General features: G+C 68.7%; 43 protein-coding genes and 4 pseudogenes. 25 read left to right on the forward strand and 22 right to left on the reverse strand.

Going from position 1 to position 52,029, the window contains the following annotated elements; all coding sequences use genetic code 11:
• Nucleotides 1-1,111 precede the first annotated feature (1,111 nt).
• Entirely contained in the window at nucleotides 1,112-1,426 is a 315-nt protein-coding gene (locus AB0E90_RS49230) for a sugar-binding domain-containing protein (protein WP_360420354.1), read from the forward strand.
• Between the two features lie 31 nt (nucleotides 1,427-1,457).
• Here the strand turns inward: AB0E90_RS49230 and AB0E90_RS49235 are convergent.
• The 4 genes and pseudogenes from AB0E90_RS49235 to AB0E90_RS49250 all read right to left on the reverse strand — a co-directional run bounded on the left by AB0E90_RS49235 (nucleotide 1,458) and on the right by AB0E90_RS49250 (nucleotide 6,287).
• Nucleotides 1,458-3,646, reverse strand: a pseudogene (locus AB0E90_RS49235) (MMPL family transporter).
• A gap of 41 nt (nucleotides 3,647-3,687) precedes the next feature.
• Nucleotides 3,688-4,236 carry a TetR family transcriptional regulator gene (locus AB0E90_RS49240; protein ID WP_360420356.1) on the reverse strand — a complete coding sequence of 183 codons (549 nt, stop codon included), beginning with the start codon at nucleotides 4,234-4,236 and terminating at the stop codon, nucleotides 3,688-3,690.
• A 69-nt stretch (nucleotides 4,237-4,305) separates the two neighbouring features.
• Nucleotides 4,306-5,493: an MFS transporter gene (locus AB0E90_RS49245; RefSeq protein WP_360420358.1), complete on the reverse strand. Its 1,188-nt coding sequence runs from the start codon at nucleotides 5,491-5,493 to the stop codon at nucleotides 4,306-4,308.
• A gap of 167 nt (nucleotides 5,494-5,660) precedes the next feature.
• Nucleotides 5,661-6,287 carry a TetR/AcrR family transcriptional regulator gene (locus AB0E90_RS49250; RefSeq protein WP_360420360.1) on the reverse strand — a complete coding sequence of 209 codons (627 nt, stop codon included), beginning with the start codon at nucleotides 6,285-6,287 and terminating at the stop codon, nucleotides 5,661-5,663.
• Between the two features lie 104 nt (nucleotides 6,288-6,391).
• On the opposite strand from AB0E90_RS49250, the gene AB0E90_RS49255 reads away from it, so the two are divergent.
• Genes AB0E90_RS49255 through AB0E90_RS49270 form a run of 4 tightly spaced genes read left to right on the forward strand, consistent with a single transcriptional unit; the run spans nucleotide 6,392 to nucleotide 10,134 of the window.
• Nucleotides 6,392-7,324 (forward strand): amidohydrolase family protein, encoded by a 933-nt coding sequence (locus tag AB0E90_RS49255; protein WP_360420362.1) that lies wholly within the window; start codon nucleotides 6,392-6,394, stop codon nucleotides 7,322-7,324.
• On the forward strand, nucleotides 7,324-8,499 hold the full coding sequence (locus tag AB0E90_RS49260; protein ID WP_360420364.1) for an LLM class flavin-dependent oxidoreductase: 1,176 nt from the start codon (nucleotides 7,324-7,326) through the stop codon (nucleotides 8,497-8,499). Before AB0E90_RS49255 ends, AB0E90_RS49260 begins: the two co-directional genes overlap by 1 nt.
• A complete protein-coding gene (locus AB0E90_RS49265) occupies nucleotides 8,496-8,984 on the forward strand; it encodes a flavin reductase family protein (RefSeq protein WP_360420366.1) in 489 nt (162 codons plus the stop codon). Before AB0E90_RS49260 ends, AB0E90_RS49265 begins: the two co-directional genes overlap by 4 nt.
• 16 nt (nucleotides 8,985-9,000) lie before the next feature.
• Nucleotides 9,001-10,134, forward strand: coding sequence for an LLM class flavin-dependent oxidoreductase (locus tag AB0E90_RS49270; protein WP_360420368.1), 1,134 nt, complete (start codon nucleotides 9,001-9,003; stop codon nucleotides 10,132-10,134).
• Here the strand turns inward: AB0E90_RS49270 and AB0E90_RS49275 are convergent.
• The 4 genes and pseudogenes from AB0E90_RS49275 to AB0E90_RS49290 form a co-directional block, all read right to left on the reverse strand.
• Nucleotides 10,122-10,682 carry a zinc-binding dehydrogenase gene (locus tag AB0E90_RS49275; protein WP_360420435.1) on the reverse strand — a complete coding sequence of 187 codons (561 nt, stop codon included), beginning with the start codon at nucleotides 10,680-10,682 and terminating at the stop codon, nucleotides 10,122-10,124. The genes AB0E90_RS49270 and AB0E90_RS49275 overlap by 13 nt on opposite strands.
• Nucleotides 10,662-10,859, reverse strand: a pseudogene (locus tag AB0E90_RS49280) (alcohol dehydrogenase catalytic domain-containing protein); the annotation flags it as partial. The pseudogene AB0E90_RS49280 and the gene AB0E90_RS49275, both read right to left, overlap by 21 nt.
• A gap of 175 nt (nucleotides 10,860-11,034) precedes the next feature.
• Nucleotides 11,035-11,484, reverse strand: a complete 450-nt coding sequence (locus AB0E90_RS49285) for a MarR family transcriptional regulator (RefSeq protein WP_360420370.1) — start codon at nucleotides 11,482-11,484, stop codon at nucleotides 11,035-11,037.
• A gap of 130 nt (nucleotides 11,485-11,614) precedes the next feature.
• Nucleotides 11,615-12,340 carry an FCD domain-containing protein gene (locus AB0E90_RS49290; RefSeq protein WP_360420372.1) on the reverse strand — a complete coding sequence of 242 codons (726 nt, stop codon included), beginning with the start codon at nucleotides 12,338-12,340 and terminating at the stop codon, nucleotides 11,615-11,617.
• A gap of 125 nt (nucleotides 12,341-12,465) precedes the next feature.
• Here AB0E90_RS49290 and AB0E90_RS49295 point away from each other — a divergent pair, with 125 nt between their 5' ends.
• The 10 genes from AB0E90_RS49295 to AB0E90_RS49340 all read left to right on the forward strand — a co-directional run bounded on the left by AB0E90_RS49295 (nucleotide 12,466) and on the right by AB0E90_RS49340 (nucleotide 25,462).
• The gene (locus tag AB0E90_RS49295) at nucleotides 12,466-13,704 is read left to right on the forward strand and encodes an ABC transporter substrate-binding protein (protein ID WP_360420374.1); all 1,239 of its coding nucleotides are present in this window, start codon (nucleotides 12,466-12,468) and stop codon (nucleotides 13,702-13,704) included.
• Nucleotides 13,705-13,758: 54 nt separating this feature from the next.
• Nucleotides 13,759-14,370: a dihydrofolate reductase family protein gene (locus AB0E90_RS49300; RefSeq protein WP_360420376.1), complete on the forward strand. Its 612-nt coding sequence runs from the start codon at nucleotides 13,759-13,761 to the stop codon at nucleotides 14,368-14,370.
• A gap of 69 nt (nucleotides 14,371-14,439) precedes the next feature.
• The gene (locus AB0E90_RS49305; protein WP_360420378.1) at nucleotides 14,440-16,413 is read left to right on the forward strand and encodes an ABC transporter permease; all 1,974 of its coding nucleotides are present in this window, start codon (nucleotides 14,440-14,442) and stop codon (nucleotides 16,411-16,413) included.
• Complete coding sequence (locus AB0E90_RS49310) at nucleotides 16,410-17,219, forward strand: ABC transporter ATP-binding protein (protein WP_360420380.1); 810 nt, start codon at nucleotides 16,410-16,412, stop codon at nucleotides 17,217-17,219. The genes AB0E90_RS49305 and AB0E90_RS49310 overlap by 4 nt, the downstream gene beginning before the upstream one ends.
• Entirely contained in the window at nucleotides 17,216-17,974 is a 759-nt protein-coding gene (locus tag AB0E90_RS49315) for an ABC transporter ATP-binding protein (RefSeq protein WP_360420382.1), read from the forward strand. Before AB0E90_RS49310 ends, AB0E90_RS49315 begins: the two co-directional genes overlap by 4 nt.
• Before the next feature lie 21 nt (nucleotides 17,975-17,995).
• Nucleotides 17,996-19,402, forward strand: coding sequence for an ethanolamine ammonia-lyase subunit EutB (locus AB0E90_RS49320; protein ID WP_360420384.1), 1,407 nt, complete (start codon nucleotides 17,996-17,998; stop codon nucleotides 19,400-19,402).
• Nucleotides 19,399-20,139, forward strand: a complete 741-nt coding sequence (gene eutC, locus AB0E90_RS49325) for an ethanolamine ammonia-lyase subunit EutC (protein WP_360420386.1) — start codon at nucleotides 19,399-19,401, stop codon at nucleotides 20,137-20,139. Before AB0E90_RS49320 ends, eutC begins: the two co-directional genes overlap by 4 nt.
• A 283-nt stretch (nucleotides 20,140-20,422) precedes the next feature.
• Entirely contained in the window at nucleotides 20,423-22,018 is a 1,596-nt protein-coding gene (locus AB0E90_RS49330) for a methyl-accepting chemotaxis protein (protein ID WP_360420388.1), read from the forward strand.
• Nucleotides 22,019-22,099: 81 nt separating this feature from the next.
• Nucleotides 22,100-23,560 carry an alginate lyase family protein gene (locus tag AB0E90_RS49335; protein ID WP_360420390.1) on the forward strand — a complete coding sequence of 487 codons (1,461 nt, stop codon included), beginning with the start codon at nucleotides 22,100-22,102 and terminating at the stop codon, nucleotides 23,558-23,560.
• A gap of 198 nt (nucleotides 23,561-23,758) precedes the next feature.
• A complete protein-coding gene (locus AB0E90_RS49340; RefSeq protein ID WP_360420392.1) occupies nucleotides 23,759-25,462 on the forward strand; it encodes a sigma-70 family RNA polymerase sigma factor in 1,704 nt (567 codons plus the stop codon).
• A gap of 29 nt (nucleotides 25,463-25,491) precedes the next feature.
• On the opposite strand, the gene AB0E90_RS49345 is transcribed toward AB0E90_RS49340, so the two are convergent.
• Both AB0E90_RS49345 and AB0E90_RS49350 read right to left on the reverse strand, forming a co-directional pair.
• Nucleotides 25,492-27,042, reverse strand: coding sequence for a glycoside hydrolase family 43 protein (locus AB0E90_RS49345; protein WP_360420394.1), 1,551 nt, complete (start codon nucleotides 27,040-27,042; stop codon nucleotides 25,492-25,494).
• The gene (locus AB0E90_RS49350) at nucleotides 27,039-28,037 is read right to left on the reverse strand and encodes a hydroxyacid dehydrogenase (protein WP_360420396.1); all 999 of its coding nucleotides are present in this window, start codon (nucleotides 28,035-28,037) and stop codon (nucleotides 27,039-27,041) included. The genes AB0E90_RS49345 and AB0E90_RS49350 overlap by 4 nt, the downstream gene beginning before the upstream one ends.
• Before the next feature lie 220 nt (nucleotides 28,038-28,257).
• Between AB0E90_RS49350 and AB0E90_RS49355 the strand changes: the two genes are divergently transcribed.
• From AB0E90_RS49355 to AB0E90_RS49365, 3 genes are read left to right on the forward strand one after another with little or no spacing between them, the layout of a single operon-like run.
• Complete coding sequence (locus AB0E90_RS49355) at nucleotides 28,258-29,577, forward strand: extracellular solute-binding protein (protein WP_360420398.1); 1,320 nt, start codon at nucleotides 28,258-28,260, stop codon at nucleotides 29,575-29,577.
• Between the two features lie 34 nt (nucleotides 29,578-29,611).
• Nucleotides 29,612-30,571 carry a sugar ABC transporter permease gene (locus tag AB0E90_RS49360; RefSeq protein WP_360420400.1) on the forward strand — a complete coding sequence of 320 codons (960 nt, stop codon included), beginning with the start codon at nucleotides 29,612-29,614 and terminating at the stop codon, nucleotides 30,569-30,571.
• Nucleotides 30,568-31,431 carry a carbohydrate ABC transporter permease gene (locus AB0E90_RS49365; RefSeq protein ID WP_360420402.1) on the forward strand — a complete coding sequence of 288 codons (864 nt, stop codon included), beginning with the start codon at nucleotides 30,568-30,570 and terminating at the stop codon, nucleotides 31,429-31,431. Before AB0E90_RS49360 ends, AB0E90_RS49365 begins: the two co-directional genes overlap by 4 nt.
• A gap of 32 nt (nucleotides 31,432-31,463) precedes the next feature.
• Here the strand turns inward: AB0E90_RS49365 and AB0E90_RS49370 are convergent, their stop codons facing one another.
• Nucleotides 31,464-32,552 (reverse strand): LacI family DNA-binding transcriptional regulator, encoded by a 1,089-nt coding sequence (locus tag AB0E90_RS49370; RefSeq protein ID WP_360420404.1) that lies wholly within the window; start codon nucleotides 32,550-32,552, stop codon nucleotides 31,464-31,466.
• 197 nt (nucleotides 32,553-32,749) lie between these two features.
• Between AB0E90_RS49370 and AB0E90_RS49375 the strand changes: the two genes are divergently transcribed.
• Both AB0E90_RS49375 and AB0E90_RS49380 read left to right on the forward strand, forming a co-directional pair.
• Entirely contained in the window at nucleotides 32,750-35,500 is a 2,751-nt protein-coding gene (locus AB0E90_RS49375; RefSeq protein WP_360420406.1) for a putative Ig domain-containing protein, read from the forward strand.
• Between the two features lie 129 nt (nucleotides 35,501-35,629).
• Nucleotides 35,630-36,856, forward strand: a complete 1,227-nt coding sequence (locus AB0E90_RS49380) for an alginate lyase family protein (protein WP_360420408.1) — start codon at nucleotides 35,630-35,632, stop codon at nucleotides 36,854-36,856.
• Between the two features lie 25 nt (nucleotides 36,857-36,881).
• Here AB0E90_RS49380 and AB0E90_RS49385 read toward each other — a convergent pair whose 3' ends face one another.
• Nucleotides 36,882-37,862, reverse strand: coding sequence for a family 43 glycosylhydrolase (locus AB0E90_RS49385; protein WP_360420410.1), 981 nt, complete (start codon nucleotides 37,860-37,862; stop codon nucleotides 36,882-36,884).
• Nucleotides 37,863-38,112: 250 nt separating this feature from the next.
• Here AB0E90_RS49385 and AB0E90_RS49390 point away from each other — a divergent pair, with 250 nt between their 5' ends.
• Entirely contained in the window at nucleotides 38,113-39,033 is a 921-nt protein-coding gene (locus AB0E90_RS49390; protein ID WP_360420412.1) for an NADP-dependent oxidoreductase, read from the forward strand.
• Between the two features lie 11 nt (nucleotides 39,034-39,044).
• Nucleotides 39,045-39,722: an SDR family NAD(P)-dependent oxidoreductase gene (locus tag AB0E90_RS49395; protein ID WP_360420414.1), complete on the forward strand. Its 678-nt coding sequence runs from the start codon at nucleotides 39,045-39,047 to the stop codon at nucleotides 39,720-39,722.
• Nucleotides 39,723-39,753: 31 nt separating this feature from the next.
• On the opposite strand, the gene AB0E90_RS49400 is transcribed toward AB0E90_RS49395, so the two are convergent.
• The 7 genes from AB0E90_RS49400 to AB0E90_RS49430 form a co-directional block, all read right to left on the reverse strand.
• The gene (locus tag AB0E90_RS49400) at nucleotides 39,754-40,338 is read right to left on the reverse strand and encodes an NAD(P)H-dependent oxidoreductase (protein WP_360420416.1); all 585 of its coding nucleotides are present in this window, start codon (nucleotides 40,336-40,338) and stop codon (nucleotides 39,754-39,756) included.
• Nucleotides 40,339-40,373: 35 nt separating this feature from the next.
• On the reverse strand, nucleotides 40,374-41,015 hold the full coding sequence (locus AB0E90_RS49405) for a helix-turn-helix domain-containing protein (protein WP_360420418.1): 642 nt from the start codon (nucleotides 41,013-41,015) through the stop codon (nucleotides 40,374-40,376).
• Between the two features lie 89 nt (nucleotides 41,016-41,104).
• A complete protein-coding gene (locus tag AB0E90_RS49410) occupies nucleotides 41,105-41,620 on the reverse strand; it encodes a flavin reductase family protein (RefSeq protein ID WP_360420420.1) in 516 nt (171 codons plus the stop codon).
• A complete protein-coding gene (locus AB0E90_RS49415; protein ID WP_360420422.1) occupies nucleotides 41,617-43,071 on the reverse strand; it encodes an LLM class flavin-dependent oxidoreductase in 1,455 nt (484 codons plus the stop codon). The genes AB0E90_RS49410 and AB0E90_RS49415 overlap by 4 nt, the downstream gene beginning before the upstream one ends.
• Before the next feature lies 1 nt (nucleotide 43,072).
• Nucleotides 43,073-44,068: an amidohydrolase family protein gene (locus AB0E90_RS49420; RefSeq protein WP_360420424.1), complete on the reverse strand. Its 996-nt coding sequence runs from the start codon at nucleotides 44,066-44,068 to the stop codon at nucleotides 43,073-43,075.
• 28 nt (nucleotides 44,069-44,096) lie between these two features.
• A complete protein-coding gene (locus AB0E90_RS49425; protein ID WP_360420426.1) occupies nucleotides 44,097-45,542 on the reverse strand; it encodes an MFS transporter in 1,446 nt (481 codons plus the stop codon).
• A gap of 92 nt (nucleotides 45,543-45,634) precedes the next feature.
• Complete coding sequence (locus AB0E90_RS49430) at nucleotides 45,635-46,204, reverse strand: TetR family transcriptional regulator (RefSeq protein WP_360420428.1); 570 nt, start codon at nucleotides 46,202-46,204, stop codon at nucleotides 45,635-45,637.
• A gap of 139 nt (nucleotides 46,205-46,343) precedes the next feature.
• Between AB0E90_RS49430 and AB0E90_RS49435 the strand changes: the two genes are divergently transcribed.
• On the forward strand, nucleotides 46,344-47,294 hold the full coding sequence (locus AB0E90_RS49435) for a LysR family transcriptional regulator (RefSeq protein ID WP_360420429.1): 951 nt from the start codon (nucleotides 46,344-46,346) through the stop codon (nucleotides 47,292-47,294).
• Here the strand turns inward: AB0E90_RS49435 and AB0E90_RS49440 are convergent.
• On the reverse strand, nucleotides 47,261-48,322 hold the full coding sequence (locus AB0E90_RS49440; RefSeq protein WP_360420437.1) for a GGDEF domain-containing protein: 1,062 nt from the start codon (nucleotides 48,320-48,322) through the stop codon (nucleotides 47,261-47,263). The genes AB0E90_RS49435 and AB0E90_RS49440 overlap by 34 nt on opposite strands.
• Before the next feature lie 525 nt (nucleotides 48,323-48,847).
• Here AB0E90_RS49440 and AB0E90_RS49445 point away from each other — a divergent pair.
• Nucleotides 48,848-49,038 (forward strand): annotated as a pseudogene (locus AB0E90_RS49445) (RICIN domain-containing protein); the annotation flags it as partial.
• 58 nt (nucleotides 49,039-49,096) lie between these two features.
• Here AB0E90_RS49445 and AB0E90_RS49450 read toward each other — a convergent pair.
• Nucleotides 49,097-49,417, reverse strand: a pseudogene (locus tag AB0E90_RS49450) (discoidin domain-containing protein); the annotation flags it as partial.
• 345 nt (nucleotides 49,418-49,762) lie between these two features.
• Nucleotides 49,763-50,659, reverse strand: a complete 897-nt coding sequence (locus tag AB0E90_RS49455; protein ID WP_360420431.1) for an ABC transporter permease — start codon at nucleotides 50,657-50,659, stop codon at nucleotides 49,763-49,765.
• 706 nt (nucleotides 50,660-51,365) lie between these two features.
• Between AB0E90_RS49455 and AB0E90_RS49460 the strand changes: the two genes are divergently transcribed.
• A partial coding sequence (locus AB0E90_RS49460) for a pectinesterase family protein (RefSeq protein WP_360420433.1) occupies nucleotides 51,366-52,029 on the forward strand: 664 nt, incomplete at its 3' end.

A 52,029-nucleotide genomic window follows, 5' to 3' on the forward strand; every position in this document is an offset into this window, starting at 1 on the left:
TGCCATATGTGGGTAATACACGATCCAGGCCTAAAATCCAAGCACCGCAACGGATTACACGCCGGACGAGCACCTAGCCGCGAAACTCCCGCTAGCCCCGCCCGGTCGTAGGTGATGATCTGCGACCCGGTCGCCTTGGACAGCTGCGGGACGATGTCCTTCCACTGTGTGTGATCCTCGCCGCCACCGGAGTCCAACACGATCGCCGGTGAGCGCCCGGGGGTGACGTAGAACGCGAGGCGGTGCCCGTTGTTGGTGATCATGTGCTGGCCTGCCGCAAGGGCCGAGTTTGCTGGCCCGGGTGCGTTAGTCGAGCCAGCGCGAGTCGGAGCTGATGGGCCGGTCGTGTGCGCGGTTTCCGGCGCCGCCGAATCACTGCACCCGGAGACCGCGCCGACTACGGCGACGGGCAGGACAAGGACGAGGGCGGCCCAGCGGAACCGAGACAATTTCTGAGTGGTGCTGAGATCGTTCTGCATAATCATGGAGATCATTTTTCGCGGTTTCTCGACCGCGTTCGATCCTGCTGACACCCCGCTCGGGTGGGAGGCCAGCCCTACCCTTGCCACGGGCGGATCACAAACCGACCCGGGGCCGCTTGGCAAGGATGGTGTGAGTCGCCTCGACCGCGTGGCATCCGGATCTGCCGCAGACAACGCTCGCGAGCAGATAGCCGTTTCCCGTGCCAGGTAGTCGAGTGGATCACTTGATGCCGGCCGCCGCGTCCAGTTCCTGGAGGAGGTCGTGGGCGGCAAGTTCGATGGCCTTGTGGTGCCACTCCGCAGCGCGGTAGGGCGCCGTCGGTCAGGCCGAGGTACCACGGTCTGCTGCTCGGCGCGTCGGCGGCGATCTGGTCGAACGGACCTCGGCATCGTCTCCTGGGTGGTCCGCCGGATAGGCTTGGTCAACCGGGCGGTTCGACCAGGTTGGACCGTTCAAGACTTGGTCGGCTGGCCAGGGGGAGGCGGTGGTCAGCTCTTGGCGCCGTAGTTCATGGTGTCCGGATTTGTTCCCGTGCGCACCTCTGTCGGGAAGCGGAACCCGGTGAACGCGGACTGGGGAGGCGACCAAGGACGAGACGGCTCAGCGCGCTTCACCGATCAAGCGTGCCTTGATCTTCCGATGGGCGAGCGCAACAGAGCCCGCACGGCTCATCCGTCCGCGCGGCCCTCCTCGAAGCCCTGGCGGCCGAGCTCGAGGCGGCCGGCGCGGCTGCGGACATCTGCTCCACCGTTCTGGACGCGACCGGCGCCGTCGTCGGCGGCACCGCGGTGCCGGTCGGAGTATCGCCGTAACCACCGATCAACTGTGCGCCATCCCGGATGTCTTCGCCCTGGCCGGCGGCGACGGCAAGGCCACCGCTATTGCCGCCGCCATCCGGGCCGGGCTGTTGCACCGGCTCATCACCGACGCCTCCACGGCCTGAGTGCTGCTGGAGAGGTGAGACGAGGCGGTCATCAGATGCGGGCCGGATCGCCCTGCTCGGCCGGCACGTCCGGGGCGGGCTGCGAGCTCGCTTCGTGCAGGCTGCTGCCCTCGATGTCGACGTTCGGCAGGAGTCGGCCGAGCCAGCGCGGCAGCCACCAGGCCCGGGCGCCGAGCAGCGCCATCACCGCGGGCACGATCGTCATGCGGACCACGAACGCGTCGATCAGCACGCCGATCGCCAGGGCGAAGCCCATCGTCTTCACGCTGGTGTCGTGGGAGAGCATGAACCCGGCGAAGACCGCGATCATGATGGTCGCCGCGGCGCCGACGACCCGGGCGGCGTGGGTGAAACCGGTGACCGTCGCCCGGCGGGCAGGCGTGCCGTGCGTGAAGTCCTCCCGCATGCGGGACACCAGGAAGACCTCGTAGTCCATCGACAGGCCGAACAGGACGCCGACCAGCAGGATGGGCAGGAAACTGATCAGCGGGCCGGGGGAGTCGAGTCCGACCAGGCCGGCCAGCCAGCCCCACTGGAAGACCGCCACGGTCGCACCGAAGGTCGCCGCGACGGTCAGCAGGAAGCCGAGCGACGCCTTCAGGGGGACCAGCACGGACCGGAACACGAGCATGAGCAGCAGGAACGAAAGCCCGATGACGACGGCCAGGTAGATCGGCAGGGCGTCGGAGAGGGTGTCCGAGACGTCGATCGCGACCGCGGTGACGCCGGTGACCGCGACGGATGCGGCGATGGTGGGGTTCACCTGTTCGCGGATGCGCCGGACGAGGTCGGTGGTCTTCTCGTCCGAGGGCCCGGTGCTGGGCACGACGGTGGTGATGCTGGTGAGCCCGTCTCCGCTGGTCTGCGCGGGAGCGACGAGTGCGACACCGTCAACTGCCTGGAGCGCTTTGGCCAGGGCCGCGGTCGCGGAGGTCGTAGCGGCGGCCGTGTCCGTGCGGGTGACGAGCACGAGCTGGGCGTTGTAGCCGGTGCCGAACCCGTCCTCGAGCATGTCGTAGGCGACGTGCGCGGCGCTGGCGGCGGGAGCGCTGTCGTTGTCCGGCAGCGCGAGGCGCATCTTTGCGGCGGGCGCGCTGACGACCAGCAGCAGGGCGATGGCGGACAGAATCACGGGTACCGGGTGGGAGGCGACCGCCCCGGCCCATCTCGCGCCCAGGGTCGGCTTGGTGTGCTTGTCTTCGCCGACCTGGTTACGGGATTTGCGGTGCAGGATGCGCCGGCCGGCATACCCGGCGACCGCCGGGGTCAGGGTGATCGCGACGAGGACCGCGACCAGGACGGCCAGCGAGGCGACCAGGCCCATGACACCCAGGAAGGGTACGCCGACGACGGTCAGCGCGGCGAGGGCGATGATGACGGTCAGTCCGGCGAACACGACCGCGGAACCGGCGGTGCCCACCGCCATCCCGGCGGCGGTCTCGCCGTCGTCGCCGTCCTGCAGATGCTGCCGGTACCGGGAGTTGATGAACAGGGCGTAGTCGATGCCAACGGCGAGGCCGAGCATCAGGGCCAGGATCGGCGTGACCGCGGTGAAGTCGACGACGGCGCTGAGGGCCAGCACGCCGGCCATGCCGACGCCGACGCCGATCAGCGCGGTCAGCAGGGTCATTCCGGCCGCGACCAGGGAGCCGAAGGTGATCAGCAGGACCAGCGCGGCGATCGCTACGCCGATGCCTTCCGTCACGCCGGCTTCCGGGCTGGGTGCGGCGATCTCGCCGCCGGGCGCCACGGTGACGCCGTCGAGGTCGGCGCCGATCTCGGCGTAGGCATCCTTGACGTCCGCGCCGATGTCGTTGACCGCTGCGGTGAACTGGACCTGGACGATTGCGTACCGGCCGTCGGCGGACACCGCGTCGGACTGCTCCGGGGTGACCACGCCGAGCACCCGGGCAGCTTCGCCGCCTCGGCGGCGATCGCGGCGATCGCTTCTTTTCCCGCCGTGCCGGTGAGCGTTGCGCCGTCGGCGGCCTCGACCACGATGGTCCCGGAGGCGCCGGCGGCCTGAGGGAACTCCTCGGCGAGAGCGTCTCGCGCCGCCTGTGATTCGGTGCCGGGCACGGTGAGTGCCGCGCCGCTGCCGAGGCTTCCGTACGTCGCGGCCACGCCACCCAGCGCGGTGAGGATCAGCACCCAGATCAGGATGACGCGCCCGCGACGGCGGTAGGACAACCGCCCGAGAGCAGCAAGATAGCGAGCCATGTAGCGGTCCTCCTGGGGAGTGAACGAACGAAGCTGGCGCCTCAGGCCACGGTGAGCAGCGGGGCGGCCAGGTCGAGCAGGATGCGGCGGCTGTCCGCCTCGGGCACGTCGGTCAGTTCCGCTACGACGGCGGCGACCCCCCCGATGAAGAAGATCGCCGCCGCGTCGGAGGCGGCCGAGCTGGAACTGCCCCGCAGCAATCGCCGGAGCTGGGTTTCCAATGCCCGTACGTCGGACATCGCTTCCTGGCCGAGGATGTAGGAGATCTCCGCCTGCATCAGGCGAAGCGTCTGCCGGTGCCGCAGGGCCAGGTCGATGAAACCCGCCATGGCCGCCTGGCTGCGCTCAGCCACGGTCGGCAACGCGGTGGCCCGCTGAACGAGAACGTCGAGCCCATCGAGCAGATCCTTGGCCCACTCACGGACCAGGTGCTCCTTGGACTCGAACTGGTAGAGCACGGTCGCCTTCGAGTAACCGGCGGCCTTGGCGATGTCGGCCAGCGAGGTGCCCCGAAGCCCGCGTGCCGTGAACTCGACCGTCGCGGCGGCCAGCAGGTCGGCGCGGGTGTCGGCGGAGGTGTGACGGGCCATGGGAACAGCATGCTGACCGATCGGTCAGAAGTCAACCGATCGGACAGTGATTGACCTATCGGTCAGAGTTCAGCGCACCCCCCGGACGCGGAGGACAGTCACCCCCGAAGCGACCGCGAACAGGACGCCGGCGAGGAACAGGGCCGTGTAGTTCTGTCCCGCCTCGCCGGTGCGGGAGAACAGCGAGATGGCGAGGAACACCGGCGCGAAGGCGGGCGCGATCGACTGGGGGATGAGGTTGGCCATCCCGAGAACGCCGAGATCCTTGGCGGCGTCCTGGTCCTTGTTCGGTAGCACGTCGGCCACCAGGGCCAGGTCGATGGCGAAGTAGGTGCCCTGACCGAGACCGATGAGGGCCATGGCGAGCAGGAACAGCGGCACCGACGTACGGTCCGGCGGAGCAAGCGCGACCACCGCCAGACCGGCGGCGGCGATCGCGGCGGCGACCAGGACGAACACCTTCCGCCGGCGCAGCCGGTCGGAGAGCGGTCCGAGGGTGATGCTGACCAGGACGACCACGACGGTCTGCAGGCCGATCGCTGCGGGCACCAGGCCGGTCGCCTCGTCCTCGCTCAGACCGAGGTGCGAGGTCAGGTAGAAGATCTGGTAGTTGAGTACGAACGAGATCGCCATGAACATGGCGAACCGGCTGATCCACGCCCAGCCGAAGTCCGGGAACCGGCGGGGGTTCACCCAGAAGCTGCCGGCGAACTCGCGCAGGCTGAACACCTGCCGTTCGTCTCTGGTCAGGCGCCGGTCGGAGAGTACGACGGCGGCGAGTGACACCAGGACGAGCGCGATGGCGGTGGGCACGACGAACGCCAGGGTGATCGAGACCTCGGACAGGCCGCTGACCAGCCCGACACCGACCACGGCGGCAACCGCTTGGGTGAGGCCGAGGAGTCCGGAGATGCGCCCGCGGTATCGGGTCGGCACCTGGTCCGGCAGCAGGGCGAGCAGGACCGCCATGGTCGCGTTGACGCCGACCTGGTTGATGGACCAGCCGACCGTGGCTACGGCGACGTTCGGGGCGAGGCCGAGGATGGTCGCCCCGACCATCGAGATCAGGGATCCGATGACGAGCCACGGGCGGCGCATGCCCATTCGCCAGGTGGTGCGGTCGGAAATCCGCCCGAAGATCGGGTTGGCCAGGATGCCGAACACGGCCCCGACGCCGAGGACCACCGACAGGGTGGTGCCCTGCGTGCTCTTGTCCGGGTCGATCTGCGCGATCTTCAGTGGCAACGAGATGATCACGGGTGTGAGCGTGGCTACCCACAGCCCGAGACTGGCGAGGGCGAAGGTGACGACGAAAACGCGGCGTGGGCCTGCTGTCGCCGTACGTTGCGTGGCTTCTATGACCATCGGTGGCTCCTGAACGGCAAGGAGACAGCGCCGCGCGGGCAGACAGCTGGCGGCAACCGTCAGACGGGAGGGGGGATCCGGGCCTGGACGTAGTAGGTGACCGTGTCGCAGAGTTCCGCGACGAACGTGTCCCACGGCCGGCCGGCGTGCTCGGCGAAGGTGACCCGCGGGTTGATCTCGGTCAGCACCATCGACAGCACGAGCTGCAGCGCGAATTCCAGCGGTGCCTGGTGCGCTGGGGCGGAGCCGATGACGTTCTCGAAGACGGATTGGAAGTCCCGGCTGAGCCGGTTCATCGCGCCGGCGCCGGCGCCGCCCTGCTCGCCTCGGTTGAGCCGGAGCAGGACCCGGCCGTGCTCCCGGAAGAGCTCGGCAATGGCGTGCACGGCCGCACGGGTGGCGGCCTCCAGAGTCGTCGCACCGGCCGCACGGGCCTGGTCGAAGGCTCGGTCGTGGGCGCTGTTCACGGTCTCGGCCAGGCGCTGGTGGGCGTAGTCGAGCAGTGCCTCTCGGTTGGGAAAGCGCAGGTAGAAGGCCCCTCGGCTGACACCCGAGCGACGCTCGACGTCGCCGACGGTCACGGCGTCCCAGCCGCCCTCGATGAGCAGCTCGACGCTCACCTCGTAGATGCGCTCGAGCTTGTCCCGGCTGCGGTCCTGCTGCGGTACGCGAACTGAGTCGGCCATGTTACGGGGGCTCCTCGCGAATGTTACGGCGGCGATATTTGAATGTTGACAGACGAAACTAGATCGGTCCAGTCTTGTTTCACTCGACCATCTAGGGAGTTCACGTGCCCACCATTGATGTGCACGCTCATCATCTACCGACTGTGCTGGGCGAACGCTTCACCCAGCTGTCCGCACGACCGTATCCGTTGCGTCACTCCGAGGATCAGTCGCGCCGGTTGGCGGACCTCGACCAGGCGGGCGTGGAGCAGCAGGTCCTGAGCCTCGGCGCGGTGCAGCCGTACTGGCCCGAGCGCGGCGCCGCGGTGGCGGGTGCCCGGTTCGCCAACGACCTGTACGCCCGCACGGTGGCCGACCACTTCGGTCGGCTGCGTGCCTTCGGCGCCGTACCGCTGCCGCACCCGGACGACGCGGTCGCCGAAGCGATCCGCTGCCTCGACGAGCTCGGATTCGACGGGATCGGTCTGGGCTGTTCGGCCGACGGCCTCCCGCTCGACCAGCCACGGTTCGACCCGTTCTGGGCGGAGATGGACGCGCGGGCGGCCCTCGTCTATCTCCACCCCGGCGTGGCGAACAACGCCGGGGTAGGCGTGTCGGACTATCCGATGTTGCTCGGGCCCGTCTTCGGATCGCCCGCCGAGCAGGCGATCGCCGTCGCCCGGCTCGCCCTCGCCGGGATGATGACCCGGTTCCCGCGGATCCGCCTGGTGGTCGCCGGAATGGGCGGGAGCCTGCTCGTGGCCCGGGGCAAGCTGGCCGACAGTCTCGAGCGCGGCGCTCTGCACAACAGCAGCTTCGATGCGCCCGGCGTGCTCGGCCAGCTCGACGGTCTGTGGTTCGACACGTCGTCGATCGACCCGGTGCTGGCGCTGGCCGCCCGGCAGGCCGGCGCGAACGACCGGCTCGTCTTCGGCTCGGACGCCCCGTGGGGCAGCGCCACCCGGGTTATCACCGAACTCCGCAGCCTGCTCCCGTCCGCCGAGGCGGACGGGGTGCTCGCGCGCGGTGCAGAACTCCTAGAGAAGAAGGTGCCCTGATGTACGTAGGCTGCTTCCTCGGCCCCACCGGCCGTGGCCCGGCGGACGATCTCCCGCTGATCGACTTCTGCTACGACATGGCGATCGCGGCCGACCGGGCCGGCTTCGCTCTCGTCAATGTCGGCGAGCAGCACTTCACCAACTACGAGCCGTACAGCTCGCCCTTCATGATGGGGGCGGTCCTGGCCCGGCACCTGGAGCGGGCCTGGTTCGGTACCACGGTGGTCAACCTGGCCTACCACAACCCGATCTCGCTGGCCGAGCACGCCAACCTGATGGACCTGCTCACCCGCGGCAAGTGCTTCATCGGGCTGTCCACCGGACACCTGCCCTTCCTCTCCTCGCAGTGGGGCGTGCCGGCCTCGTACAGCAAGGAGATCGCGCTGCAGCGAATCGACGTCGCCCTCCAGGCCTGGGCGAAGGAACCGGGTGATCCGCCGCTGGCCTGGAAGACCGACCTCGAGGAGGGCGTGCTCGCCCTGCGCATCATGCCGGTCGGCTACCGCAAGGAACATCCGGTCATCGGGTTCGCCACCAACACCGACTCCACCATCGAACGGGCCGGTACCCAGGGCTGGCCGGTCGCGCTCGGCCGATACAACCTGACCGAGGCCGCCCGCAAGATGGCCATCTACCGGGCCGCTCTCGACACCGCCGGCCACCCGGAGGACGTACGGACCGAATGCCTTGCTCTGTCGAGCGTGACCAAGGCGATCGTCGTCGCCGACACCGACGAGGAGGCCTGGGCGATCGCGGAGCGGCAGCTGCGGGGTTTCATGAACTTCACCTACTCGGTCGCGACCCGGCGCCGGCTGGAAGACACCCGGTCGATGAAGGAGCTGTGGGACGACACCGTCGAAGGCCCGGTCGACATCGCGAACAGCACCTTCACCGCACCCGAGTGGATCCAGGCATCCGCGTTCGTCGGCAGCCCCGAGACGGTGGCCCGGCAGATGCTCGAGTACGCCGATGCCGGCATCGAAGGCATCAACGCCCGCTTCGTCTACGGCGACTTCGACGCCACCGAGGCCTGGCGCGGATTCACGCTGTTCGCCGAGAAGGTCCTGCCGCTGGTGAACGCGAAGCAGCTTCCGGCGCCGGCGCCGGAACGAGTTCGCCCGGAACACCTCGGCGCCGCCGAGGACGCCGCGAAGCTGGCCGAGCTCTTTCAGTGAGTGAGGACGCGCTGGCGGTCGGATTCCGCCAAGTGATGGCCGGGGTGTGCACCCCGGTCTCGGTGATCACGGCAATGGACGGCGAGCGTCCGCACGGGACCACGGTCAGCGCGTTCACCTCGCTGTCGATGGCACCGCCGATGGTGCTCGTCTCCTTGGACCAGAGCTCGGCCCTGCTCGCGGTGCTGCGGGCCACCGGCCGGTTCGGAGTCAACGTCCTCGGCAGCCGGCAGCACACCCTCGCGTCAGTCTTCGCCCGCAAGGGCGACGACAAGTTCGACGGGGTGCCCTGGACCTTGACGCACGGTGTCCCGCGGATCGCCGACACACCCGGCTGGCTGGCCTGCGAGGTGGCGCAACTCGTGCCGGGCGGGGACCACGTCATCGCTCTGGGCACGGTCACCGACGCCGACACCCTGCCCGCTGACCCTCTGACATATCACTTCCGGGCGTTCGGCACGCATCTTCCGCTGCCTGCCCGCTGACTGGATCGGAGCCGCTGTGCATTTCTCCCTGTTCCTTGGCCCCGGCGTGCGCGGCCCGCACGAGGACCGGCCCGCCATCGATCTGATGATCGAACAGGCGGTGGCGGCCGACGCCGCCGGCTTCACCGCCGTCTACGTCGGCGAACAACACTTCAACAACTATGAGCCGTACGCCGATGGCCTGACGATGGCCGCGTTCCTGGCCGGTCGGCTGCCGAACGCGTACCTGGGAACCAGCGTCGTGCCGCTCGTCCTGCACCACCCCCTCTTCCTGGTGGAGCGGGCCAATCTGCTCGACCAGCTCACCGGCGGCCGGTTCATCCTCGGCATGTCCGGCGGCCGGCCCCGGGAGGGCAAGACCTGGCACAAACACGACCTGACGCCGGAGCAGCGCTCCCGCCTGTTCGACCAGAAACTGGACGTGATGCTGCGGGCGTGGGCGCATCGGGCCGGCGATCAGCCGCTCGAGTTCACCACCGACGACGAGTACGGCGTCATGGAGGGCCGGATGATGCCGGCGTCCTACCGCCGGCCGCATCCGCTGTTCGCGATCGGCACCAATACCCCGGCGAAGATCGCCGAGGCCGGCCGGAAAGGGCAGAAGGTCCACCTGGGACCGTTTGATCCGGCCGGCGCCGGCCGGATCGCCGCGCTCTACCGCGACAGCATGGTGGAAGGTGGGCATCCGGCTGAGCTGATCGAGGACAACCTGCGCTGGCTGATCCACACCAAGATCATCCTGGTGGGGGAGACCGACGACGAGGCGTGGGACGTCGCCGAGCGGCTCTTCACCGGTCCGATGGTCATGGCGCCGTGGATCCGCCGCGACCCGGGGCAGGACGGCTGGTCGCTGCGGAAGATCTACCGCGCCGACCCCGGGCCGTTCGCGCCCGCGATGGGCGTGCCGGAGAGCCAGGGCGCCTTCCTGCACCGTACGGCGATCGTCGGCAGCCCGGAAACGGTGGCCGCCGAGCTCGCCGGCTACCGGGACGCGGGCCTGCCGCACGTGCACGCGCGTTTCATCTTCGGCACCCTCGACGACCCGGAGGTGTTCCGACGTTCGTTCCGGCTCTTCACCGACGAGGTCATGCCCCGGCTCGGAGTCGAGACCATTCCCGGCCCGGCCGGCGACCAGGTTCAGATCTTCTGATCTCCGGACGGGGCGACGAGGATTTTGACCTCGGAGTCCCGTCCGGGGCCGAGGAGGTGCCGAATCCCGCGATCGACGGCCTCGGGCAGCGTCAGACGGGAGCTGATGATCTCCACCTTGTGGTGGGAATTGGCCACGATGACCGCCTGCCCGCCGGAGCGGACCCCGTCGATCGCGGCGCTCAACGTGATCGTTCCGGCACCGGAGGCGTCGAAGGACACGTCGGCGCCGGCCGGGGCGCGGCCGCGTACGTAGGCCGCGACGTCGGTCGTCCGCGGGTCGACGGGGTCGGCGCCGAGCTCCGCGGCGAGGGCGCGCCGTGACTCGCTCGGCTCGCTGACCACCACCGTGCTGGCCCCGGCCGCCTGCAGGCAGAGCAGCAGGCCAAGGCCGATCGGCCCGGCGCCGATGACCAGGGCGGTTGTGCCCTCACCGGCCCCGGACCGGCGGACCGCGTGCCAGGCGACGGTCAGTGACTCGATCAGCGCGCCGACCTCGGGAGAGACGTCGGCGGGCAGGGGAAAGACGTGGTCGGCGGGGATCACCACGTACTCCCCGAAGCCGCCGCTCCAGCCGTGGATGCCGACGAAGGCGACGTTCGCGCAAAGGTTGTCGTCGCCGCGCAGGCAGGCACCGCAGGTGCCGTCGGCGAAGTTGGGCCGGACTGCGACCAGGTCGCCGACCGCGAGGCCGGTGACGTCGTCGGCCACCTCGGTGACGTGTCCGGAGAACTCGTGCTCGAGGCCTCGGCCACGGCTTCCTGATCATCCTCGGCTACGCCGTCGCCGGTGCGGTGCTGACCGCCGTGGGTAAGCCGTACCAGGACTGGCGGGAGAAGCGCGGTCGTACGGAGTCGATGATGCACACCGCCCAGCGGGCGGCCGCGGTCGCCTGACCGGCTTACATGCGGTATTTGGGTAGCAGGCCGTCGAGCGCCTTGCCCAGCAGTCCGACGAGCGTGCCCAGTTCCTCCGGGGTGAGCCTGGCCAGAGGCGACACGGTCGTCATCGCGGTGGTTTGGCGCTCACGCGCCTCCATCCCGGCTGCGGTGAGGCTGACCGTCGTCCGGCGGCGGTCGCGGGTGTCGGTTCCGCGCTGCACGAGTCCTTTCTCCACGAGTCGTTCGACGAGGAACGTCGCGGTGGAGGGCTCGCAGCGCAGCTTGGCCGCGAGCATCCCCATCGTGAGCGCCGGTCCGTCGGGATGCATCACCCAGACCACGTCGGCCAGGGGCTTGGTGAGATCGAGTTCGTCGAGCACGTCCGTGACGAGTGCGTCGGTTGCCTCGACCACGTTGTAGATCGCTTCCACCGCGTCGTAGATCAGGACTTCTCCCCGGGCGTTCGGCATGGCCGCATGTTACTTCGAGATTAAAAACTTTCGTGACTCGAGGTATCTGCCTATCCGGCAGGTACATTCGAGACTCGAAAGTTTTCAGGTTCGAAGTTATCACTGACGAGAGACCGGTGGGACATGAAGATCAGCACAGGAACGCGCGCAACAAGCTCGCCGTGGCGTCCAGGTGCTGCCCCATGGTCCGCCGGGCGCCTTCGACATCTCCTTTGCCGATCGCTTCCACCAGAGCAAGGTGCTGAGCGTTCGAGTGCTGGATGTTCGGCGGCAGCAGGGGGATGGCGTCGAGGAGGTGGTTCACCCGGCTGCGGGCGCCGGCGACAGCCGTGGTCACCGACGGCGCACCCGCCAACTCGGCGATGGTCAGGTGCAGCCGCGAGTCGAGGGGTCGGTAGTCGGACAGGGAACTGCTGTCACAGGCGTGCAGACTCTCCCGCAGGCCGGCCAGGGCTGCCGCACTGTGTCGGCGGCCGGCCGCCAACTCGACGGCGCCTATCTCGAGGACGCGGCGCAGGGCTATCGAGTCCTCGGCCTGTGCCATCGTGATGGTGCGTAATTTGGCGGGGTCGCCCTTGGCCGTGCTCGAGATCGGCCGTTTGACGACGAACGTCCCGCCACCGTTGCCCCGGCGGCTGACAAGGTAGTCCGCCTCCTGTAGCGATCGGATCGCCTCACGCAGCGTCACCCTGGAGATGCCCAGTGACGCGGCGAGGTCGCGTTCGGTCGGCAGCCGTTCCCCGGGTGCCAGTACGCCGAGGCGGATCGCCTCCATGATCCGATGCACCGCCTCCTCGAAGACGTTGCCGTTGGAGAGCGGGCGGAAGATCCGGTCGATCACCTCGTCGGCCTGCATGCGGTTGCTCCCCTCTGTGTACCGAGCACAGCCTATCCATCGATCATTCAAAACGTTAAAACCAGACCTTGACGTTTCAAGTTTCCTGGTCATACGGTTCGGCAAGCCTGAACGAAGGGGCAAGCGTGAGTTCGATAACAACCAAGACCGGCCGGCGGACGGCGGCAATCGCCGCTCTGGTGGCCACCGCACTGATAACCACCGCGTGCTCGAGCCCGGATGAGACGACGGGCTCCACGACCGCCGACACGATCAAGGTCGGCATGGTCACCTCCCTGACCGGAGACTCCAGCGCCGACTTCGCGGCCTCCGCCGCCGGCGCCCAGGCCCGTATCGACCTGCAGAACGAGCAGGGCGGTGTGAACGGCCGCAAGCTGGAGCTGGTGACGGCGGACGACCAGTCGACCGCGAACGGCGTGGTGACCGCGGTCAACCAGTTGGTGCAGCGGGACAAGGTGCTCGGCGTGATCAGCATGTCGACGCTGCTGTTCTCGGCCGCGCCGGCCCTGCAGAAGGCGGGAGTGCCGGTCACCGGTGCCGGTTTCGACGGCCCGGAGTGGGGCCAGAAGCCCAACACCAACATGTTCTCGCTGGATCCCATCGACCCGGACTACCCGCCGACGACGATCTGGGCGGAGTTCTTCAAGTCGATCGGCGCGACCCGGATCGCCGGCATCGGCTTCGCCGACATCCCGTCCTCCAGCGGCAGCATCAACCAGATCCAGAAGGGCGTGAAGGCCGCCGGACTGACGGCCGCCTACACCAACGTCTCGATCCCGTACGGCACGACCGACTTCACCGCGACCGTTCTGCAGATGAAGGAAGCCAAGGTCGACGGGTACGTCTGCTCCTGCGACACCAAGACCGAGCTGGCCCTGGCGACCGCGGTCAAGCAGGCCGGCCTCTCCGCCAAGGGCATTCTCTCCAGCGGCTACGCCCAGGCCACCTTGGATGACGCCGCCTCCAAGGCGACCGCCGACGGTATGTACGCCTACTCCTACTACGTGCCCTACGAGCTGAAGACCGCCGGCACCGAGGCGATGCTGGCCGCCCTCGCCAAGTCGGACAAGGACTTCAAGGCCGGAACCATCCCCAGCTACGGGCTCTCCAGCGGTTACCTCGCGGCGGACCTGATGATCGCTGGCCTGGAGAAGGCCGGCACCGACCCGACCGGCGAGTCCCTCATCTCCGGGCTGCGCACGGTCACCTCGTACGACGCGGACGGCGTTCTGCCGGCACCGATCAGCTTCGCCGCGGACCAGTTCGGCAAGTCGCTGTCGGCGCCGTGCAACTACTTCGTCCAGCTCAAGGGCGACGCCTTCGTCGCCCAACCCAAGATTTGCGGAACCCTCGTCGGCTCCTGACGAGTCCCCGCATCACGCATTCCGCTTCACAGAGACCAGCAAGGAGAACCCGCAGTGCGAGAGCTACACGCCACCATCATCTCCACCATCGACGGCTTCTACGAGGGGCCGGGCGCCGACTTCCGGTACGCCGACAAGTTCGAGGAGGACGAGTTCAAGCTGCACTCCACGGAGTTGCTCAAGAACTACGGCACCCTGGTTTTCGGCCGCAAGACCTACGAGCTCGGCCACACCTACTGGACGACCGACCTCGCCCTCAAGGCCGACGAGAACCCGATCGTCATCGACAAGATGAACAACTTCGACAAGGTCGTCTTCTCCACGACCCTGGAGAAGCCGGAGTGGGGGAGCACCACGCTCTACGACGGTAACCTCGTGGAGACGATCAAGGAGCTCAAGGAGCAGCCGGGCGGGGATCTCTTCCTGATCGGCAGCACCAGCCTCCGGTCGGTCCTGCTGAAGGCCGGCCTGATCGACCGGATCAAGATCTGGTATTTCCCGTTGATCCTGGGCACCGGCAACTCGATCTTCAAGGGCTTCGACGACCGGATCAAGCTCGAGCTGAAGCGGTCGCAGACGTACCCCACCGGGAACATGTTCGTCGAGTACAAGGTGCTCAACGGCCAGTCGTTCCCCGAGCTGTTCCCGCCGGCCGAGGCTGCCTGATCCGGCCCGTGTGAGGGCGGCTTTCGGGCCGCCCTCAACGGTCGCGCGCCGCTCACAGGAAGACGCCGCATGCTCCCTTACGTCATCGCCGGTTTGGTTCTCGGCGGCATCTACGCCATCTCGGCCGCGAGCCTCACCGCCACCCACCGTTCGACCGGGATCTTCAACTTCAGCTTCGGTGCCATGGCGTACTTCGTGGCGCGCTTCTACTACTTCCTGCACATGCAGCACGGCTGGGGCATTGTCACCGCCGCGATCGTCTCGCTCCTGATCGTGGCACCGGCCCTCGGCGTCGTGCTCTACTTCGGCCTCTTCCGGTTCCTGCGGCTGTCGACCACCCTGATCAAGGTCGCCGCCATGCTCGGGCTGTCGGTGTGCCTCCCGCCGATCGCCACCTTGCTCTTCGGCAACATCGCGATTCTCAAGGCGCCAGGACTCGCCCCCGAGCCGGTCCAGGTCTTCCACCCGCTCGACGTCCCGGTGACCATGGACCAACTCATCGTGTACGCGAGTGTGGTGGTCATCGGCCTGCTGGGCGTCGTCATCCTGCGCTTCACCGCTGTCGGCCTGCAGGTCCGGGCGATGGTGGACTCCCCGGCCTTGATGTCGCTGACCGGCACCAGCCCGAACGCGGTTTCGGTCGGGGTCTGGGCGGTCAGTTCGTTCCTGGCCGGTCTGGCCGGCATCCTTTCCGCGCCCATCATCGGCCTGGACTCCGGCAGTTTCACCCTGCTGATGGCGGCCGCGTTCGCCGCCGTCATCGCGGGGCGCCTGCACAGCCTGCCGACCGCGGTCGGCGTCGGGCTGGGCATGGGCATCGCGACGTCCCTGGTGCAGAAGGTGATGCCGCCGAACAGCTCGCTGACCACCGCGGTCCTGCCCAGCATCCCGTTCATCGTCACGGCGCTGTTCCTGGCCTTCACCACCCTGCGCCGGGGCCGGCTGAACGAGGGCGACGGGGTCGGCGGCGCCTTGGACCGGGCGATCGCACCGCAGAGCGGGCCGGGCGGCAGCCGCACCGCTGTCCGGCGGCCGACCGGCATTCTCCGCCGGCGGTCCTGGGAGCCCTCCACCCTCGTCCTTGTTGCCATCGCCATGGTGGCGGCCTTTACGATCGACTCGTTCTGGACCGGCTACCTGGCGCAGGGTGCGGCGTTCGCCGTGGTCTTCCTCTCCTACACGCTGGTGACCGGGGAGGGCGGCATGATCTGGCTCTGTCAGATCACCTTCGCCGGCGTCGGTGCCGTCACGTCCGCACAACTCGCCACCAACCACGGCTGGCCGGTGATGCTCGCGGTCCTCGCCGGTGGCCTGATCGCCGCCCCGATGGGCACCGTCCTGGGTCTGCTGACCATCCGGCTGGGCCCGCTCTACGTGGCCCTGGTGACCATCACGTTCGGCCTGCTGATGGACAAGCTGGTCTTCACCCGGGACATCTTCTCCCAGCACGGTCTCGGTGTCGCGATCTCCCCGCCCGGCTTCGCCGACACCGACGCCACCCTGACCGTCCTCGGGCTCGTCGTCTTCCTGACCGTCGCCTACTTCATCGTCAACATCCGCCGGTCGAGCACCGGGCTCGCGCTCAACGCCGTGCGCTGGAGCGAACCCGGCGCGCGGACCATCGGCATCAGCATCCTGCAGGTCAAGGTGCTGACCTCCGCCCTGGCGGCAACGATCGCCGGGATCGGCGGCGGCCTGCTGGCCATCACCGCGTACGCGGCGATCCCGGCCAACTTCAACACCCTCGAAGGTGTCATCTGGCTGGCAACGCTCGTCACCGCGGGCATCCGCTCCAACGCCGGCGCCCTGTTCGCCGGGCTCACGTACACCCTCTTCCCGGCAGTCATGCAGATCTACCTGCCGCAATCGTTCAGCTCCGTGCCTGTCCTGCTCTTCGGCCTTGGCGCCGTCTACATCGCCAAGAGCCCGGACGGCTGGATCCCCGAGATCGGCGACCAACTGACCGGGCTGGCTGCCAAGTTGCTGCGTCGCCCCGGCCGTGACGTCATCGCCTCCTCCGCCAGAGAATCGAGCCAGGTATGAGCGCGATGACCGGAACCGCCGCGCCGGTGCTCGAGGCCCGCGGTGTCAGCGTTCACTTCGGCGGGATCAAGGCGCTGCAAGGTGTCGACGTCGCGGTCGCTCCGGGCGCGATCACCGGCCTGGTCGGGCCGAACGGGGCGGGCAAGACCACCCTGTTCGGGGTGCTCTCCGGCCTGCTGCGACCGACGGCGGGGACAGTACGCCTCAAGGACCACGACGTCACCACGGCCAGTGCGCAGACCCGGGCCCGCAAGGGCCTTGCGCGTACGTTCCAGCAGCCCGAGCTGTTCCTCGGGCTGACCGTGCGGGAACATCTCACGCTGGCCTACCGCAGCACCCACCACCGGTCCCGGCTGTGGACCGACGCGTTCACCGCCGGTGGTCTGCGCCGCCCGGACACCGACGAGACCGCCCGGGTCGACTTCCTGCTCGACGTGCTGTTCCTCGGCGGTGTCGCCGACCAGCCGGTCGGCTCCCTCCCGCTGGGCACCAGTCGGCTCGTCGAGGTCGGCCGGGCTCTGGCCACCTCGCCGGCCGCGCTGCTGCTCGACGAGCCACTCGCCGGCCTCGACTCGTACGAGGTCGACAAACTGGCCGCGGCCCTGCGCCGAGCCGTGGCCGAGGAGGGCACCGGCATGCTCCTCGTGGAGCACGACGTCTCGATGGTCCTCAGCGTCTGCCGGCGCATCTACGTCCTGGACTTCGGGGTGCTGCTCGCCGAAGGAACCCCGCAGCAGATCCGCGACGACCCGAAGGTGCGGGTCGCCTATCTCGGCGACGAGGTCATCGCAGAGGAGAAGTCATGAGTTCCCCGACCGCCGCCCCGACCACCGCTCGAGACACCGCCGACGGGGGCCTGCTGGTGCAGGACCTCAAGGTCGGATACGGCACGTCCCAGGCGCTGTTCGGCGCCACCTTCAACGCCCGCGGCGGATCCACCCTGGCCGTCCTCGGCGTCAACGGCTCCGGGAAGAGCACGTTCGGCCGGGCCGTCGCCGGGCTCGTGCCGATCACCGGCGGCCGGATCTACTTCGACGGCACCGACATCACCGGGCTCTCCCCGCACCGGATCAGCCGTGCCGGGCTGCGCTACATCCCCGAGGGCCGGGGCATCTTCCCCGGCCTCACCGTCAACGACAATCTGAAGCAGGCCCTGATGCCGGTCGGCCGCGGCGAACGCGGGCAGGCGCTGCACGACATCTTCGAGACGTACCCCGTGCTCTTTCAGCGCCGCAGCCAGCGCGCGGGCAGCATGTCGGGCGGCGAACAGCAGATCCTCGCGATGTCCCTGGCCCTGATGTCCCGCCCCAAGCTGATCATTGCGGACGAGATGTCCCTCGGGCTGGCCCCGAAGATGGTCAGCGCCGTCTTCGACAGCCTCGAACGCGCCCGCAGCACCGGCATCACCGTGATCCTCATCGAGCAGTTCATCCACCGCGCGCTGGCTTTCGCCGACGACTGCGTGATCCTCAACCGGGGAACCGTCGGCTGGTTTGGCGAAGCCGGCAGCGCCGGCACCGAAGTGCTCGACCGCTACCTCGGCGAGACGTCCGCCGACTGAGCCGCAGGGGAGGGCGCCGTCTTGTACACCCAGCACATCTCCGGGACCACCTACACCTTCGTCAACCTCGCGGACCTGATGGCAAAGGCGAGCCCGTTGCGCTCCGGCGACGAACTCGCCGGCTGTGCCGCAATCTCGAGCGCGGAACGTGTCGCCGCGCGATGGCGGCTGGCCGACATCCCGCTCGACACCTTTCTTCAGGAAGTCCTTGTCCCGTACGAGACGGACGAGGTCACCCGGCTCATCATCGACACCCATGACCGCGACGCCTACCGGACGATCTCCCACCTGACCGTGGGTGGCCTGCGCGACTGGCTGCTACAGACGGTGACATTGCCGGACGCCGCCATCCGACTGGCCGCCGTCGCTCCCGGGCTGACCCCGGAGATGGCGGCGGCGGTCAGCAAGCTCATGCGCAACCAGGACCTCATCGCCGTCGCCCGTGCCTGCCGGGTGGTGACCGCCTTCCGCAGCACCATCGGACTGCCGGGACGCCTGGCGACCCGGCTGCAACCCAACCATCCCACCGACGATCTTCGCGGCATCGCCGCCGCCACTCTGGACGGGCTGCTGCTCGGTTGTGGCGATGCCGTCATCGGCACCAACCCGGCCACCGACTCACCGGCCGTCACCCGGAACCTGCTCCATCTGTTCGACGAGATCCGGTCGCAGTTCGAGATACCGATCCAGTCGTCGGTACTGGCCCACGTGACGACGACCATCGACCTCATCGCCGCCGGTGCCCCGGTCGACCTGGTATTCCAGTCCATCGCCGGGACGGAGGGCGCCAACCGCAGCTTCGGCATCGACATCTCCCTGCTGCGGGAGGCTGACGCGGCGGCGCGGTCACTCGCTCGCGGTACGGCCGGCGACAACGTCATGTACTTCGAGACCGGCCAGGGATCGGCGCTGAGCGCCGGAGCGCACCTCGGCATCGATGGATCACCGATCGACCAGCAGACCCTCGAAGCCCGGGCGTACGCCATCGCCCGGGAACTCAAGCCGCTGCTGGTCAACACCGTCGTGGGCTTCATCGGCCCGGAGTACCTCTACGACGGTAAACAGATCGCCCGGGCCGCGCTCGAGGACCACTTCTGCGGCAAACTCCTCGGCGTCCAGATGGGTGTCGACGTCTGCTACACCAATCACGCCGAAGCCGATCAGGACGACATGGACAGCATCCTCACCCTGCTGGGGGTTGCCGGTGTCCCGTTCGTCATCACCGTCCCCGGCGCCGACGACGTGATGCTCGGATACCAGAGCCTCTCCTTCCACGACGTCCTGTACGTCCGGCAGGCGCTCGGCCTGCGTCCGGCGCCCGAGTTCGAGGCGTGGCTGCAGCAGCACGACCTGATCGACCCCGGCGGTCAGATAGCCCGGACCGACCTGGGAACTTCCGCACTGCGCGCGCTGGCGAGCGCCGGATGACCGGCCTGCAGCCCGGTGACGCCTGGGCACCGCTGCGGCGGCTCACTCCCGCCCGCATCGGCCTCGGGCGTACCGGCGACGCGCTGCCCACCGGCGACATCCTGCGGTTCCAGGCCGCCCATGCGAGCGCGCGGGACGCGGTGCACGCCCCGCTCGACGTGCCGCACCTGGCGGACGCGATCCGTGATCTGGGCATCGCCGAACCGCACGTGGTGCCGAGCCTCGCCCGGGACCGCGCCGAGTACCTTCGCCGCCCTGACCTCGGCCGCCGGACGGCCGACCTCAGCGCCCTCCCGACCGGGCCCTACGACCTCGCCTTCGTCCTGGCCGACGGGCTCTCCACCGCCGCGCTCCGGCACCACGGTGCGGCGCTGCTGCGGGTGCTGATCGGCAGCCTGGCCGCGGATCACTCGCTCGCGCCGCCGGTCATCGCGCTGCAGAGCCGGGTCGCCATCGGCGATGTGATCGGTGCGCATCTCCGGGCGACGACGGTGCTCGTTCTGATCGGTGAACGCCCAGGACTGTCGGTCTCCGACAGCCTCGGCGTCTACCTGACGCACCTGCCCCGGCCGGGCCGCACCGACGCGGAACGCAACTGCGTGTCGAACATCCACGCGAACGGCCTGAGCTATCAGCAAGCCGGCTCCGTCATCACGGCACTCGTCGCCGGGGCGAACCGGCTGGGCAGGTCCGGCGTGGCGCTGAAGGACGACACCCTGGCGGTCGACGGTGGCTGAGCGGTTCACCAGCGCGCGTCCGCCTATTCCACCTCAATGTCGGTGTTCTTTTCCGGACTGCTCATCGGAAGATCTTTCTGCACTACTATGGCGACCATAGTCAGGATGAAATCCGCGTCGAGCAGGAATATAGATTCTGCGGCCGGCTCCGGAGATTGCCCTGCGGCAAGCGCAGGATCAGGAATGCGCTTACATTATCCGGGGGTCGCTGATGGCAGTAAACACAACGAGAGCACCGGTCACACAGATCTCGACCAGCACCGGCGCCCCCACAGGTAACAGGATGTTGAGTCGATTCGCCGACGTCCGGGTCAACACCAAAATTTATATTCTGGTGGCGTTTCTGCTTGTCGTCGCGCTCTCCGTCGGTATCCTCGGCATCGTTCAGATGAATAAGCTGAACGACAACCTGACGGTGATGAAGAACAAGCACGTAGCGAGCATGGGTTATGTGTCGAGCATGCATGCGGGAATGGCCATGATGTATCGCGGCATAGCGACTGCCTACGCGTCCGGCGGCGACAAGGCCAGGACGGCGGCCGCATTCACGCAGACGGAGGCCGCCGACACCGTCGTCGACGAAGCCCTCGCCTCGTACGCCACCGTAGCGGCCGATTCGCCGTCCCGCATGGCGGTCGTCGACACCGTCGATGACGCATGGGCTACCTACAAGGTCCTACGCAACGTTGTGGTGTTCGGGCAGTCGCCGCCGTCAGGTTTCAGCATGCCGACCGACACGACCACCGCATTCGGTGCCGCCACGCAAGCGATCACCGGCGGCACCGATGAGTTGCAAACGCTGGAGATCTCTGAATCGGACAAGATGGCCGCCGACGCGGCATCGTCGTACTCGGCCGCCCGCACGTCGATGTTCGTCGCCCTGGGAGTGGGTCTGATCCTGGCGTTGACGCTCTCCTACCTCGTGTCCTCGGCGATCAAACGGCAGGTCGACACGGTGGGCGCGGCACTCGCTGCGCTCGCGCGCAACGACCTGACCAACTCCGCAACCGTGTACGGGCGGGACGAGGTCGGCGCGATGGCAGTCGCCGTCAACGAGGCACGGGACGGTCTTCGGCTGACCCTGAACCAGATCGCCGACAGTTCCGCGACCCTGGCCGGCTCCAGCGCCGAGCTCTCGCAGCTCACCACCGAGATCTCCGCAAGTGCGGAGGAGGCGGCAGGCCGGGCCGGCGTCGTAGCCTCGGCCGCCGAGCTGGTCTCCGCGAACGTCGCGACGGTCGCAGCCGGCTCCGAGCAGATGGGCGCCTCGATCCGGGAGATCAGCGAGAACGCCACCCAGGCCGCTCGGGTGGCCGCGGAGGCGGTGAGCGTGGCCGAGTCGACGAACCAGACGGTCAGCAAGCTCGGCGCCTCCTCCGAGGAAATCGGCAACGTGGTCAAGGTGATCACGCAGATCGCCGAGCAGACCAACCTGCTCGCCCTGAACGCGACGATCGAGGCGGCCCGCGCCGGTGAGTCCGGCAAGGGCTTCGCCGTGGTGGCCAGCGAGGTCAAGGACCTCGCCCAGGAGACGGCGAAGGCCACGGAGGACATCTCCCACCGTGTCGAGGCGATCCAGGCCGACACCACCAACGCGGTGGCGGCCATCGCCGAGATCAGCCAGATCATCGCCAGGATCAACGACTACCAGCTCACCATCGCCTCCGCGGTCGAGGAGCAGACCGCCACCACCGGTGAGATGAGCCGCAGCGTGGCCGACGCCTCCGGCAGCACCTCCGACATCGCCGCCAACATCACCGGAGTGGCCACGTCGACGCAGTCGACCACCAGTGCGCTGGCTCGAGCGTCCGACAACGTCGAGGGCCTTGCCCGGGTCGCCTCCGAGCTGCAAAACGTGATCGCACGTTTCCACCTCTGAGGGCCCGCAGTTTCGGTAATGCCGGCGGGGATGCCGCGGTCGTTCAGATGACCGCATCCCCCCGCCCGAAAGCTGAAACTCGTGTCCTCATCGCCGTCCGTCAGTCGTCGCCGGCTTCTTCTCGGGGCCGGCGCCGCCGTCGCCCTCGGCCCCGCGGCGCAGGCCGCCGCGGCCGCTTCCCTGGTTCATCCGGGGATGCTGCACACCGACGCCGACCTCACCCGTATCCGCACCAAGCTCGCCGCCGGTGACGCTGTCATCACGGCCGGCTGGAAGCGGTTGGCCGCCAACGGGCGCTCCCAGCCGTCGTGGAAGCCTCGTCCGCTGGCCACCGTCGTGCGTGGCGGCACCGGCCAGAACTACGCCCAGTTCTATCCCGACGTGCACGCCGCCTATCAGAACGCGCTGCGGTGGCGCATCAGCGGCGAGAAGGCACACGCCCAGACCGCCAGCACCATCATCAACGCCTGGTCGTCGACAATGACGCAGGTCAACGGCAACGCGGACCGGTTCCTCGCGGCCGGTCTCTACGGGTATCAGCTGGCCAACGCCGCCGAGCTGATGCGTGGCTACGACGGGTTCGACCTGGCCGGCGCGCAGCGGCTGCTCAAGAACGTGTTCTACCCGCTCAACGACAGCTTCCTGAACCGGCACAACGATGCGTGCATCACGAACTACTGGGCGAACTGGGATCTGTGCACGGTGGCGTCGGTCATGGCGATCGGCATCCTGTGCGACGACCGGACTCTGTTCGGCCGCGCCGTCACCTATCTCCGTACCGGTGCCGGCAACGGCGCCATCCGCAACGCGGTGCCGATCCTGCACGGCGGCCTCGGCCAGTGGCAGGAAAGCGGACGCGACCAGGGCCACACGGTCCTGGGCATCGGCCTGCTGGGCACGATCTGCGAGATGGCCTGGAACCAGGGCGTCGATCTGTACGGCTACGACGACAACCGCTTCCTCAAGGGCGCCGAGTACGTGGCCCGTTACAACCTCGGCGCGGACGTGCCATTCGCCGCCTACCACTGGGGTGACGGCACGAAGTGCGCGGCACGGACACAGACCGTCGTGTCCGCCTCCGCGCGCGGGCAGTTGCGGCCGGTCTGGGAACTGGTCTTCAACCACTACGTCAACCGGCGGGGCTTGGCGGCGCCGAACGTGACGGCGATGGCCGCGTCCGTACGCGCCGAGGGCGGCGGCGGCGACTACGGGGCGGCCAGCGGCGGCTATGACCAGTTGGGTTTCGGAACGCTGTTGTTTACCCGTGACCGGACGCTGGTGGCCGCCGCCCCGGCCGCCTCGGTCCCGGCTCCGGTCTTGGCCAGTCACCGGCCTGCCCGGACCGGGGCGACGCCGTCGGGCAGCCCGGCCGGCGCGGTGCTGCCGAAGACGGGGCCGAGCGGAGACTTCGACCTCGCCGGGCAGCAGTCGGGCGCTGGTTCCCGGACGACCGCGCTCGCCGGAGCGGGTGCGGTGGCCGCCGCGATCGGCGGCGGGCTTTTGCTGCGCCTGCGCACCCGTCGCCGGGGAGATCACCGCTGAGCGGCGAGCCGGCCGCGATCGCCGGGCCGAGCCGCCGGCCAGGGAGGCCGTACTCTGCCCGGCAGCACACTCCGATTTCGGTAATGCGAGCGGCCCGAGGTTCGTCTTCGTGCGAGAAGACGATGGTTCGTGCCCGGCCGGCGCCCGATCGTGCACCGGGCGCGGCATGCGGCCCCGAGACAGGGAGTTGGTCGAAGTATGCGCAGCCCCGAAGCACTCGTGCCGGTGGAGCGGGTGCGGGCAGCCCAGCGCGGTGATCGCGCCGCGCTGGAACAGCTCATCGCCGACCACCTCACGATGCTCTACAACGTCGCCGGCCGGGCGCTCGGCGGGCACGCCGACGTCGACGACGTAGTGCAGGAGACGCTGCTGCGTGTCGTGGAGAACATTTCCGCCGTACGGGATCCCGCCCGGTTCTCCGGCTGGATCCTGGCCATCGTGCACCGCCAGGTCGCGGAGCGGATCCGCCGGCGGCAGGCCGTCACGGCCCGCACCAGTTCGCTGGAAGCGGCGTCGGAGGTCGCCGACCCGGGCGCCGACTTCGCCGATGCGACGATCCTGCGGCTGGGACTGTCGGGTCAGCGGCGGCAGGTCGTCGAGGCGGTGCGCTGGCTCGATCCCGGCGACCGGTTCCTGCTGTCGCTGTGGTGGCTGGAGGTCGCCGGAACCATCGGCCGTGCCGACCTGGTCACCGCCCTCGGCACCGGCGCCGGCCACGCCGCCGTACGGATCAAGCGCATGCGCGACCAGTTGGAGCTGTCCCGGTGCATCGTCGGAGCTCTCGACGCCGAGCCGCGCTGCCCGCAACTGGCGGAGGTGGTGCAGATCTGGGACGGCAACCCCGGCCCGGTCTGGCGTAAACGACTGGGCCGTCATCTGCGCGACTGCCGCATCTGCCCGGCGGACGGCCGGCGACTCGCGCCACCGGAGGCGCTGCTGGCCGGGCTCGCCATGCTGCCGTTGCCCGCGTCGCTGGCGGCCTGTTCCGTGCCGACGGCGATCGTCGCCGCCGGCGTTCCCGCGGTCGCCGGCGGTGGTCTGCTGGGCGCGTCCGTGCTCGCCAAGGTCGCGGTTGCGGCCGTGGGGGCGGTGGTGGTCTCCGGTGCGACGGTAGCGGCGCTCCAGCAGGGCTCCGGCACACCGCGAGCCGTGGCCCCGCCTCCGGCGGTGACGGCGTCCGCCACGCCCGGCGCGAGCCCGCGGCCGGCGTCCCCGTCCCCCGTGGTCGCCGGCGCCCCGGCTGTTCGCTACGGCAGCGTCGTCGACACCGCCGACGCGGCGCCGCCGGAGGATCGCGAACCGGGCAGGCTACCGGCCCGCCCGGAGGGCACTCTGGCGGTGGTGGCCAGTGGCGACAACGACCCGCGTGCGGAGGTGGTCTCGCTGATCCGCCGCGGCCAGTGGGTCACCTACCGTGGGCGCGGATACCTGCGTATCGAGTTCTCCGCGGCCTATACCCAGCGGGCCGGCGCCATCGCGCTGCCGTCCTGGACCGGGCTGCGAGGCAGGCTCTTCCACGTCGCGTCCGGCGGTGGCCGGCGGCTCGACGACCAGATCCCGGACGCCGCCGAGGGCACCACCGGCATGGGCGATGCCACCCACGGACACGCCGTGCTGCCGGCCGGCGCGCAGCAGATGTGGCACTTCGAGTACTACTACCTCGACGGCCAGGTGACGTTCACCTCCAACGAACGCGGCGCCGACTACAACCTTTACGTCCACCTCGCCGACCGTGCGAGCATCGACGCGGACATCCGTACCGCCCCGGGACCGGACGTCGCCCCCATCCGCTACGGACTGGCCCGCGACGACGGCACGGACGCCTGCCCGGTCCCGCAGTACGCCACCCGCGCCACCCCCGCCGACCCGGCCGTCGTGCCGCAGAAAAGCAACCTGCGATGAACCGCCGCCGGCCCGGTAACGGGTGGCGTTCACCGTTCGGCGGTGTCCGCCACGACGAAGTCCGCGAAATCGGCCAGGAGCCGGCGGCGGGAGAGGTCCTGAGCGCAGACGCCGACCATGGTGCCGGTGAAGCGCAGCGGCGGCCCGATCTCGTCGGACAGCGCGTCGAGGTCCAGTTCCGGCCCGACTCTCTCCCAGCCCTGGCCGGCATCGTCGATGCTGAAGACCAGCCGGAGCCGCCGGATCTCGGCCCGCATCCGGACCGGGCCCGGGCCGACCGCGCCCCGGCCGCGTTCGAGCGTATTACCGGGGGTCTTGCTGACCACCCCGGCGACCCGGCCGAGGCGCTCGTCGTGAGTTATCGCGAGGTAGTGGTAGCCGGTGGTGTTGTAGTAGAGGACCAGACCGGCCAGCTCGGTGAAGTGCTGCGGGTCGGCGTCCACGGTGACCTCGACCGAGCAGTCCAGACTGGGCAGGCGGCGGGCGAGCAGGGACTGGTGGAACAGCGAGTCGAGGCTTTCCCGGCCGCGCAGCCGCAGCCATCCCGGCCGGCTCGTCAGGTCCGCCCAGGTGGGTTCGGCCGGTACGCGGAGACTGACCCATTCCGGTCCCTGGAACGGCCGCTCCGCGGGCCACGCCTCCGCCTCCGGGACGTCGATGCCGGGCACCTCCGCGAACGGGTGATGGCCGCCGCCGGTCAGTCGTGGCCAGCCGTCGGCATCCCAATGCACCCGTTGAAGGAAGGTTTCCCGGCCGAGCGGGCACCGCAGCCCGTTGCGGCCCATGACGGGGCGAGAACCGAGATGGACGAGGAAGTTCTCGCCGGCGGGTGTCGTGATGAGCTGGCCGTGACCTGCCTTCTGAATTGCTTGGCCCGGGTCATCGCGGGAGGTGAGCAGCGCGTGCGGATCGGTCTCGTAGGGTCCGCGCAGATCGCGCGAGCGCGCGAGCCGGACGCCATGGTGGTATCCGGTGCCACCCTCGGCGAGGGTGAGGTAGTACCAGCCGTCCCGCTCGAACAGATGAGAGCCTTCCACCAGCTCATCGCTGCGGAAGATCACACTTTGTTCCCCGGTGAGCGCGCGGCGGCGGTGGTCGTACTCCTGCAGCAGCACTCCGCCGAAGGAGAAACGATCGGCGCGGTGGTCCCAGTTGACGTTCAGGAGGTAGCGGCGCCCGTCGGCCGCATGGAAGAGCGACGGATCGAACCCCGAGGAGTTGAGATGGACCGGGTCGCTCCACGGACCGCCGGGCTGCGGGGCGGTCACAAGGTAATTGTCGAGGTCCTTGTGCGGTCCTCCGGCGGTGCGCACGACGGTGTACACCATCCAGTACAGGCCGTCGCCGTAGCTGAGCGCTGGTGCCCAGATGCCACCGGAATCCGGCACGCCCCGCAGATCGAGATGGTCGGCGCGGTCGAGCACCGCGCCGATGGGGCGCCAGGTGCGCAGGTCGGTCGAGGTGTGCAGGGAGATTCCCGGGAACCACTCGAAGGTGCTGGTGGCGATCACGTACTGGGCGCCGACCCGGACGGCGGAGGGATCGGGGTGGAAACCGGGGAGGATCGGATTGATGATCATGCGCTGAGGCCGAGGTCGTCTTCCAGGACCTCGGTCCGCAGTGGCCGGCCGGTGAGAATCCTCTCCACCTCGTCGAGCGCCGCATCGGTGATGCGCCGGATCTCGGTATCGAGGGAACCCGAGATGTGCGGAGTGATCATGACGTTGGGCAGGTCGTACAGCACGGAGTCGGCGGGCAGCGGTTCCGGATCGGTGACGTCGAGGATGGCGTGCAGCCGGCCGCTGCGGCATTCGGCCTCGAGCGCGGCGGTGTCCAGCAGGGCGCCCCGGGCGGTGTTGATGACCGTCGCGTGGTCGGGAAGCAGGCCGAGCTCCTGGACGCCGATGAGGTGGTGTGTGGACGGCAGGAGCGGTGCGTGGATGGACAGCACGTCTATCTCCGGGAGCATGCTGTGCAGGCTGACCAGCTGGGCTCCGCGGGTGCGGACGGCCTTCGGGTCGGCGAACGGGTCGGCGACCAGGCAGGTGACGTCCTCCAGCTGCCGCACGCGGTCGACCACGCGCCGGCCGACCTTGGAGAAGCCGACGATCCCGACCGTCAGGCCGAGGTTGCTCATCGGTCCGCGGCGGTGCCGGTAACCCCAGTTGTCGCGGTGCCGGCGCGCGTCCGCGGCCAAGAAGGGCGCCTTCTTGCCGGCCAGGACGACGGCCGCGAAGGTGAACTCCGCAACCGGGATGGCATTGACCTCCGCGGCGCTGGTCACCACGATGCCGCGCTGCCACACCCACGGGCTGACGAGACTCTTGACCGAGCCGCCGCAGTGCACGACGGCGGCCAGCCGGGGCAGCCGGTCGAGGATCGACCGGTCGAGGTGCGGACTGCCCCACCCGGTGAGCAGGATGTCCACTCCGGCCAGCTCACCGTCGGAGAGCAGCCCGAGGTCGTCGGCCCGCATCGGCTCTGTCGTGGGGGTCAGCGACCGGAGCCGGTCCAGTCGCCGGTCGTCGAACTGATCGGCGAAAGTCTGGGCGTTCATGAGGGCGAGAGCTGTCATCGTCTCCTACTTCGACAGGTGCGGCAGCATGATGCAGGGGCCAGCAGTGGGAACGGTCTCTATCGCGGCGATTCGCGAAACCAAGCGTTTGACCTGCATGCGTAACTCAATGGCAACAAGGTATTGACGATCATGTTCGCGAAGCCTACTTTCCGTAGAAAGCGATTTCTATAACGGAGAGTACTTCAAAGGCACCTGTGAGCGTCAAGGAGGCGTGCGTATGAACGACCGGAACAGGCGCTGGTCAGCCGGTGTCGTGGCGGTGGTCCTGGCCCTCTCGATGGCGGCCTGCGGCGGCAGCGACGCCTCCACCTCGACCGGCCCGGTCGAGGTGGAGTACTGGGCATGGTCCCCCAACAACGAACCGGTGGTGGCCAAGTTCAACGCCACTCACCCGAAGATCAAGCTCAAATTGGTCAAGCAGGCCGACAACCCGACCACCGCGACCGGACTGCGCAACGCGGTGGCGGCCGGCCAGAACGTACCGTGCCTGGTGCAGAACTTCGGCGAGGTCCCGTCGCTGCTCGCCGAGGGTCTGCTGGCCGACGTCACCACGCAGCTCGAACCGTCCGTCGAGAAGAAGACGTTCACCGAGACGGCGGTCAAGGGCGTCACCGTGCAGGGCAAGTACTACGGCGTTCCGACCGGTGCCGCTCCCACCTTCATGATGATCAATCGGGCGGTCTACGACCGGTACGGCATCGCCGTCCCCAAGACCTGGGACGACATCATCGCCGCGGGTATCAAGCTCAAGCCGCATGGTGTCCAGGTGATGAACCTGGCCGGCGAGGACCCCAGCACGCTGGTCAGCCTGGTGCAGCAGGCGGGCGGCACGTGGTACGCGGTGCAGAGCGACGCGTGGAAGGTGGGTTTCCTGTCGCCCGAGTCGCTCAAGGCCGCCCGGATCGTGCAGCAACTCGTCGACAACGGGATCGTCGCGAACCAGACCTACACCGACCGGCCGGCCCTCATCGCCTACTTCGACCAGGGAAAGATGGTGTCGCTGCCGACCGCGACCTGGCAATTGGCCAACTACGAAACGAATTTCAAGCGGTCGATCGGTAACTGGCAGCCGGTGGACCTGCCGCAGTACTCGGACGCCACGACGTTCGTCACGCCGGCGCACGGCAGCGCGATGCTGATCCCGAAGGGCTGCCGGCACCTGGCGGAAGCCACTGAGGCCGGTGTCTGGATCAACAGCGCCAAGGAGGCCATCGACGCCTCGTACAACGCCGAGACCGGTGCCTACGCGTGGCCGGGCGCCATCGCCGACCCGTCACCGTGGGTGGAATCGGCGGTGCCGAAGAACCTCTTCGGCAGCCGCCGCGCGGAAGCGGCGCCGATCATCCTGAAGGCCACCAAGGCGGGCGCCGACCCGTGGCTGGTGGGGCCGAACTACACCGCGGTCTTCAAGGAACTGCAGGACCAGTGGGCCCTGGCGGTCACCAAAAAGATCACCTTCCAGCAATTGCTGGAGCACATGCAGACCTACACCGTGGCCGACCTGAAGGCCAAGGGAATCAGCGTCGCCGCAAGCTGACCGGCGGCCGCCCAGACAAGGGATTCGGGTATTCATGGCAAAGACACTGGTGCTGCCGGCGAAGAAGTCGCCGGCAGCACCACCTCCCTCGGTAAAGCGGTCCATCGTCCGGCGGCGGCGTAAGGCGTTCAACGGAGTCTCCTTCACCGTTCCGTACTTCCTCGGGTTCGCCGTGTTCGTGGTCGCCCCGCTGGTCATCGGACTGGCCAAGAGCCTCTACACGACGCAGTCCTCGGGACTCGGATTCGGCGGGCAGACGGTCACCTTCAGTGGCTTCGACAACTTCGCGCGTGGCCTGCGGGACGGGCAGTTCTGGGGCGGGATGTGGCGGGTCGCGCTGTTCGCGGTCGTGGTCATCCCGCTGACCCAGATCGCCGGCCTGGTGGCCGCGCTGCTGGTCGACGAGGTGGGCCGCCGGCTCGCCGGGCGTTTCCGGGTGGCGCTCCTGGTGCCCTACATGATTCCCGGCATCGTGGCGATCCTGATCTGGATCTATCTCTACAGTCCGGTGGTCGGCCCGCTGACCCCGTTCTTCGCGATGCTGGGCGTCCACGCCGACTTCTACAGCGGCAGTCTCATCTGGGTGTCCATCGGCAACATCATGGTGTGGAGCAGCCTGGGCTTCAACATCCTGGTGGTGTACGGCGCTCTGCAGTCGGTACCACCGGAGATCTTCGACAGCGCCCGGGTCGACGGCGCGTCGCGGTTGCGGATCGCGTGGTCCATCAAAGTGCCGTACGTGCGTACCTCGCTGGTGCTCACCTCGGTGCTGGGCATCATCGGCACGTTGCAGATCTTCAGCGATCCGATGCTGTTCCGGTCGATGACTCCGCAGACCGTCGGCCGCAACTTCACGCCGATCATGATGATCTACGACCAGGCGTTCGCGGTCGGTGACCTCAACTACGCCGCCGCGCTGTCGATCATTCTCGCCCTCGTCGTCGGCATCATCTCGGCCATCATCTACAAACTCACCAATAGGGCACCGATATGACTGACAGCACCGGCCGCCGCGGCGCCCCCCGATCGGCGCGCATCCTGGTGATTTCAGGACTCGCGATGTTCGTCGCCTACTCACTCGCCCCGGTGTGGTTCCTGGTGGTGTCGGCGACCAAGTCCCAGGACGACCTCTACAGCACCAACGGTCTGTGGTTCGCCCGTTTCCGCCTGTGGGAGAACCTCGGTCAACTGTTCACCTACCACGACGGCATCTTCCTGCGATGGATGGGCAACAGCCTGCTGTACGGGGTGGCCAGCACCGCCGGGATGACACTCATCTGCCTTGCCTGCGGTTATGGCCTCGCGATGTACCGATTCCGGGGTCGCGGCGTGCTGATGGCCTGCGTCATCGGGTCGTTCCTGGTGCCCGGTGCTCTGCTCACCATTCCGTCCTTCCTGCTTTTCACCCATCTCGGCCTGGTCGACACGCCGTGGGCGGTGATCCTGCCCGGCTTCTTCACCCCGCTGTCGGTCTACCTCGCCAAGGTGTACGCCGAGGGCGCCATTCCACCGGAGCTGCTGGAGGCCGCCCGCATCGACGGGGCCGGCGAATACCGGATCTTCTTCCAGATCGGCCTGCGCCTGATGTCCACCGGCGCGGCGACCGTGTTCCTGCTCGGCTTCATCGCCTCCTGGAACGCGTTCTACTTCCCACTGGTGTTCCTACGCGGAGAATCCAAATGGACGGTCATGCTCGGCCTGTACTCCTGGCTCAACGTCAAGATCGACCAGTCCATCGACCTGACCAGCCTGGTCGAGGCCGGCGCACTGGTATCACTGATCCCGATGGTGGCGCTCATGCTGTCGATGCAGCGCTACTGGCGCTCCGGCATCACGCTCGGCAGCCTGAAATAGCCGGCCGGGTGGCCCCGCCGCAGGGCACCGGCTCAGCCGCGGACGGGCCGGCCCGCGGCGTGACCCGGAGGCGGGGCGGATTCGCGGACCACCACATGGGTGCCGAGCATCAGGTGCTGGGGGCCGACGCGCTGGTCGGAGTTGAGAGCGAGCCGGACCGCGGCGCGGCCGAGCTCCTCCTGCGGAACGTGCACGGTGGTGAGCGCCGGAAACAGATCGGAGGCCAGCGGGATGTCGTCGTAGCCGGCAACCGCGACGTCGTCGGGCACCCGCTTGCCGGCCGCGCGCAGCGCCTGCAGAACGCCGGCGGCGACGACGTCCGTGGCGGCCAGGATCGCGGTGAACTCCGCACCCTTGGCCAGCAGGGCCCGGGTGGCCTCGTAGCCGAACGAGCGGCTGTGGTCACCCGGCAGGATGAGCTGCCCGTCCGGCTCGAGACCGTGGGCCTGGTGTGCCTTGCGGAAGCCGGCCACCCGCTGGGTGCTGGTGACCAGGCCGGGAACCTTCCCGAGGAAGGCGATGCGGCGGTGACCGGATGCCAGCAGGTGCGCGGTCACCGCATAGGCCCCGCCCTCGTTGTCGTACTCGACGACCGTCGCCGGGGCCTCCGGGTCGGCCAGCGGTGGCCGGCCGACCAGCACCAGCCGGGAGCCGGACCGGTCGAGGGCGTGGGCATTGCGGATCATGCGTGCTTCGTACTCGTCGTTCTCCCAGGCGCCGCCCGCCACGATCACGGCGTCGGCGTTCTGCTGACGCATGAGGTCGATGAACTGGACCACCTGCTGCCAGTCCCCGTCCGTCGTGCACACCATGCACAGCCGGCCCTCCTCCGTCGCCTGATGCATCACGCCACGGGCGATGTAGGCGAAGAACGCGCCGGTGACATCGTCGATCAGGAAGGCGACGGTCTTGGTCGACGTGCCGGTCAGAGCCCGGGCCTGTGCGTTGACCACGTAGTCGAGGTCGCGCATGGCACGTTGCACCCGGGTCCGGGTGGCGGAGGCGACGGGATAGTTGCCGAGCAGAACGCGCGACACCGTGGACGGCGAGACACCGGCCCGTGCCGCGACGTCCCGGACGGTGGTCCGGCCGGCGGCGACCGGCACTGTTCTCTTGGCCACGGGTGCCGTTCCTCCGCTCACACGTCGAGCGATCAGAATAGTCGACTGCTCGTTTCGGGGTAGACGCGCACCGCAGCATCCGTTCTCTACGGCTGACCGTGGCCTCCGAGCCCACGATCCTCCCGACCTGAGCGCGGTGCCTGCGGGACGAATAGAAACCGATTGCCAGTCCGCGAACCTCAATCCCGGGAGGGATCATGTCGAGACGCCCGAGCATGGCTCGGATATCGAGGTTTCCAGCCGCCTTCGCACTCGCCCTGTTGCTGATCGCCACGGTCGGGCCGGCGCCCGCAGCGCGTGCCGCTTCCGCCGCTTCCGCCGTGGAAACGGACTATCCGGCTGTCGCGCTGCACCGGGTCACCAGTAGCGCGGGCTTCGTCCATCCCGGCATCGGCGTCAGCGCCGAGCACCTGCTCACCGCTCGCCGGCAGGTTCTCGCGGGCTCAGAACCCTGGGCTTCCTACTACGCGGCGATGATCGCCACCAAGTACTCCTCGACGACGTTCACCTCCGCGAATGCGGGAAGCGAGACCGACCGGCCCGGCACGGATGCGTTCGGCTCGTCCTCGGTGCAGTCGAAGTTCATCGACGACGCCTTCCGGGCGTACACCCAGGCGATTCTCTATGTGTTCACCGGGAACCCGGCGTATCGGGAGAACGGGCTCCGGTTGCTGCGCATCTGGGGTCACATGGACCCGGCCAAGTACAAGTACTACGCCGACGCCCACATCCACACCGGTGTGCCGTTGCTGCGGATGCTGGCGGCCGCCGAACTGTTGCGGTACTCGAGCGTCAATGCCGGCCCCACCGGCTACGACCTGACGTGGCAGCCGACCGACACGGCCGGCCTGACCACCAACCTGATCGAGCCCATCACGGCGACCTTCCTGTTCAGCAACACCCGCTTCATGAACCAGCACCTCTACGGGCTGGCCGGTGCGCTGGCCGGCGCGATCTTCACCGACAACCTGCCTCGCTACCGTGAGCGCGTCGAGTGGTTCTCGGTGAACTCCACCAACCCGGACACCTACGCCAACGGGGCGCTGACCTCCGTCGTCCGGCGCATCGACGCCAAGGATCCGCTGAACCCCTACGGTCACTCGTTCATCCAGAACCAGGAGATGGGCCGGGACCAGGCGCATGCGTGGGACGACCTGGCGAAGCTCAGCGAGATCGGCCGGCTGCTGACCATCCAGGGCACACGGCTCGATCCCCGCACCGGAACCGTGTCCGGCCGTCGTGACGCGGTTTCGCCGTACCGGTTCGCGGGTGACCGGCTGCTCGCCGGGGCGGACGCCTTCTACGCGTACATGATCGGCAAGACCGTGCCGTGGATCGACACCAGCGACCACGGCGGGGTGGTCTCCGAGGCCTACCGGGGGCGGATCTTTGCGCCGGTCGACGAGCTCTACGACGTGTACCGGTACGACCTGGGTGTCGACGTCGCCCGCCGGGCGCCGCACGTCGCCCTGATGGCCCGGCAGTCGGACGGCCCGGTGTTCTATTGGGGCACCGCGGCGTACAACTTCTGGAACAGCAACCCGGACTACAACCCCGATCAATGGCTGTCCCTGCCCGCGCCGGTGGCGGGGCAGGGCCGCCCGGCTCAGGCCGACGCGCTGGTGCAGGTCGAGCGGCGCAGTGTCGCGATGGACGGCAACTCCTCCGTCCGGCGGGAGGGAGACCGCGCTTTCGTCCGCCTGCAGGGCGGCCGGGGCGGCTCCACGATCGCGATCCGCACGCTGATGTACGAGGACCGCAAAGGCTACAGTCCGGTGGGACTGCTGCTGCGCACGAACGGCGAAGCCACCCTGCAGATACGTAAGGACCAGCGGCTGGCGCCGTATCGCACGCTGCAACTGCCGGATACCGGTGGGCAGTGGCGGTACGTCGTCTACGACATGGACCTCGGGTTGCTGCCCGGCACGACGGCGGGCGAGAACCTCGCCTACTTCACCGTGCTCGCCCCCGCACGCGCCGGCGTCGACATCGACGCCGTCAACCTGCAGGCCAAAACTCAGCTGAGCCCACCGACGTTCGCGCAGGGGCAGCAGGCGACCCTGATCGCGGTGGCCGGCGAACAACTGACCCGATCCCTGGCGGCCGCCGACAGCGCCGGCGACCCGCTCCACTACGCCGCCGCCGGGCTGCCCGCGGGCGCGACCGTCGACGCGTCGACCGGGACGCTGGCCTGGTCGCCTACGGCCGGCGACGTGGGTTCCCATCGCTTCGTGCTGACCGCCGACGACGGCACGGTGGACACCGTCCTCGATGTCGGCGTCAAGGTGGCCGCCGATCGTGCGGACGCGATCGCCGCCGCCTCGCAGGGCTACCGGCCCGGGCTGGCGTACGTGCCGGCGACCCTGGAATCGATGACCGCGGCGCGGGCCACCGCAGAGCAGACAGCCGCTTCGGGGGACGGCGCGACGTTCGCCGCGAGCCTCGTGGTGCTGCAGGAGTCGGTGTCCCGCCTGGAACCGCTGAATCCGCAGCTGCCCGACCGGACGCTGGATTTCCGCCGGCTCGCGTCCTCGCCGACACTGACCGGCTATGCCGTCGCCAACATGGCCGACGGCGACTTCAACTCGACCTCGGGTGACCTGCGGGCACCGTTCGTGCTCGACTTCGGCGCGGATTTCCGGGTCCGGGCCGACGCGTTCGGTCTCCAGGCCCGGTGGAACTTCGCGAACCGGTCCGAGGGCGCCAACGTCTACGGCTCCGACGACGGCGTGACCTGGACCCTGCTCAGCTCACGGGAGACCACGAACACGACCGAGTCCAAGTTCGTCATGGAGACGATCCCGGTGCGGGACGAGGTGCGCGGATCGAGTTTCCGCTTCCTCAAGGTCCAGGTCGACCACCCCGGTGTGCCGACCGATCCCGCCTACCCCGGCATCTCCTCCTTCAGCGAGCTGCGCATCTTTGGGGAACGGTCTCTCAGATCCTGAACAGCAAGGGAGCATGTCAAAGCGATGAAATATAGAAATCGGTTGCTATTGTTAACCAGCGCCTGACCTCCCCGTAACAAACCCAGGCGCGGAGTCACGCAGATCCCAACCCCCGATGGGAGAAGCTCCATGAGTTCCTGCGAAACCGGTGGCTTGAGCCGCCGTCGACTACTCCACGCCGCAACCGGGCTGGCGGCCGCCGCGGCCGTCGGCACCGTGGCCGGCACTCGCGCCATGGCGGCGCCGGCCACCTTCACCCACCCGGGCATGCTCAACGCCTACGGCGAACTGAACCGGGCGAAGGTCCGGGTCGCCGCCGGCGCCGAGCCTTGGCTCTCCGGCCGGAACCGGCTGGTTGCCAACGCGCACGCGAGCTCGTCGTGGACGGCCAGTCCGAAGGCAACGGTGATTCGTGGCGGCACCGGTGAGAACTACGGCAGCCTCTACAACGACATCGCCGCCGCCTACCAGAACGCGGTTCGCTGGCAGATCGCCGGCACCGCGGCGAACGGTGACTGTGCCGTGCGGATCCTCAACGCATGGTCGTCGACCCTCACCGCGGTGACCGGCAATGCCGACCGGTTCCTCGCGGCCGGCATCTACGGCTGGCAGTTCGCGAACGCGGCCGAGCTGATGCGCGGCTATGCCGGCTTCGACCTGGCCCGGTTCCAGTCCATGATGAAGGCGGTGTTCTACCCGCTCAACAACCAGTTCCTGATCAACCACAACGACGCCTGCATCACGAACTACTGGGCCAACTGGGACCTGTGCAACATGGCGTCGATCATGGCGATCGGCATCCTCTGCGACGACGGCGCGAAATTCGACCAAGCGGCGAACTACTTCCGGTCCGGCGCCGGGAACGGCTCGATCACCCACGCGGTCCCGTTTCGCTACTACGACGTCGACGGCTACGACCTCGCCCAGTGGCAGGAGTCCGGCCGCGATCAGGGCCACACCATGATGGGCATGGGCCAGATGGGCGCCCTCTGCGAGATGGCCTGGAACCAGGGCGTCGACCTGTACGGCTACGACGACTACCGCTTCATGCACGCCGCCCAGTACGTGGCGAAGTACAACCTCGGCAACAGCGTGCCCTTCACCACGTACACCTGGGGCACCGGTCAGAGCTGCGCCAGCAGCTCGCAGACCGTCATCGCGCCGGGCAGCCGCGGGCAGCTGCGGCCGGTGTGGGACATGCTCTATTACCACTACTACGGGCGGCTGCGGAAAGACGTGCCCTACATCCGGGCGATGGCCGAGGTGGTCCGCCCGGAGGGCGGCGGTGGTGACTACGGGACCGCCAGCGGCGGTTTCGACCAACTCGGCTTCGGCACTCTGCTGTACGCCAAGTAGACCGGCATCGAGGCGCCCCGTCCGATCATCCGGGCGGGGCGCTGGGCTGTCCGGCGACGACTCCGGTCACCGGGTTGATCGTCCAGCTGTCGTGCCACCGTAGGCGGGCCCGACCGTCGCCGATCTCCATGGGCAGCCAGACCGGCGCCGAGTGGAACAGGTCATCCTTGATCCAGCGGTCACCGACGTACACGTGGCTGGTGGTCTGTGTTCCGCGCACGGTGACGATGACGGAGGTCTGCGAGTCGTAGGTGGCCGTGCCGGGCGGTGCGATGTCGGCCCAGTCGCTCCACGGTCCGGTCGGCGAGGTGGCCGTAGCCACCTGGTTGTCATTCGTGGACCAGCCGGTGAGGTCCGATCCGACGAGGTAGTACAGGCCGCCGGCCTTGACCAGAGCCGGTGACTCGTAACCGTGTGGACCGGCGGGATGCGCACCGGGTTTGGTCAGCGTCGTGGAAACGATCTCCTCGACGTGGAGGAGATCGGCGGAGAGCCGGTAGATGTGCAGGCCGTTGGCCCGGTCCTCGGACAACACGTAGCCGGTGCCGTCGTCGTCCTGGAAGACGCCGATGTCGCGACTGACATTGCCTTTCGGTCGTTCGCTGCGCAGGTACCGGTACGGGCCGGCCGGCTGGTCGGACACCGCCCACCCGAGCCGGGCGCAGGAGTAGTCGGGGGACTCGATGTGCAGCAGCATCACGCAGGTGCCGTCGGCCCGGCGAAGCACCTTCGGACGCTCGACCACCCGCCCCGGGGCGATGTCGGGCACGCCGGGATCAGCGGTGAGCGCGTGTCCGTGCGACGTCCAGGTCGCCAGGTCGGGCGACGAATAGCAGGCCACGCCCGCGAAGGTGGCACCCGCCGACTTGTCCTCGCCCCAGGCGTAGAACAGGCCGTCGAGGTGCTGGATACCCACCCCATGGAGCTGGGCAACAGCGCCGTGCTGGTCGGCGAACAACTTGCCCGGAGCGATCGTTCCACGCGGCGCAAGCGGATACACCGGCATGCGTTCTCCCTGGTCAGCTATAAGAAAAACGCCGGTGTCGGCCGTACGACGAGATGCTGGTCGCCTTCAGTAAGCGTTTACTGCGCCCACTTTAAGGAAAACGTCCCGGAGGTCGCAAGGGCTTCGCGGTAAACGCTTACTGACGGGCACCGACTTCCGTGCGCTGAAGCGGAAGCCATCATCCACTTGCTGCTACCCTTGCCCAATCAAGTGGAGGACTGGTTCCACTTATATCCGTGGAGGACATGTGATGCGTGCCATCGTCGTTGCCGAGCCGGGCGGTAGTCCTGCCCTCACCGAATTGCCCGAGCCCACACCCCGTGATGGGGACGTGCTGGTGAAGGTGGTCGCCTCGTCGCTGAACGGGTTCGACACCGCGGTCGCCGCGGGTTACCTGGCCGGCATGATGGAGCACCGCTACCCGGTGGTGCTCGGCAAGGACTTCGCGGGCACGGTCGCCGCGGTCGGTGCCGGCGTGACCCGCTTCGCGGTCGGGGACCGGGTGTTCGGCGTGGTCACCAAGCCGTACCTCGGTGACGGCGGGTTCGGCGAGTATGTGGTCGTCGGTGACCAGATCGGCATCGCCGCGATTCCGGACGGCCTCGACCCGAGCGTCGCCGGTGTGCTCGGCCTGGCGGGCACCGCCGCGGTGGACGCGCTCGACGCGGTCGCCGTGCGCCCCGGGGAGACGGTGCTCGTCAGCGGGGCGACCGGGGGAGTGGGTGCGATAGCGATCCAGTACGCCGCAGCTGCCGGCGCCCGGGTCCTCGCGACAGCGCGGCCGGGTGCGGAAGCCGACCTCGTGACGTCCCTCGGTGCAAGTGACGTGGTGGACCATGCCGGCGATCTGGCCGCCCAGGTGCGCGCGATCAGCCCGGACGGTGTCGACGTGGTGCTGCACCTCGCCGGCGACGGAGCCGCCCTGCTCGATCTGCTCGCCGAGAAGGGCCGTCTGGCCAGCACCCTGGGCCTCGGCCCCGACCAGCACCCGGCCGCCGCCGCGGTGATGGCCACGCCGACGCGGGCGACGCTGGACCGGCTCGCCGCCGACGCCGCCGCCGGCAAGATCACCGTTCCGGTCGCCCGCACCTACCCGCTGTCCGAGGTGCCCGCAGCTTTCGGCGACTTCGCCGGCGGCACGCTGGGCAAGCTCGCCGTCACCATCGACTGAAGGAGAGACACATGCCCACCATCGCCGTTCTCGGAGCCGGTCCCGGCCTCGGTCTGTCCATAGCCAAGCGTTTCGGCCGGGAGGGTTTCTCCGTCGGCCTGGTTTCCCGCACCGCGCAGAAACTCGACGGGCTGGTCGCGGAACTGGCGTCCGGCGGCATCGAGGCAGCCGGGTTCGCCGCCGACGTCACCGACGCCACGGCGCTCGCCGCCGCCGTCGATCGGCTCACCGATCGCCTCGGCCCGATCGACGTGCTCAGCTTCTCGCCGAGCGCCCCCGGCGACGCCGCGTTGGGCCCGGTCGCGGTCACCGACGTCACCGTCGAGTCCGTGCTGCCGCAGCTGAAGTTCTATCTGGGCGGCGGCATCGCCGCGGTCCAGCAGGTATTGCCGGCGATGACCGGGCGGGGGAGCGGCACGATCATCTTCACGACGGGCGGATCCTCCGCCAACCCCGGCATGATGCCGGCCTTCGGCAACATCGCCGTCGGCTCGGGCGCCCTGCGAACGTACGCCCTGTCGCTGCACGCCGCGGTCGCCGAGCAGGGCGTGTACGTCGCGCACGTGCCGTTGTCCGTGTGGATCGGTCACGGCGGCCCGGAGACGCAGCCGGACACCATCGCCGAGCACTACTGGGACGTCTACACCAAGCACGAGGGTGCCGAGCACCCGTACGTCGCCATGCCGTAGCAACCGCGGTGGGCCGCCGCGGCCGCGCCCGTCAGTTGTCGTTCTGACGGCGGGCGGTGCGCAGCGCGGCGGCCCACCATTGCAGGTCGTCGACGAGCAGTTTGAGCTTCGGCTCGAGTGGGACGAACGCGCTGGTGTCGCCCGGCTCGGTGGACTGCCGTGCGGCGATCATGGTGTCCGGCAGGATGTGCACGGCATGACGCAGCGGCGCCATCTCGAACTCGACGGCGACCTGCCGCAGTTGCTCGATGGCGCGGGCGCCGCCGACGTTTCCCCACCCGACGTACGCGATGGGCTTGCGCGTCCACTCCACGAACGTCCAGTCCATGGCGTTCTTGAGCACAGCGGGATAGCCGTGGTTGTACTCGCCGGTCACGACGATGTATCCGTCGGCGCGGTCGAGGGTGCTGCCGAGCCGGGCCGCCTCGGCGGTGAAGTAGTCGCGGGGCGCCTTGGCCGGCGGCGGCGCGTCGAAGAACGGCAGTGGGTGGTCCCGCAGGTCGACCTGTTCGATCTCCAGGTCGGTGTGCTCGGTCAGGTAACGCACGACCCAGCCGGCGACGCGCTCGCTCAGGCGTCCTTCGCGGGTGGTACCGGTGATGACCTGGATCAGCATGCTAGCCCTTCTCGTGGTGCGGCCTTCGGGTGGACTCAGCGTTTGGGTGAGGCGAAGCGGAGCATGGCGCGGTACATGCGCCGTGGCGCCGGCGGTTCCGGCAGGGGCCGCGCCGCCGCGACGGCGCACGCCTGAAGGAAGTACTCGATCAGGCGGCGGGACGTCTCCGGTGCGGCGTCGGCGGTGGCTGTCAGCACGCCGGCGTTGGCCATCAGGAGCATGACGAGATCCTCGGCGACGAAGTCGGTGCGCAGTGCGCCTGCCGCCTTCGCGCGGTCGATCAGCGTCATGAAGTCTGCGAAGGCCCGGTCGCGATCGGCCTCGAAGCGTTTGGCGGTGGGGAACGTCATCGTCAGCACGGTGGTGAATCCGCGGTCGTCGGCCTGCATGCCGCAGACGCGCTCGACGTAAGCGCGGAAGCCGGCGCCCGGGTCGGATTCGGCGAGTGCCGCCCGGGCGGCTTCCGCATATGCCTGCATCTTTTCCTCGAACGCGGCGGCCACCAGGTCGGCGCGGGTCGGATAGCGCCGGTAGAGGGTGCCGACACCGACCCCGGCGCGGCGGGCCACCTCGTCCATCGGCACGTCGAGGCCGCACTCGGCGAAGGCCTCGCGGGCTGCGGCGACGATGCGCTGACGATTGCGCTCGGCGTCGACGCGCAGGCCCGGTGTGGTCATATCGCCACTGTAGCCAGAAGTGGAAGGTGTCGTCCACTTGTCTGTCAGCCAGGCACCCGCCCCGGCCGGCCTTCATGATCGGTGAGCGGTCAGATCGGGTCGCCCAGGTGGCGGTATTCGCTGCGGAAGTACAGCAGCGGATCCCGGGGTTCGTCGCTCCCGTCGAGATCCAGGACCCGGCCGATCACGATGTGATGGTCGCCGCCGTCGTGGACGGCCTCCAACCGGCATTCGATGTGGGCGAGGGCCTCGGGGAGCAGCGGGGTGCCGTGCCGGCCGGGCCGCCATCTGCTTCCGGCGAATTTGTCGCCGCCGCTGACGGCGAAGGCCTGGCTGTGCTCGCGCTGGCCGGCGTGCAGGATGTTGACGGCGAACTTTCCGGCCGCCCGGATGGCCGGCCAGCTGCGCGAGGTGCGCGCCACGCTGAACAGGATCAGCGGCGGCTCCAGCGATAGTGACGAGAACGACTGACAGGTCAGGCCGACCGGATGCGGTGCGGCGTCCGCCGTCACGACCACGACACCGCTGCAGAAGTGCGCCATGACGCGCCGGAACAGGGCTCGGTCGAGCTCGCCCGGATCGTTGCCGATCATCTGCGCGGTCATCCGGCGCGCTCGCCGGTGAGCCGCGACGGTGGGAAGGTGCCGGCCTGCACGCTGCCCGTCAGCGTGTCGCCGGCGGCCTGGACCCGGTAGCTGAGGGTCATCGGGAACGGCGCCGTCACCGTCACCGTCCACTGTGCCTCGTCCGCGCCCACCGAACCGTCCGCGATCGCCACGGTGGCGCCGTTCTGGGTCGCCGTGCCGGTCACCTGGGCGGCGTCGACCGCCAGGTCGAGGACGACACGCTGATCGCCCATCGGTGTGGCGATGACGGCATTCCAGCGGCCGGCCAGTGCCGCGACGTCGTTGCGGACCGACTCCGCCGACATGGTCGCGGCCGGTGCGGGACGGTGCTCGGGCCGGATCTCGTCGTCGCGCAGTTCCGGGAAGCGGGTGGCGTTGATCTGGGGCATGACCTCGTCGACGAACAAACGGAACGAGGCACCGATCTCAGCGGGGTTGTAGGCGCCGACGGTGAAGCGGGTGAGCAACTGGGGGACCCCGGCCTTCTCGTACTCGTTGATCTGGCGCACGACGGTGTCCGGGGTGCCGGCGATGATCCAGGACTGGACGTGTACCGCGTTGCGGTTCGCGGGATCCCGTACGGCTGCGGGGTCGGAGAGATCGACCTCGGAGAGCTCGCGCAGCGAGCGAGTGTCGGAGCTGCGGTCCATCATCGGGTTGCGCCCGGCCATCAGCTCGGCGCGTTCCCAGGCCTTTTCCTCGGTGGCGCCGACGATGACGTGGCGAGTGACGAGGCTGCGGCCGAGAAGCGTCTCGGCGTCGTGGCCCGCTGCCGCGGTGGCGTCGCGGTAGGCGGCGAACTTACGGGCCGCATCCTGCGGCAGGCAAGGGCCGAGGAAGACGGGTACGCCCTGGGCGGCGTACTCGCTGATGGTGGTGTCGGTGTTGGTGCCGACCGCGATGAGCGGACCGCCGGCCCGGTACGAGTACGGCATCATCCGCCCGTTGAGCGCGCCGCGGTCCCAGGGGGTGTCCATGACCAGCGGCGGCTGGTCGGCGGTGTGCACGAAGGCGCGCCGCAGGATGGCCAGCTTGCTGGCGAAGATCTCGTGGCGGCGCTCCGGGTCGAGACCGAAATTGGCGAAGTCGGGGGAGAAACCCACCCGCCCGGCCGACATGCCCATGATGAAGCGGCCCTCGGTGAGCAGGTCGATGACGCTGGCGTCCTCGGCCAGCCGCAGCGGATGGTGGAAGACCAGCGGGACGATCGTGGTGCCGAACCAGGTCCCGCCGAGCTCCGGCGCAAGCCGGGCGGCCATCAGGAACGGATTGCTGTACGGCTCGTAGTTGTTGAAATGCTGTTCGCCGAAGGTCACCATGGCGAAGCCGGCCTCGGCGGCGGCGGCCGCCTGGGACAGGCACAGGTCGATGTTCGGCTTGTCCTGGGCCGGCCCGAGCGAGATCGGTCCCATGAAGACGGATATGTACATGTCAGCTCCGGGGGGTGGGCAGGTCGAGCAGTTTCTGGGCGTTGCGGTCGAGGATGTCGGTCTTCTCCTCGGCGCTCAGATAGGGCGAGGTCTCCAGGTAGGAGACGGCCTCGGTGAGCGAGGCGAAGATGGCGTCGCTGCCCAGCAGCATCCGGTCCACGCCGAAGGTCTGCTTGCCGAGCAACATCGCCTCGGGGGTCTCCTGGGTGCTGGTGTCGTAGTAGAAGCGCCGGAACGCGCTCATCGGGTCGGCGGGGTCGAGGGGCAGGTCGCGGACCCAGTCGAAGTAGCCGGGGCCGACCGCGCGGTCGGCGCTGTGGTCGAACGCGCGGCGCAGGTTGCGTTCCAGCCGCGGCCACAGGAAGGGCAGGATGCCGCCGCACACGCCGAAGATGAACGTCACGCCCGGATGGCGGAAGGTGAGCCCGGAGAAGACCATCCGGGTGGCGGCGGTGGCGAGTTGCAGGGGCGAACCGTACGCGGTGTGCAGTCCCCAGGAGTCCAGGCCGGGATGTACGGCCGAGTTCGATCCGACCGGGTGCACGTAGACCACGGCGTTGTGCCGGGCGGCGTTGGCCCAGAAGTCCTCGAACGCCGGGTCGTCGAGCGGCCGGCCGTCGACCGTGCAGGGCAGCGCGATACCGGGAAACCGCAGCTCACCGAGGATCCGGTCGGTCTCGGCGATGGCTCGGTCGACGTGCGGCAGCGGGACGCTCCCAAACGCCTGGAACCGGCCGCGGTAGCGGTCGACGATCTCGGCGTAGATGTCGTTGATGCATCGGGCCGCGTCGGTGGCTCCCGCCGGATCGGGCACCTCGGTATTGAGCCCGATGGCCGACAGGATCTGCACGTCGACGCCGACGCTGTCCATCTCGGCGACCCGCTGGTCGAGGTCATCGGCCTGCCGGCCGGCGAAAGCCAGGTCTCGGCGGCCGAGCGCGACGAGCCGGTCGATGTAGGCGGCGGCCCAGTAGTGGGCGTGCACGTCGATTCTCAAAGAATGCCTCCGGGATCGGTTCGGGGTTTCAGCGCGCGCCGCTGACCTTCAGGATGCTGACGCCGGCGAGGACGGCGAAGACCGTGCCGGCGACGAACAGCGCGGTGTAGTTGTCCCCACCGCCGAGCGCGAGCAGGGCCGGTGCCATGGCCGGCGCGAGCGACTGCGGCAGCGTGTTGGCGATATTGATGACGCCGAGGTCCTTGGCGGCGTCGTTGCGGCTGTCCGGCAGCACATCGGTGACCAGCGCCAGATCGACGGCGAAGTAGGTACCCTGGCCCAGCCCGGTGAGGACCATGGCCAGATAGAACTGCGGCAGGCTGTCGGCTACCGCGAGGGTGAGCAGTCCGCCCGAGGCGATCAGTGCCGACACGCAGACGAAGAGCCGGCGCCGTCCCAACCGGTCGGACAGCCAGCCGACCAGGTTGCTGCTGGCGATCACCGCCGCGGTCTGGGCCAGAATGCCGCCGAGAATCACCTCGGCGGCCTCGTCGGTCGACAGGCCCATCCGGGAGTTCAGGTAGAAGACCTGGTAGTTGAGGACGCACGAGATCGCCATGAAGATCATGAACCGGCTGACCCAGGCCCAGGCGAAGTCCGGCTGCCGGCGTGGGTTCACCCAGAAGCTGCGGGCCAGTTCGCCCAAGTTCAGCGGGGGACGTTCGGCGGGGTCGAGCCGGCGGTCCTTGAGGCTGATGGCGAGGACGAGCACGAAGGCGAGGGCGATGATGGCCGGGACCACGAACATGGCGATCGGGTGGTCGGAAAGGCCGTTCGCCAGGCCGGCACCGATGCCGGCGGCGAGAGCCTGGCCGACGCCGATGAATCCGGAGACGGAGCCGCGCCGGTGCGGGGGCACCTGGTCGGGCAGCAGCGCCATCATCGCTGCCATCAGGGCGTTGAGGGCAATTTGGGTAATGCAGTAGCCGACCGTCACGACGGCGACGGTCTGGCCGGCGCCGACCACGGCCGCGCCCGCCACGGCCACCAGGGTGCTGCCGATCAACCACGGCCGCCGCATGCCGAAGCGTGAGGTGGTGCGGTCGCTGAGCCGTCCGAAGATCGGGTTCGAGAGCATGCCCAGCACGGCGCCGACGCCGAGCGTCAGCGACAGTGCGGCCTCCCGGTTGTCCGGGGCGATCTGGTCGATCTTCAGCTGCAGCGAGACGATGACCGGCGTGAGCAGAGCTATCCACAGGCCGAGATTGGCGAAGCCGAAGGTGACCAGAAATGCCGTGCCGACTCGGCGTGGTTTGCCGGCTTCCGGAACGCCCGGTGGCCGGTAAGGGGTGACAGGATCGAGATTTGCCGTCATGGGACCGGTCCTCCGGAGGCGCGAAGATGGGCCGGATGCAGTGACGCGGGTGAATGACCTTCGCGTTACGCGGTCGTTGCGGAAGGGGGTCCGCAGCGGTGTGATTACTGTCGCAGCGAACAACCCCGTTGAGAAATCAATCCTGCCGATCGTCGCCATTGGCGCGACCGATGACGCCCTCAGAAATGACCCTGAGCTGCAGATATGCAAGACTGCTACCTGCCAGGACGGCCGACCGACCGACTGAATGGTCAGTCGGTCGTCAGCAGATCGACGAAGCGCTGGAAGGCCGGGCGCTGATCCGTGCGCGGGTGCAACAACCAGAGCTTCTGCAAGCCGTTGATGGTCGCCGCGATCACGGTGGTGAGGACCGCCAGATCGGCGTCGGCGGCGAGTTCGCCGGCGTCCCAGCACCGTTCGAGCCGGCGCCGGATCTCCGCCTGCACGTAACCCATCCGCTCCGTGACGTACTGTGCCGCGACGGCGTTGCCCGCGAGTGCCTCGCCCTCCAGCACGTGGATCAGGCGAAGCGGCGTGGTGGCACGGCGGGGAGCGCCGAGGAAGACCTCCAGCTCCCGGATCGGGCCGAGCGGGCCGGGCCGGGGCGGCACGTCGATCTGCCCCTCCGCCCAGGTCCGCTCCTGATCGAGAACGGCCCGGAACAAGCTCTCCTTGGAGGGGAAATGATGCAGGATTCCGGTACGGGTAAGGCCGACGGACCGGGCCACGATGTCGAGAGTCGTCTGGGCGTAGCCGCGCTCGGCGAACGCGGTGGAGGCGGCCCGCACGATCGTCGCCTTGAAGGCCGCGCTCTCGGCCATCTGCCGGTCCGATCGGTTGCGCGGTCGCGTTGACGAGTTCTCTGGCCCGGGCACGACCCGATCGTAAAGGGGTCGCCATCGGCGGCGGTCAGGCACCATGGTCGGCACACAACGCAGCGCCAGTGATCCGGGAGACTCGATGAAGGCCACCAGCATCGACCTGAACCTGCTCACCGCGCTGCACGCCCTGCTCGCGGAACGCAATGTCACCCGGGCCGGGCAGCGGGTCGGGCTGAGCCAGCCCGCGATGAGCGAGGCCCTCGCCCGGCTGCGCCGGCACTACGGCGACGAACTGCTCATCCGGGTCGGCAACCGCTATGAGCTCACGCCGCTCGGAGCCGGATTGCTGGCGTCGGCCGCCGCAGCCATGGATCTGGTCGAGCAGACCTTCACGGCCGCGCAGGACTTCGATCCGGCCAGCTGCGAACGGGAGTTCGTCCTGATCGCCTCGGACTACGCGGCGGGCCGGCTCGGACCGGCGTTGGCCGGCGCCATCCGCGCGCGGGCCCCGCGCGCCCGGCTCCGGATCGCCCCGCTGGGCGGCGAGTCATCGGCCGGACAGATGACTACCGCGGCGCGCGGCGTCGACGGCTTCATCCTGCCGCGCGGCGTCACCGTCGACGGTTTCCCCGGTGTCACGCTGTTTCAAGACCGCTGGATGTGCCTCGTCTCGGCCGACAATCCGGTCGCCGGGGGAGCACTGACCGTCGACAATCTCCGCCGGATGAGCTGGGTGATCCACCATCTGCTGGAACAGCACAGTCCGGTCCTGGCCGGCTTCCGTTCGTACGGCATCGAACCTGACGTCGAGCTGATCGTCGCGGGGTTCCACCTGCTGCCCGCTGCCGTGGCGGGCAGCGACCGGGCCGCCCTGGTCCAGGCGGGCCTGTTCGGGCCGCTGGGAGTTCCCGCCGGTCTGCGGATGCTCGAACTGCCCATTCCGGCCACGCCGGTCACCGAGACGCTGTGGTGGCACCCCGCACACACCGCCGACCCGGCCCACCGATGGCTGCGCGATCTCGCCGTGGCCGCCGGCCGGAGCCTCGAAGACCGGGGTCAGGAGGAGGAGACGGACCAGGCCTCCTCGTAGCGGCGGAACATGTTCTTGCCGAATGCCTTGGCCGAGTAGAGCGCGATGTCCGCCTCCCGCACCAGGGGCTCCAGGTCGTGCCCAGAACCGCGGGCCACGGTGATGCCGATGCTGGCGGTCACTGCAGCGGTGTCGTCGCCGACCCGGATCGGCTCGGCGATCCGGTGGAGCAGACGAAGCGCGGTGGCTTCCGCACCCCCTGGGTCGGTGAGGCCGGGCAGCAGCAGGACGAACTCGTCACCGCCCAGGCGTGCGACGGTGTCCTCCGGTCTGACCGCCTCGGTCAGCCGGCGGCCGACCTCGATCAGCAGGGCGTCGCCCGCGGCATGCCCGAAGGTGTCGTTCACCGGCTTGAAGCCGTCCAGGTCGAGCAACAGGACGGCGGTCAGGTGATCCGCGTCTGCGGTGGCGAGCACCGCGGCCGCCCGCGCGTGGAACGCCGCGCGGTTGGGCAATCCGGTCAGCGAGTCGTGGTGCGCCTGGCGGTTGAGAGCCTCGCGCTGCCGGTCGAGGTGTTCGGCCTGGTCCCTTATGACCAGCAGGCCGAGCAACTGGCGGGCCATCGCCAGGGTGCTGGTTCCGAGCAGCACGCAGACCAGGGTCTTGCTCACGCCGCCGTCGCCGGAACGGAGGACGAGCACGAGGGCCGCCGTGAACGACGCCACCACCGGTAGGTACGGAACCAGCATCCAGACGAATGGAGCCTGCTGGCGCCGCGGCGGTTCGGACCCTGGTTTCAACTTCGTACCGGCCAGAGCGATCAGGATGGTGCCGATCAGTACGAGCGCCGCGCTTCCGTTCCCGTACGGCGGTTCTCCGTTCGCGTAACTGCGCAGATTGAGCAGACCACCGGCCGCGTACAGGATCAGCGCCGATCCGATGAGGTGCGGCGCGTAGCCGACTCGGGCGGGGCCGGTGTTGAGGATCGAGACGAGCGCCCAGGAACCCCCGATGATCACCATGAGCACCACCGGTTGCGCAATCCGCGAAATGCCGTCCGGGAGCTTGCCGATCACCGGAACGAACATGAACTGCCAGGCGAGTCCGAAGACCGCACCGCTGCTGGAAGTGACATCGACTACCCGGATCGCCCTCGCCAGGCCGGTACCGGCCCGCGGTGCCAGCAGGACCGATTGGAGGGCCACCGGCCCGATCACGAGAACCGGAAACAGGACGATCAACCAGGCCGGAAGGGTTGCCCCGGTCCTTGCCGAGGCAAGGGCCTGCACCCCGGCGAAGAAGGCGGGAACGGCGGCTCCCGCGATGCCGGTGAGGCAGGCACCGCGGACGCGTCCGTCGGTGGTGCGGCTCGCCCGGAGAAAATTCCGCGCCGAGTACCCGGCCGCCGCCAGCACGGCAACAGAGGCGAACACTCCGGCCTCTCGATGGGGAAGCGCCGACAACGCCCACTGCAGAATCAGCCCGGCCGCCACCGCGGCACCGAGCGAGATCACGAGTCGGCCCTTCACTGCTGAGTAATCGGCCCGAGCCGGTGGAACCTGAGACGGTCTCCTGCCTCGCCCGGACGACAGGACGCTGCTGGGCGCTCGATCGGCGCGACCGCCGGGGCGGTGCCGGTGTTGTGGGACTGCAACGGCGACACCAACCAGCGGTGGACGGTGAACGCCGACGGCACTATCAGCGGTGTCGCCTCCGGCCTCTGCCTGGACGTGAACCCCGCCCCACCGCCAACGGCACCACGGCGATCCTGTGGACGTGTACGGCCGCGGCCAACCAGCGCTGAACCGCGGCGGCCTGACCGGGAACCGCGCTCCGCGCACCTCGAGCTCCAGCAACGAGTAGCCGTAGCCGGTCGAGCGCTGGGTGCCGTACATCCGAATGAACCGGGCGGAGAGCTTCGCGACCTTGACGATCAACTCGCCGGTTTGTCCGCTGCTGGTGCTGTAGACCGATTGCCAGGTCGTGCCGTCGGTCGACAGGTCCACCCGGTATGCCGTGGCGTGGGCGTTCTCCCAGTTCAGCCGGATCTCGCCGATCTGCCAGTGGGCGCCGAGGTCCACCTGCAACCACTGGGGGTCGCTGAAGGCGCTGTTCAAGCGTGTCCCCGGGTCTCCGTCGATGGCGTACGCCGGCTGGCGGGCGAGGCCCGAGCCCTCCATGCTCGAAGCGGTGGCCGTGCCGTCCGGCGCGAGGTTGCGACCGGGGGCGTTCGCCCCGGCCGCGGCCGAGAGCGCGGCCGGGAGGGGCTGGTCGCGGCCTCGCGGTCGGTTGCCGCGACGGCGAGGACGACGGCCGGGCGGCCGGGCTGATCGAGCCGGCCGAGGGCGCGTCGCTCGTACTCTCTGGTTTGGCGGAAGCCTTACTGGCCGCCAGCAACAGGTCGAGCAACTCCCGGGCCGTCCGCCGCTCGGCCGGGTCCTTGGCTGGGGCCCGGGCGACGATGATGCGCAGTGGCATGGGCAGGCAGTCCAGCACCGGGGGCACTGATCGAGTACTCGCTGGGCGTGTCAGCCGCGGCCGTAGGTGTTCTCTCCCCGCCAGAAGTAGATGAATCCACCGAGCCCGACGATCGCCGTCCAGCACACGGCTTCGAACCACAGTAGTCGAGGTGGCCCGGCGAGCGTCACGTCCTCCAGCAGCGCGTGCCGGGTCAGCTCGATGAAGACGAGAAGTGGGTTGGCCTCGATCAGCCGCAGTTGCCAGCCGTGCACTTGCTCGGTGAACCGGGTGACCGGATAGAGCACCGCCGACAGGTACAGCCAGATCCGCATGACGAACGGGATCAGCTGTTTGATATCGGTCAGCGTGGAGCCGAGCCTGGCCACGAACATGGCCAGCCCCGCGTTGAAGACCGACTGCAGCAGCAGGGCCGGTAGCAGCAGCGACCATTGCCGGTTCACCGGTTCGCCGGTGAGCAGCACGATCGCGATAAGCACGGTCATCGAGGCGATCAAGTTACGTACCTCGGCCATCACCACGGCCAGCGGCAGGCCGGCCCGCGGAAAGTGCAGGGCCCGAATCATCCCGAGGTTGCCGCTGATCGCTGTGACGCCGCCCTGCACGGCGCTCTGGGTGAAGCCGAAGACAAAAACGCCGCAGCACAGGTACGCGATGAAGTTCTGGACACCTCCCTTGGTGTCCAGGATGACGCCGAAGATCACGTAGTACACCGCCGCGTTGAGCAGCGGAGTCAGCACCTGCCAGTACGTCCCGAGCCGGGTGTTGCCGAGTGCCGACGAGACCTTGGCGGTGGCGTAGGCCGCGACGAAGTGCCGGTTTGCCCATACCTGCCGGATGTAGGCCGGAAGACTCGGCAGGACGCTGGTCGAACGCAGTCCATGCCGACGAGCCAGTTCCTGGTAGGACGGGTTGGCGTGCGCTGCGGCCACCATCGCCTTGCTCATGGGGACCTCCGATCCGGGCCTTGAGGGCCTAGGGCTTTCAGGGGAGCGCCGCGGTTCGGTCGCCCACAACGTAACGGCGCCGTATCGACGTCCTTCCGAACATAGCCGGATCAGCAAAAGGACGCAACGGTCACGTTCTGGCGCATGCCGACCCGTCGAGCAGCCGATATGCCCAGATAGCCTCACGGACCGGTTCAACCAGCTGGCTCTGGCCGGAAGGTCCGGGCGATCGGGCCACACCAGATCCGGCACCTGAATCGCGTCGACATTGCTGGCCGTCGGCATGGCGTCCACGAGGTCACCGAGCGGCTGGACCACGATCCGGCCGCGCTCATGCGCTACGCGGAACTGGGCAGGCTGCACCACGAGTCTTCCCGAGACGGGTACGTCTACGGAGATACGCACCGGCTGAGGCCTGGAACGCGTGTGTCCGGATTCAAACGACCACAGGTGCCGAAAAATACCGACTCCAAACTCGCAACATGCGGTGGGTGTCGGTGGCACTGGCCGCCAAGCGTTGTAGCAGTCCTTCGGCTGGAGCCCGACCAGCCAGTCGCCGCCCGATGGTGTGCTTCCGTGCCCCGCGTCCCGCCGCAAGCCGGACATCTTCTTGTAATCACATCGACACATCTCTATTCTCCAGGAAAGCGCTTTCCTGTGGTCAGCCCATCACGCGACGCGCTCTCGACAACGAGGTGAGAAAGAGATGAAACGACCACCCATCGCACGATGGATCGCCGCCGGGGCCACCGGAGTCGCGGTCGCCGCCATCATGGTGGCGTTGCCGCTGACCAGCGCCTCGGCGGCTGACAACCTGAGTCTCAGCGGTGGCGCCGACGGCTCCAGCAAGGCCGGCGGCACCAGCTACGGCAACGTCATTGACGGCAGCACCAGCACCTACTGGTCGCCGGCCAGCGCGACGGGTTACGTCTCGGTCAAGTGGAGCAGCGCCACGACGGTGTCCTCGGCCGTCATCGTGCAGGCCTCGGGCGGCGGCTCGATCAGTGCCTGGCGACTGCTCAACGCCGACACCGGTGCCGTCCTGACCAGCGGTAGCGGCAGCCCGAGCACCATCTCCTTCTCCTCGACGTCGCTGAAGAAGCTCACGTTCGACATCACCAGCGCGTCCAGCGCGCCGCGGATCGCCGAGTTCGAGACATACGCCGGCGGCAGCTCCACCCCGACCACCAGTCCCACGACGAGCCCCACAACAAGCCCGACCAGCAACCCGGGCACCACGTTGACCGTCGCGGCAGACGGCTCCGGGCAGTACGCGACCGTGCAGGCCGCGGTCAACGCGGTCGCTACCAACAACGCCAGCCGGGCCACCATCAACATCAAGGCCGGCACCTACCGGGAGATCGTCAGCA

The organism is Actinoplanes sp. NPDC026619 (assembly GCF_040638295.1).
GTDB lineage: Bacteria > Actinomycetota > Actinomycetes > Mycobacteriales > Micromonosporaceae > Actinoplanes.

What these genes read in the sequence shown, in the direction of transcription:
- AB0E90_RS49240 (WP_360420356.1), bottom strand. Translation starts at nt 4,236, where the DNA reads ATGGCCCGTCACACCTCCGCCGACACCCGCGCCGACCTGCTGGCCGCC.
- AB0E90_RS49250 (WP_360420360.1), bottom strand. Translation starts at nt 6,287, where the DNA reads ATGGCCGACTCAGTTCGCGTACCGCAGCAGGACCGCAGCCGGGACAAG.
- AB0E90_RS49260 (WP_360420364.1), top strand. Translation starts at nt 7,324, where the DNA reads ATGTACGTAGGCTGCTTCCTCGGCCCCACCGGCCGTGGCCCGGCGGAC.
- AB0E90_RS49285 (WP_360420370.1), bottom strand. Translation starts at nt 11,484, where the DNA reads ATGCCGAACGCCCGGGGAGAAGTCCTGATCTACGACGCGGTGGAAGCG.
- AB0E90_RS49290 (WP_360420372.1), bottom strand. Translation starts at nt 12,340, where the DNA reads ATGCAGGCCGACGAGGTGATCGACCGGATCTTCCGCCCGCTCTCCAAC.
- AB0E90_RS49305 (WP_360420378.1), top strand. Translation starts at nt 14,440, where the DNA reads ATGCTCCCTTACGTCATCGCCGGTTTGGTTCTCGGCGGCATCTACGCC.
- AB0E90_RS49310 (WP_360420380.1), top strand. Translation starts at nt 16,410, where the DNA reads ATGAGCGCGATGACCGGAACCGCCGCGCCGGTGCTCGAGGCCCGCGGT.
- AB0E90_RS49315 (WP_360420382.1), top strand. Translation starts at nt 17,216, where the DNA reads ATGAGTTCCCCGACCGCCGCCCCGACCACCGCTCGAGACACCGCCGAC.
- eutC (WP_360420386.1), top strand. Translation starts at nt 19,399, where the DNA reads ATGACCGGCCTGCAGCCCGGTGACGCCTGGGCACCGCTGCGGCGGCTC.
- AB0E90_RS49330 (WP_360420388.1), top strand. Translation starts at nt 20,423, where the DNA reads ATGTTGAGTCGATTCGCCGACGTCCGGGTCAACACCAAAATTTATATT.
- AB0E90_RS49340 (WP_360420392.1), top strand. Translation starts at nt 23,759, where the DNA reads ATGCGCAGCCCCGAAGCACTCGTGCCGGTGGAGCGGGTGCGGGCAGCC.
- AB0E90_RS49345 (WP_360420394.1), bottom strand. Translation starts at nt 27,042, where the DNA reads ATGATCATCAATCCGATCCTCCCCGGTTTCCACCCCGATCCCTCCGCC.
- AB0E90_RS49350 (WP_360420396.1), bottom strand. Translation starts at nt 28,037, where the DNA reads ATGACAGCTCTCGCCCTCATGAACGCCCAGACTTTCGCCGATCAGTTC.
- AB0E90_RS49355 (WP_360420398.1), top strand. Translation starts at nt 28,258, where the DNA reads ATGAACGACCGGAACAGGCGCTGGTCAGCCGGTGTCGTGGCGGTGGTC.
- AB0E90_RS49360 (WP_360420400.1), top strand. Translation starts at nt 29,612, where the DNA reads ATGGCAAAGACACTGGTGCTGCCGGCGAAGAAGTCGCCGGCAGCACCA.
- AB0E90_RS49365 (WP_360420402.1), top strand. Translation starts at nt 30,568, where the DNA reads ATGACTGACAGCACCGGCCGCCGCGGCGCCCCCCGATCGGCGCGCATC.
- AB0E90_RS49375 (WP_360420406.1), top strand. Translation starts at nt 32,750, where the DNA reads ATGTCGAGACGCCCGAGCATGGCTCGGATATCGAGGTTTCCAGCCGCC.
- AB0E90_RS49380 (WP_360420408.1), top strand. Translation starts at nt 35,630, where the DNA reads ATGAGTTCCTGCGAAACCGGTGGCTTGAGCCGCCGTCGACTACTCCAC.
- AB0E90_RS49385 (WP_360420410.1), bottom strand. Translation starts at nt 37,862, where the DNA reads ATGCCGGTGTATCCGCTTGCGCCGCGTGGAACGATCGCTCCGGGCAAG.
- AB0E90_RS49390 (WP_360420412.1), top strand. Translation starts at nt 38,113, where the DNA reads ATGCGTGCCATCGTCGTTGCCGAGCCGGGCGGTAGTCCTGCCCTCACC.
- AB0E90_RS49395 (WP_360420414.1), top strand. Translation starts at nt 39,045, where the DNA reads ATGCCCACCATCGCCGTTCTCGGAGCCGGTCCCGGCCTCGGTCTGTCC.
- AB0E90_RS49400 (WP_360420416.1), bottom strand. Translation starts at nt 40,338, where the DNA reads ATGCTGATCCAGGTCATCACCGGTACCACCCGCGAAGGACGCCTGAGC.
- AB0E90_RS49405 (WP_360420418.1), bottom strand. Translation starts at nt 41,015, where the DNA reads ATGACCACACCGGGCCTGCGCGTCGACGCCGAGCGCAATCGTCAGCGC.
- AB0E90_RS49410 (WP_360420420.1), bottom strand. Translation starts at nt 41,620, where the DNA reads ATGACCGCGCAGATGATCGGCAACGATCCGGGCGAGCTCGACCGAGCC.
- AB0E90_RS49415 (WP_360420422.1), bottom strand. Translation starts at nt 43,071, where the DNA reads ATGTACATATCCGTCTTCATGGGACCGATCTCGCTCGGGCCGGCCCAG.
- AB0E90_RS49425 (WP_360420426.1), bottom strand. Translation starts at nt 45,542, where the DNA reads ATGGCGACGATCGGCAGGATTGATTTCTCAACGGGGTTGTTCGCTGCG.
- AB0E90_RS49430 (WP_360420428.1), bottom strand. Translation starts at nt 46,204, where the DNA reads ATGGCCGAGAGCGCGGCCTTCAAGGCGACGATCGTGCGGGCCGCCTCC.
- AB0E90_RS49435 (WP_360420429.1), top strand. Translation starts at nt 46,344, where the DNA reads ATGAAGGCCACCAGCATCGACCTGAACCTGCTCACCGCGCTGCACGCC.
- AB0E90_RS49440 (WP_360420437.1), bottom strand. Translation starts at nt 48,322, where the DNA reads ATGTTCGTTCCGGTGATCGGCAAGCTCCCGGACGGCATTTCGCGGATT.
- AB0E90_RS49455 (WP_360420431.1), bottom strand. Translation starts at nt 50,659, where the DNA reads ATGAGCAAGGCGATGGTGGCCGCAGCGCACGCCAACCCGTCCTACCAG.